The sequence below is a fragment of the Sphingobium sp. CFD-1 genome (assembly GCF_024611115.1).
GTDB lineage: Bacteria > Pseudomonadota > Alphaproteobacteria > Sphingomonadales > Sphingomonadaceae > Sphingobium > Sphingobium baderi_A.
Genome location: NZ_CP084398.1, coordinates 3,582,501 through 3,640,171, shown reverse-complemented (window position 1 = coordinate 3,640,171; position 57,671 = coordinate 3,582,501). Strand labels below are relative to the sequence as shown.

Annotated in this window: 53 protein-coding genes, 1 tRNA gene, 2 rRNA genes and 1 pseudogene (2 of these 57 cut by a window edge); 13 read left to right on the top strand and 44 right to left on the bottom strand. The window is 61.0% G+C overall.

All coding sequences use genetic code 11. The features are described 5' to 3' along the window. The 25 genes from trbL to LDB26_RS18100 all read right to left on the bottom strand — a co-directional run. A protein-coding gene (gene trbL / locus LDB26_RS18220; RefSeq protein WP_013368414.1) for a P-type conjugative transfer protein TrbL crosses the window boundary here: on the bottom strand, nt 1-342 show its beginning. It extends 1,026 nt beyond the left edge of the window; 342 of the gene's 1,368 nt are visible here — the first part of the coding sequence; its start codon is at nt 340-342; its stop codon lies beyond the left edge, outside the window. Between the two features lie 3 nt (nt 343-345). Beyond that, nucleotides 346-633 carry a putative entry exclusion protein TrbK-alt gene (trbK-alt, locus tag LDB26_RS18215; RefSeq protein WP_237831578.1) on the bottom strand — a complete coding sequence of 96 codons (288 nt, stop codon included), beginning with the start codon at nt 631-633 and terminating at the stop codon, nt 346-348. A 20-nt stretch (nt 634-653) separates the two neighbouring features. Continuing rightward, entirely contained in the window at nt 654-1,436 is a 783-nt protein-coding gene (gene trbJ, locus LDB26_RS18210) for a P-type conjugative transfer protein TrbJ (protein WP_237831579.1), read from the bottom strand. A gap of 2 nt (nt 1,437-1,438) precedes the next feature. Then, the gene (gene trbE, locus LDB26_RS18205) at nt 1,439-3,889 is read right to left on the bottom strand and encodes a conjugal transfer protein TrbE (protein WP_257539468.1); all 2,451 of its coding nucleotides are present in this window, start codon (nt 3,887-3,889) and stop codon (nt 1,439-1,441) included. 10 nt (nt 3,890-3,899) lie between these two features. After that, nucleotides 3,900-4,181 (bottom strand): VirB3 family type IV secretion system protein, encoded by a 282-nt coding sequence (locus LDB26_RS18200; protein WP_257539467.1) that lies wholly within the window; start codon nt 4,179-4,181, stop codon nt 3,900-3,902. After that, nucleotides 4,181-4,513, bottom strand: coding sequence for a TrbC/VirB2 family protein (locus tag LDB26_RS18195; protein ID WP_010336161.1), 333 nt, complete (start codon nt 4,511-4,513; stop codon nt 4,181-4,183). The genes LDB26_RS18200 and LDB26_RS18195 overlap by 1 nt, the downstream gene beginning before the upstream one ends. Then, nucleotides 4,510-5,490 carry a P-type conjugative transfer ATPase TrbB gene (gene trbB, locus LDB26_RS18190; RefSeq protein ID WP_237831605.1) on the bottom strand — a complete coding sequence of 327 codons (981 nt, stop codon included), beginning with the start codon at nt 5,488-5,490 and terminating at the stop codon, nt 4,510-4,512. The genes LDB26_RS18195 and trbB overlap by 4 nt, the downstream gene beginning before the upstream one ends. Nucleotides 5,491-5,636: 146 nt before the next feature. Continuing rightward, a complete protein-coding gene (locus tag LDB26_RS18185) occupies nt 5,637-6,098 on the bottom strand; it encodes a CopG family transcriptional regulator (RefSeq protein ID WP_237831581.1) in 462 nt (153 codons plus the stop codon). Nucleotides 6,099-6,112: 14 nt separating this feature from the next. Further along, a complete protein-coding gene (locus tag LDB26_RS18180; RefSeq protein ID WP_209483324.1) occupies nt 6,113-8,101 on the bottom strand; it encodes a conjugal transfer protein TraG in 1,989 nt (662 codons plus the stop codon). Nucleotides 8,102-8,255: 154 nt separating this feature from the next. Then, nucleotides 8,256-9,224: a LysR family transcriptional regulator gene (locus LDB26_RS18175; protein WP_257539466.1), complete on the bottom strand. Its 969-nt coding sequence runs from the start codon at nt 9,222-9,224 to the stop codon at nt 8,256-8,258. Between the two features lie 299 nt (nt 9,225-9,523). After that, entirely contained in the window at nt 9,524-9,820 is a 297-nt protein-coding gene (locus LDB26_RS18170) for a DUF3817 domain-containing protein (protein ID WP_209483327.1), read from the bottom strand. Nucleotides 9,821-9,875: 55 nt separating this feature from the next. Further along, a complete protein-coding gene (locus LDB26_RS18165; protein ID WP_373886135.1) occupies nt 9,876-10,727 on the bottom strand; it encodes a cation transporter in 852 nt (283 codons plus the stop codon). Nucleotides 10,728-10,830: 103 nt separating this feature from the next. Then, entirely contained in the window at nt 10,831-11,049 is a 219-nt protein-coding gene (locus LDB26_RS18160; protein ID WP_166015867.1) for a hypothetical protein, read from the bottom strand. A gap of 29 nt (nt 11,050-11,078) precedes the next feature. Continuing rightward, nucleotides 11,079-12,143: a hypothetical protein gene (locus LDB26_RS18155; RefSeq protein ID WP_257539465.1), complete on the bottom strand. Its 1,065-nt coding sequence runs from the start codon at nt 12,141-12,143 to the stop codon at nt 11,079-11,081. 4 nt (nt 12,144-12,147) lie between these two features. Further along, entirely contained in the window at nt 12,148-12,705 is a 558-nt protein-coding gene (locus LDB26_RS18150; protein ID WP_166015871.1) for a TetR/AcrR family transcriptional regulator, read from the bottom strand. Nucleotides 12,706-12,718: 13 nt separating this feature from the next. Continuing rightward, nucleotides 12,719-14,227: an MFS transporter gene (locus tag LDB26_RS18145; protein WP_257539464.1), complete on the bottom strand. Its 1,509-nt coding sequence runs from the start codon at nt 14,225-14,227 to the stop codon at nt 12,719-12,721. 346 nt (nt 14,228-14,573) lie between these two features. Beyond that, nucleotides 14,574-15,806 (bottom strand): DUF3363 domain-containing protein, encoded by a 1,233-nt coding sequence (locus LDB26_RS18140; RefSeq protein WP_264666357.1) that lies wholly within the window; start codon nt 15,804-15,806, stop codon nt 14,574-14,576. Between the two features lie 1,153 nt (nt 15,807-16,959). Next, the gene (locus LDB26_RS18135) at nt 16,960-17,670 is read right to left on the bottom strand and encodes a lytic transglycosylase domain-containing protein (RefSeq protein ID WP_257539462.1); all 711 of its coding nucleotides are present in this window, start codon (nt 17,668-17,670) and stop codon (nt 16,960-16,962) included. Nucleotides 17,671-17,674: 4 nt separating this feature from the next. Then, a complete protein-coding gene (locus tag LDB26_RS18130; protein WP_112520466.1) occupies nt 17,675-18,010 on the bottom strand; it encodes a DUF736 domain-containing protein in 336 nt (111 codons plus the stop codon). A gap of 35 nt (nt 18,011-18,045) precedes the next feature. Next, nucleotides 18,046-18,591, bottom strand: coding sequence for a S26 family signal peptidase (locus tag LDB26_RS18125; protein ID WP_209483340.1), 546 nt, complete (start codon nt 18,589-18,591; stop codon nt 18,046-18,048). Next, on the bottom strand, nt 18,588-19,106 hold the full coding sequence (locus LDB26_RS18120) for a DUF2840 domain-containing protein (RefSeq protein ID WP_166015880.1): 519 nt from the start codon (nt 19,104-19,106) through the stop codon (nt 18,588-18,590). Before LDB26_RS18120 ends, LDB26_RS18125 begins: the two co-directional genes overlap by 4 nt. Next, nucleotides 19,103-19,357, bottom strand: coding sequence for a hypothetical protein (locus LDB26_RS18115; RefSeq protein WP_112520469.1), 255 nt, complete (start codon nt 19,355-19,357; stop codon nt 19,103-19,105). The genes LDB26_RS18120 and LDB26_RS18115 overlap by 4 nt, the downstream gene beginning before the upstream one ends. After that, nucleotides 19,354-20,007 (bottom strand): ParA family partition ATPase, encoded by a 654-nt coding sequence (gene parA, locus LDB26_RS18110; protein ID WP_209483342.1) that lies wholly within the window; start codon nt 20,005-20,007, stop codon nt 19,354-19,356. Before parA ends, LDB26_RS18115 begins: the two co-directional genes overlap by 4 nt. Beyond that, a complete protein-coding gene (locus LDB26_RS18105) occupies nt 20,004-21,095 on the bottom strand; it encodes a replication initiator protein A (RefSeq protein WP_112520471.1) in 1,092 nt (363 codons plus the stop codon). The genes parA and LDB26_RS18105 overlap by 4 nt, the downstream gene beginning before the upstream one ends. Beyond that, nucleotides 21,096-21,368, bottom strand: a complete 273-nt coding sequence (locus LDB26_RS18100) for an AlpA family transcriptional regulator (protein ID WP_165457007.1) — start codon at nt 21,366-21,368, stop codon at nt 21,096-21,098. A gap of 467 nt (nt 21,369-21,835) precedes the next feature. On the opposite strand from LDB26_RS18100, the gene LDB26_RS18095 reads away from it, so the two are divergent. Next, nucleotides 21,836-22,126 carry a DNA -binding domain-containing protein gene (locus tag LDB26_RS18095; RefSeq protein ID WP_122066921.1) on the top strand — a complete coding sequence of 97 codons (291 nt, stop codon included), beginning with the start codon at nt 21,836-21,838 and terminating at the stop codon, nt 22,124-22,126. 7 nt (nt 22,127-22,133) lie between these two features. Here LDB26_RS18095 and LDB26_RS18090 read toward each other — a convergent pair whose 3' ends face one another. Together LDB26_RS18090 and LDB26_RS21690 are read right to left on the bottom strand one after the other, a co-directional pair. Next, the gene (locus tag LDB26_RS18090; RefSeq protein WP_257539461.1) at nt 22,134-22,766 is read right to left on the bottom strand and encodes a DUF2285 domain-containing protein; all 633 of its coding nucleotides are present in this window, start codon (nt 22,764-22,766) and stop codon (nt 22,134-22,136) included. Then, nucleotides 22,714-22,929: a transcriptional regulator domain-containing protein gene (locus LDB26_RS21690; RefSeq protein ID WP_122066901.1), complete on the bottom strand. Its 216-nt coding sequence runs from the start codon at nt 22,927-22,929 to the stop codon at nt 22,714-22,716. Before LDB26_RS21690 ends, LDB26_RS18090 begins: the two co-directional genes overlap by 53 nt. A 183-nt stretch (nt 22,930-23,112) precedes the next feature. Here LDB26_RS21690 and LDB26_RS21685 point away from each other — a divergent pair, with 183 nt between their 5' ends. Continuing rightward, entirely contained in the window at nt 23,113-23,397 is a 285-nt protein-coding gene (locus tag LDB26_RS21685; RefSeq protein ID WP_373886134.1) for a type II toxin-antitoxin system VapC family toxin, read from the top strand. Between the two features lie 41 nt (nt 23,398-23,438). Here the strand turns inward: LDB26_RS21685 and LDB26_RS18080 are convergent, their stop codons facing one another. The 13 genes from LDB26_RS18080 to LDB26_RS18020 form a co-directional block, all read right to left on the bottom strand. Beyond that, the gene (locus LDB26_RS18080) at nt 23,439-23,765 is read right to left on the bottom strand and encodes a DUF736 domain-containing protein (protein WP_209483344.1); all 327 of its coding nucleotides are present in this window, start codon (nt 23,763-23,765) and stop codon (nt 23,439-23,441) included. 569 nt (nt 23,766-24,334) lie between these two features. Beyond that, the gene (locus tag LDB26_RS18075) at nt 24,335-24,775 is read right to left on the bottom strand and encodes a hypothetical protein (protein WP_257539460.1); all 441 of its coding nucleotides are present in this window, start codon (nt 24,773-24,775) and stop codon (nt 24,335-24,337) included. A 151-nt stretch (nt 24,776-24,926) separates the two neighbouring features. Next, nucleotides 24,927-25,853 (bottom strand): DUF2493 domain-containing protein, encoded by a 927-nt coding sequence (locus tag LDB26_RS18070; RefSeq protein ID WP_209483349.1) that lies wholly within the window; start codon nt 25,851-25,853, stop codon nt 24,927-24,929. 307 nt (nt 25,854-26,160) lie between these two features. Beyond that, nucleotides 26,161-27,198, bottom strand: coding sequence for a toprim domain-containing protein (locus LDB26_RS18065; RefSeq protein ID WP_209483351.1), 1,038 nt, complete (start codon nt 27,196-27,198; stop codon nt 26,161-26,163). Continuing rightward, the gene (locus LDB26_RS18060) at nt 27,198-31,520 is read right to left on the bottom strand and encodes a strawberry notch family protein (protein WP_257539459.1); all 4,323 of its coding nucleotides are present in this window, start codon (nt 31,518-31,520) and stop codon (nt 27,198-27,200) included. The genes LDB26_RS18065 and LDB26_RS18060 overlap by 1 nt, the downstream gene beginning before the upstream one ends. A gap of 158 nt (nt 31,521-31,678) precedes the next feature. Then, complete coding sequence (locus LDB26_RS18055; protein WP_257539458.1) at nt 31,679-32,323, bottom strand: antitoxin of toxin-antitoxin stability system; 645 nt, start codon at nt 32,321-32,323, stop codon at nt 31,679-31,681. Continuing rightward, nucleotides 32,316-32,732 (bottom strand): hypothetical protein, encoded by a 417-nt coding sequence (locus LDB26_RS18050; RefSeq protein WP_257539457.1) that lies wholly within the window; start codon nt 32,730-32,732, stop codon nt 32,316-32,318. The genes LDB26_RS18055 and LDB26_RS18050 overlap by 8 nt, the downstream gene beginning before the upstream one ends. Nucleotides 32,733-32,796: 64 nt before the next feature. After that, the gene (locus tag LDB26_RS18045) at nt 32,797-33,345 is read right to left on the bottom strand and encodes a hypothetical protein (protein WP_257539454.1); all 549 of its coding nucleotides are present in this window, start codon (nt 33,343-33,345) and stop codon (nt 32,797-32,799) included. 197 nt (nt 33,346-33,542) lie between these two features. After that, nucleotides 33,543-33,707: a hypothetical protein gene (locus LDB26_RS18040; RefSeq protein ID WP_010335706.1), complete on the bottom strand. Its 165-nt coding sequence runs from the start codon at nt 33,705-33,707 to the stop codon at nt 33,543-33,545. Nucleotides 33,708-34,124: 417 nt separating this feature from the next. Further along, nucleotides 34,125-34,430 (bottom strand): hypothetical protein, encoded by a 306-nt coding sequence (locus LDB26_RS18035; protein ID WP_257539452.1) that lies wholly within the window; start codon nt 34,428-34,430, stop codon nt 34,125-34,127. A 97-nt stretch (nt 34,431-34,527) separates the two neighbouring features. Then, nucleotides 34,528-36,666 carry a ParB N-terminal domain-containing protein gene (locus tag LDB26_RS18030; protein WP_257539450.1) on the bottom strand — a complete coding sequence of 713 codons (2,139 nt, stop codon included), beginning with the start codon at nt 36,664-36,666 and terminating at the stop codon, nt 34,528-34,530. Between the two features lie 124 nt (nt 36,667-36,790). Next, a complete protein-coding gene (locus LDB26_RS18025; protein ID WP_257539448.1) occupies nt 36,791-37,186 on the bottom strand; it encodes a DUF2958 domain-containing protein in 396 nt (131 codons plus the stop codon). Further along, the gene (locus tag LDB26_RS18020) at nt 37,183-38,151 is read right to left on the bottom strand and encodes an ArdC family protein (protein ID WP_013368621.1); all 969 of its coding nucleotides are present in this window, start codon (nt 38,149-38,151) and stop codon (nt 37,183-37,185) included. Before LDB26_RS18020 ends, LDB26_RS18025 begins: the two co-directional genes overlap by 4 nt. A 276-nt stretch (nt 38,152-38,427) precedes the next feature. Here LDB26_RS18020 and LDB26_RS18015 point away from each other — a divergent pair, with 276 nt between their 5' ends. The 11 genes and pseudogenes from LDB26_RS18015 to LDB26_RS17965 form a co-directional block, all read left to right on the top strand. Then, nucleotides 38,428-40,242: an McrB family protein gene (locus tag LDB26_RS18015; protein WP_257539446.1), complete on the top strand. Its 1,815-nt coding sequence runs from the start codon at nt 38,428-38,430 to the stop codon at nt 40,240-40,242. Then, a complete protein-coding gene (locus LDB26_RS18010; protein WP_257539445.1) occupies nt 40,242-41,507 on the top strand; it encodes an McrC family protein in 1,266 nt (421 codons plus the stop codon). The genes LDB26_RS18015 and LDB26_RS18010 overlap by 1 nt, the downstream gene beginning before the upstream one ends. A 418-nt stretch (nt 41,508-41,925) precedes the next feature. Next, nucleotides 41,926-42,807 (top strand): WYL domain-containing protein, encoded by an 882-nt coding sequence (locus tag LDB26_RS18005; RefSeq protein ID WP_257539444.1) that lies wholly within the window; start codon nt 41,926-41,928, stop codon nt 42,805-42,807. Continuing rightward, nucleotides 42,808-45,561, top strand: a complete 2,754-nt coding sequence (locus LDB26_RS18000) for an ATP-binding protein (protein WP_257539443.1) — start codon at nt 42,808-42,810, stop codon at nt 45,559-45,561. It abuts the gene before it with no gap. Next, nucleotides 45,561-46,550 (top strand): hypothetical protein, encoded by a 990-nt coding sequence (locus tag LDB26_RS17995; protein ID WP_257539442.1) that lies wholly within the window; start codon nt 45,561-45,563, stop codon nt 46,548-46,550. The genes LDB26_RS18000 and LDB26_RS17995 overlap by 1 nt, the downstream gene beginning before the upstream one ends. Before the next feature lie 13 nt (nt 46,551-46,563). Further along, nucleotides 46,564-49,770, top strand: coding sequence for a hypothetical protein (locus LDB26_RS17990; protein ID WP_257539441.1), 3,207 nt, complete (start codon nt 46,564-46,566; stop codon nt 49,768-49,770). Nucleotides 49,771-49,772: 2 nt separating this feature from the next. Then, nucleotides 49,773-50,273, top strand: a complete 501-nt coding sequence (locus LDB26_RS17985; RefSeq protein WP_257539440.1) for a hypothetical protein — start codon at nt 49,773-49,775, stop codon at nt 50,271-50,273. Between the two features lie 8 nt (nt 50,274-50,281). Then, nucleotides 50,282-53,044 carry a DEAD/DEAH box helicase gene (locus LDB26_RS17980; protein ID WP_257539439.1) on the top strand — a complete coding sequence of 921 codons (2,763 nt, stop codon included), beginning with the start codon at nt 50,282-50,284 and terminating at the stop codon, nt 53,042-53,044. A gap of 305 nt (nt 53,045-53,349) precedes the next feature. Next, nucleotides 53,350-53,544: a hypothetical protein gene (locus LDB26_RS17975; RefSeq protein WP_257539438.1), complete on the top strand. Its 195-nt coding sequence runs from the start codon at nt 53,350-53,352 to the stop codon at nt 53,542-53,544. Nucleotides 53,545-53,615: 71 nt separating this feature from the next. Further along, complete coding sequence (locus LDB26_RS17970; protein ID WP_257539437.1) at nt 53,616-53,816, top strand: type II toxin-antitoxin system prevent-host-death family antitoxin; 201 nt, start codon at nt 53,616-53,618, stop codon at nt 53,814-53,816. A 36-nt stretch (nt 53,817-53,852) separates the two neighbouring features. Beyond that, nucleotides 53,853-54,908: pseudogene (locus LDB26_RS17965) on the top strand (recombinase family protein); the annotation flags it as partial. A 3-nt stretch (nt 54,909-54,911) separates the two neighbouring features. Here the strand turns inward: LDB26_RS17965 and LDB26_RS17960 are convergent. From LDB26_RS17960 to LDB26_RS17945, 4 genes are all read right to left on the bottom strand, one after another. Next, nucleotides 54,912-55,145, bottom strand: coding sequence for a hypothetical protein (locus tag LDB26_RS17960; protein WP_257539436.1), 234 nt, complete (start codon nt 55,143-55,145; stop codon nt 54,912-54,914). Nucleotides 55,146-55,506: 361 nt separating this feature from the next. Continuing rightward, nucleotides 55,507-55,583 (bottom strand) — tRNA-Met (locus LDB26_RS17955). A 112-nt stretch (nt 55,584-55,695) separates the two neighbouring features. Beyond that, nucleotides 55,696-55,810: ribosomal RNA gene (rrf, locus tag LDB26_RS17950) — 5S ribosomal RNA — on the bottom strand. A 150-nt stretch (nt 55,811-55,960) separates the two neighbouring features. Further along, nucleotides 55,961-57,671, bottom strand: a 23S ribosomal RNA gene (locus LDB26_RS17945); it runs 1,086 nt beyond the window's last position.

Genomic DNA, 57,671 nt, shown 5'->3' with positions numbered 1-57,671 from the left:
GGTCTGCGCCACCTTGCCGGGCCGCAGCAGATCGGCGGCGGAAAAGCCGGTGCCCGACCCCTTGAGGCCCAGACCCGCAAAGCTGTCGAAGATGATCTGCGCGAGATTGTTCCAGTTGCCGATCAGATAGGCGAAGACGCCCACGAACAGCGTTTTCTTGACCAGCCGGGCGATGATGTCGTCATCTGCACCCCAGGACCAGAATAATGCCGCCAGCGTCACGTCGATGACGATCAGCGTGGTGGCGATGAAGGCGACTTCACCTCCAAGCAGACCGAAGCCACTGTCGATGTAGCTGGTGAAGACTCCCAGGAAATTGTCGATGACGCCGGTGCCGCCCATGGTTCACTCTCCCCCGTTCTGATGCGGGGCGGCGGGCACCGGCGTCCGGCCGAGGAACCGGTCACGGTTCTCGGCCCAGGTGGCGAGGCAGCCGGGATCGTTCACGGCGGCCTCGCCTAACTGCTGGCAACGGCGCAGGCTCTGGCGCAGCGGATCGGCAGAGGGCTGAAGCGATGGAGCCGGACGGTTCTGCGCCGGTTCATCCTCGCGGGTCATTTCGATCACCGTGGCGGTGATGGCGATAGCCACGAATATGATCGCGCCCAGCCGTGCCAGCATCTTGCCGTCCATGTCGCGCTCCTCCTGTCCGGTCAGTTGTTGCCGTTGCCGAACATCCGGGCATTGCCGGGCTGGTAGCCCGATCCCGGTGTCAGGAAGCGCTCGCGCTGCACGCGGCCCTGTTCGGCGGCGGTGGCACGCTCGGCCTCGATCAGCGCCTCGGACCGGCCATTGGCCGACATCAGCGCGATCAGGTCGGAAAGTTGCTGCGACTGGAGAGCAAGAAGCTGATTGCCCGCCTGCGTTGCCTGCAAGGCGCCGGTGGCATTCTGGCTTTGGCCGATCAAGGCCGACATTTCGGCGCGGTTGGTGTCGATATTGCCGACCACGCCGGCCTGCACGCGCATGGCATCCTGCAAACCGCCAACTGTGTTCTGCCAGCGCGAACGGGCATCTTCGACAAGCTGGGTGTCGGTGGCAGAGAGCGAGACATTGCCGTATTTCTGTTGGAACATCTGATCGACGTTCTGCACGTCGAAGGCGATGTTCTGCGCCTGGGCCAGAAGCTGCTGGGTGCGCTGGACGCTCTGCTGCAAGGTCTGGAGCGAGGAATATGGCAGGCTGGTCAGGTTACGCGCCTGATTGATGAGCATCTGCGCTTCGTTCTGAAGCGAGGTGATCTGGTGGTTGATCTGCTCCAGCGTGCGCGCGGCCGTGAGCAGGTTTTGCGCATAGTTGGTCGGGTCATAGACGATGCGGCCGAAACCGAACTGTGCGTGGGCCGGACTGGTCAGCATGGGCGAGAATGCAAGCGGCGCGGCGAGCAGTGTTGCCGCCATGAGCATGGCCCGGGAACGGGAAAAACGGATCGTCATGGTCAGGACTCCTTTTCGGTCTGGGGGATGAGATTGGTGAGATCGGGGATCAGCTCCGCCGCCCATTCGACGCCGCGATCGCGCAGCCAGGCGGCGAGGAAGCCCTCCTGCCCATGCTCGGCGACGAGATCTGCAATGCGGGTCTGATCGGTTTTGGATGATGCGGCGCAGAGCGCGAGGCCGACTTCGGACAGGCCCAGCTCGAACAGGCGGTTGCCGCGGCGCGACTGGCAGTAATAGTCCCGCTTGGGTGTCGCCCGCGCGAGGATCTCGATCTGCCGGTCATTGAGGCCGAACCGCCGATAGATCGCAGTGATCTGCGGCTCGATGGCCCGTTCATTCGGCAGAAGCAGCCGTGTCGGGCAGCTTTCGATGATGGCGGGCGCGATGTTGCTCCCGTCAATGTCCGAGAGCGACTGCGTGGCGAAGATAACGGAAGCGTTCTTCTTCCTGAGCGTCTTCAGCCATTCGCGGAGCTGGTTGGCGAACCCCTCATCATCCAGCGCCAGCCAACCTTCGTCGATGATAAGCAGGGTTGGCCGACCATCGAGCCGGTCGCCGATCCGATGAAACAGATAGGCCAGCACAGCCGGCGCAGCTCCTGTGCCGACCAGTCCCTCGATCTCGAAGGCTTGCACATCGGCGTGGCCGAGGTGTTCGGCCTCGGCATCGAGCAACCGGCCATAGGCACCACCGATGCAATATGGTCGCAACGCCTGCTTCAGGTCATTCGATTGCAGCAGGACAGCAAGGCCGGTGATGGTGCGCTCGCCGACGGGTGCAGATGCCAGCGAGGTCAGCGCCGTCCAGATATGCTCCTTCACCTCCGGCGTGATGGTCATGCCCTCACGCATCAGGATCGCAGCGATCCAGTCAGCGGCCCATGACCGCTCATAAGCATCACCAATTCGCGCTAGCGGTTGCAGGGAGACGGACACCTCCGATCCCTCGGTCAACCCGCCGCCGAGGTCATGCCAGTCGCCGCCCATGGCCAGCGCGGATGCGCGGATCGATCCCCCGAAATCGAAGGCGAAGATCTGGCTGCGTTCATAGCGGCGGAATTGCAGCGCCATCAGCGCCAGCAGCACGGACTTGCCCGCGCCGGTCGGGCCGACGACGAGGGTATGGCCCACGTCGCCGACATGAAGGGAAAGCCGGAACGGCGTCGAACCTTCGGTCTTGCCATACAGCAAGGGGGGCGCTCCGAGGTGTTCGTTCCGTTCCGGCCCCGCCCACACGGCCGATAGCGGGATCATGTGGGCAAGGTTGAGCGTCGAGATCGGTGGCTGACGGACATTGGCGTAGGCATGTCCGGGGATCGAGCCGAGCCAGGCATCGACGGCATTGACGGTTTCGGGCATGGCCGTGAAATCGCGGCCCTGAATGATCTTCTCGATCAGACGCAGCTTCTCGTCGGCAATCCGCGGATCAATGTCCCAGACGGTGACGGTCGCTGTGACATAGGCCATCCCGGCAACGTCAGCGCCGAGTTCCTGCAAGGCCATGTCGGCATCGAGCGCCTTGTTGGACGCATCGGTATCCACCAGCGCCGATTGTTCGTTGGTCATCACCTCCTTGAGGATCGCGGCGATGGATTTGCGCTTGGCAAACCACTGGCGGCGGATTTTGGTGAGGAGCTTCGTTGCATCCGTCTTGTCCATCAGAATGGCGCGGGTTGACCAGCGATACGGGAACGCGAGCCGGTTCATCTCGTCGAGCAGGCCAGGCGTAGTCGCGGTAGGAAAGCCGATGATGGTCAGGATGCGCAGATGCGCGTCACCAAGGCGCGGCTCCAGTCCGCCGGTCAGGGCCTGATCGGCCAGCAGCGCATCGAGGTGCATGGGCACTTCGGGCACGCGGACGCGATGACGGTTGGTGGAGATGGAGGAATGGAGATAGGTCAGCGTACCGGTATCATCCAGCCAGCGGCATTCCGGCATGAAGCCGTCGAGCAGCGACAGCACGCGGTCGGTGCGGTCGATGAAGCCGCGCAGCAGCTCATGCGGATTGACACCAGATTGTTCGCGACCTTCATAGAGCCAGGTTTCGGCACGGGCGGCGTCTTCTGCAGGCGGCAGCCAGAGGAAAGTCAGGAAATAACCGGACACGAAATGTGTGCCCGCTTCCTCGAACCCGGCCTTGCGCTCCGCATCGACCAGTGCGGAGGCCGCATCTGGAAACTTGCTGTCGGGATAGGTCGCGGCCTCGGAGCGTTGTGCCTCGACGAAGATCGACCAGCCCGAACCCAGACGGCGCACGGCGTTGTTGATGCGACCGGCGACCGCAACCAGTTCGGCAGCGACAGCAGAATCCAGATCCGGCCCGCGAAACTTCGCGGTCCTCTGGAAGCTGCCATCCTTGTTCAGCACAATGCCTGGGCCAACCAGCGCTGCCCATGGCAGATAGTCGGAAAGGCGAGCGGAGGTGCGGCGATATTCGGTGAGGTTCATCATGCGCGCGCCCTCACACCGACAGATGACCGGGGATGCGCAGATGCCTGCGCCCGACCTCGACGAAGAGCGGGTCGCGTTTTGCTGCCCATACCGCGAGGAAATGACCAACCGCCCAGATGGCGATGCCAACCAGCCAGAGACGAAGGCCGAGGCCGACGGCCCCGGCCAGCGTGCCGTTGACAATGGCGATGGAGCGCGGTGCGCCGCCGAGCAGGATATGCTCGGTCAGCGCCCGATGGACCGGGATCGAAAATCCCGGCACCGCGCAGAGCTGTTCGAGGCCGCCCGCCATCAGATGAGCGCCCCGCCGCCGAACGAGAAGAACGACAGGAAGAAGGAGCTGGCGGCGAAGGCTATGCTGAGGCCGAAGACGATCTGGATCAGGCGGCGGAAACCGCCCGAGGTATCGCCGAAGGCCAGCGCCAGGCCGGTGGCGATGATGACGATTACCGCAATGATCTTGGCGACCGGCCCTTCGATCGACTGAAGGATGCTCTGAAGCGGCGCCTCCCACGGCATGGAGGAGCCGGAGGCGTGTGCGGCGGGCGCCAGCATCAGGCTGATGGAAACAGCGGCGGCGGCGGTTGCCATGATGCGGCAGCCGCGCGAAATCGTGCGGATCATGAAGGGTCTCCTTTTGAGGTGGTTGCAGGGGTGATGGCGTAATCGCCGTCCGGTCCCAGCCCATCGACGCGGGCGAGTTCGACCAGCCGTCGCGACGATCCGCGCCCGGCAAGGACAGCAACAAGGTCGATGGTCTCGGCGATCAGCGCGCGCGGAACCGTGACGACGGCTTCCTGAATGAGCTGTTCGAGGCGGCGCAGCGCACCGATGCCAGAACCGGCATGGATGGTGCCGATGCCTCCGGGATGACCTGTGCCCCAGGCTTTGAGCAGATCGAGGGCTTCGGAACCGCGGACCTCACCGACCGGAATGCGATCAGGGCGAAGGCGCAGGGATGAACGGACCAGATCGGAGAGCGTCGCCACGCCATCCTTGGTCCGCATGGCCACGAGATTGGGCGCGGCGCATTGCAGCTCGCGCGTGTCTTCAATGATGACGACGCGATCCGAGGTCTTCGCCACCTCGGCCAGCAGCGCATTGGTCAACGTGGTTTTGCCGGTGGAGGTGCCGCCTGCGACGAGGATGTTGGCGCGCGTGGCGACGTTCAGGCGCAGCACTTCGGCCTGAAGACCGGTCATGATCCCGGCAGCCACATAATCGTCGAGCGTGAACACCGCGACGGCGGGTTTGCGGATGGCAAAGGCGGGTGCCGCGACAACGGGCGGCAATAGACCCTCGAACCGTTCGCCGGTTTCGGGCAGCTCTGCTGAGACGCGGGGTGCGCGGGCGTGAACCTCCGCGCCAACATGATGGGCGACGAGACGCACAATCCGCTCGCCATCGGCAGCGGACAGCCTCTCCCCCGTATCGGCCAACCCTTCGGAAAGCCGATCCACCCAGATACGACCATCCGGGTTCAGCATCACCTCGACCACACCGGGATCTTCCAGAAACCGGGCGATGGATGCCCCAAGCGCAGTGCGCAGCATCCGCGCGCCACGGGCAATCGTTTCCGGTTTTTGATGTGATGCAGTCATGGCGGCCCCGTTCATGACGGGGCGCGCAAAAGACGGACCCCGGATCGGGGTCGATTAAAAGAACCTGATTTTGGGCTGTTTCAACAGATGTTTACGCGCGTGCGGCCATCGGCGGAGCCTGGCGGTGAATAGGACGGGTTGCAATCCTAGATCCCATCGCCGTCACCTTCGGTTTTACCCCCCGGCGAGGTGTCGTGTAGCGCAGCCATGTCGTGCGATATTTCTTTGAGAAACCTGTCACCGTTGGCGAGGCGCTTACCAAGGGACTGCATGAATCCCTCGAAACGCTCGTTTCCTTTGATGCGCGCAGATTGTTTTGCACTGTCCGGCAGCGGCGGCGTGAGGGTCAGCCAGAATTGTACAAATAGCGAGAGGGTTTCGCCCAGCACGGCAATATCCTCGTCCAGCATGTCGAACTGACGGCCAAGCTTGTCCAGGCGGCGCGACATGGCGGCTTCCAGCCGTTCAGTCGTATCGCCTGACATGAAGGATGCCACAGCAGCCTCGATCACGGCGGATTTCGAGACATTTCGGCGCAAGGCCAGCGCTTCCACCTGTTTCAGCAGAGCGGGATCGAAATAGACATTCATGCGGGTGCGCGTCGTCATGCCTGTCTCCGTTCTCACAGCTCGATGCCGTCATTTGGGTCAAGCGACGCCTGCCGCGCGACCATGCGCATCCGTTGGCGCATGGCACGGGCCTTGGCGGCATCGACATCTGGCTCATCATCAAGAAAATCGAACTCCTGCGATGGTGGCGGAGGTGGCGGGATGATTTCCTCATGCTCCGGCAGTTCCGGTTCACGACGGATACCGGCATTGGCCGGATCGTCATCGGATGTATCTGAGGCGGGTCCATTGCCGCTCGCAGCCGCGACAATGCGGCTCGTCCAGTCATCTGGCGCCGATGTGGTGATTTTCACCAGCTGCTTGCGCAGATCGGGCGGTGACATCACCCTCTCCTGAAACCGCGCATCAGCATAGTAGCGTGCCTTGGCAGCACGGATCGGCGGCACCCCCGCCACCATGACGATCTCGTCGGTGGGCGGAAGCTGCATGATTTCGCCGGGCGTCAGCAATGGCCGCGCCGTTTCCTGCCGCGACACCATGAGATGCCCCAGCCATGGCGCGAGGCGATGGCCGGCATAGTTGGTGGAATCGCGCATTTCCGTAGCCGTGCCGAGCGCATCACTGATCCGTTTGGCGGTGCGTTCATCGTTGGCCGCAAAGGCCACGCGCACATGGCAATTATCGAGAATGGCGTTGTTTTGCCCATAGGCGCGCTCGATCTGGTTGAGCGATTGGGCGATCAGGAACGCTTTCAGGCCGTAGCCGGCCATAAAGGCCAACGCCGATTCAAAGAAATCCAGCCGCCCCAGTGCCGGAAACTCATCGAGCATCAACAGGAGGCGATGCCGCTTGCCGGAGGTTTCCAGTTCCTCGGTAAGCCGCCGCCCGACCTGATTGAGGATGAGGCGGATCAGCGGCTTGGTGCGGTTGATGTCCGAGGGTGGCACGACGAGATAGAGGCTGACCGGTTCCTTCTCACCGACCAGATCGGCGATGCGCCAGTCGCAGCGTTGAGTCACGCGGGCCACAACCGGGTCTCGGTAAAGACCGAGAAACGACATAGCAGTGGACAGCACCCCAGACCGTTCGTTCTCTGATTTGTTCAAAAGCTCCCGCGCAGACGAGGCAATGACGGGATGCACACCGGCTTCGCCCAGATGCGGCGTGTCCATCATCGCGCGTAAGGTCGCCTCGACGGGACGGCGAGGATCGGACAGGAAATTGGCGACGCCCGCCAGTGTCTTTTCCTTCTCGGCATAGAGAACATGCAGGATCGCGCCGACGAGCAGGCTGTGGCTGGTTTTTTCCCAATGGTTGCGCTTGTCGAGCGAACCTTCGGGATCAACCAGGATGTCCGCGATGTTCTGGACATCGCGGACTTCCCATTCACCCTGCCTTACTTCCAGAAGCGGATTGTAAGCTGCCGACTGCACATTGGTCGGATCGAACAGCAGGACACGACCATGCCTTGACCGGAAGCCCGCTGTCAGGTTCCAGTTCTCGCCCTTGATATCATGGACGATGCAACTGCCTGGCCAGGTCAGCAGCGTCGGCACGACTAGGCCCACGCCCTTGCCTGATCGGGTTGGCGCAAAACACAGCACATGCTCGGGGCCGTCATGACGCAGATAATCCTTGCGGTGCTGCCCCAGCACGACGCCATCTGGACCAAGCAGGCCGGCAGCATGGATTTCCTTGTCCTCGGCCCATCGCGCCGAACCATAGGTGGCGACATTGCGGGCTTCCCGTGCCCGGATGATCGACATGAGGAAAGCGGCAGCTATGGCAAGAACCGCGCCTGCCGTGGCGATGAACGCGCCTTCGGTAAAGATGCCGGGCGCATAGGCGTCATAGGAAAACCACCACCAGAAGAAGGCAGGTGGATAATAGAATGGCCATCCGGCAATATCGAACCAAGGGTTGCCGAGCTGGGGCTGGAAGCCGAGCCGGAAAGCCACCCATTGCGTTGCAGCCCAGACCATCACCACGACGATGGTGAGCACGACAATGATCTGGCCCCAGAGTATTCGGCCTCCACGCATACAGGCTCCAATCGGCAAGAGAGACGGAGCCGATCAGAGAATGGTCGTTTTCGCGTGGTGCAATAGCAAAGGTGTGGCCGTCGGCCTGCAGAATACAATCGGCGGCAAATCGGATGGGTGACGGCGGCACTATTCCGGCACCGTTAACAGTGGGCTATCGCGAATCAGATTTCGGGCGTAAGCGGCCCATTTCCGTTGCTAGGGTGAGCAGGCTCAAAAGTGTAGGGTTTCGGTTTCGGGGCGACCAAACGGCCGAAAACGGGATAGTTTCGGGCTCATCGCGGATCGGCAGGAAAGCAACATTCGCCATGCTGGATGTCGCACCGTCCGCGACGAAGAGCGAAATACCGTTTCCGGCAGCGACCATGGAGAGCAGCGCGCTGCGACCGACATCGAAGCGGAGTATTGTCGGCACCGGCCACTTCCCGGCTGCGCGCGTCACGATCAGATCATGGACCTGCGGGCCGGTGCCACCATAACGGACAAGGAAGATTTCCGCCGAAAGCTGTCGCCATTCGACATCGGCTTGTGTCGCTAAGTGATGACCGACTGGCAGCGCCGCCATGAGGTAGTCTCGCCAGACTACACGGGAATGCAGGTCGGGGATTTCGTGAGTGCAGGCCATAAAGGCGGTATCGAGCCGGCCTTCGCGGATCATGAGTTGCGCGTCTCGCGCCGTTCCTTCGGTGATGCGCAGGCGGACGCACGGATGCTCGCTGCGGAACCGCCCTAGCAGCTGGTCTAGGAAACAGCCTTGCGTCAGGGCATGGAGTCCGATGTGAAGCTCGCCTTCCTCGCCACGTGCCGGCATCCCGGCGGTCTTGATTGCCCGGTCCAAGATGCCCATGGCGTCATCGACCTGATCGACGAAGCGGCGTCCGGCTTCGGTCAGGCGGACGCCGCGCGTGTTGCGGTCGAAGAGGATGACGCCGAGTTCAGCCTCCAGCGCCTTGATCCGCGCGCTCACACTCGATTGACTGGTCCCGAGCGCCTGCGCCGCACGATGGAAGCTGAGATATTCCGCGACAGCGAGGGCTTGGACGAGGGCTACCATCGGTATGCGTACGCTGGAAAGCGTCAGCGGGGCATCCGGTGGCCGATATCGTTGCTGACGCCTCCGCATTCCTACCTCTTTACTGTTTCAAACTGCCTCGCTGCGGGTGGCGCGAGACTGAGAATGCCCGCTATAGCCAGAACGAGACCGATCCAGAGAGGAGAGATAAGCCCATATCCGGCTTGAATCCCGAGACCTCCTGCCCAAGCGCCGAATGCGCGACCGATATTGATGACCGAGACATGGACGGCGTTGACCAGCGGTCCGGCTGGAACTGCTCGCATCACCCGCGCGACCAGCCCCGGACCGATGGCTGGCGCAGCGGCATCAGTGCCGGTAGTATGATGGGCGGGAAACCCCATCAGCGATCACGCATGTGCCGAGAGCGCTTTGCGCTTCAGCATGGGGTCATTGAGGAAGGTACCGAACGGGATCAGCGATGCGAGGAAAGTTCGCGTCCACTCCCACGCGGTGAAGCCCTTTCCCCACATGCCCGGCACGAGGAAGAGCATATAGGCAAGGAAAGCATAGCCATGCCCCCAGCCGGCAAGCGGCATGATCGCTTCGTTCCCGGCGAGATATTTGAGCGGCATTGCGATTAGGAACAAGATGAGCGTGGTGATACCTTCGATGACGGCAATGCCGCGGAATAGTTGAAGTCGCATGTTTGTCTCGAAATCCTGTTCTTAAATTGGGTCGTTGGGGCCATTGCCGTCTCCCTCAGGTTAGCGGCTCTGTCGGCAGATAGGTGAAGATGAGAACCGCCCGGACCGCCTGCCGCTCATGCGCGAACTGCCCGGCCAGCTTCTCCCGGTAATCGTCCGCCGCGTGGGCATCCAGATCGATATCGGGTCTGAGTTGCGCCTGCGCCATGATCTCCCAGGTTCGGCCGATCCGGACCGTGCGGATGTCCAGGGCAGTCAGCGGCAGATCGGCAAGAACGGCGCGAACCTTGCCCTCCAGCGGCTCGACCTCGGCCGCCGGCGGCGAAACATAGATGAGTTCCGACAGGGCGCCCTTGCCGAGCGAATACGGAATGCCGACCGTCAGAACGACCAGCGCCAGCGTCAGCACCGGGTCGACGTAGCGGGCCGCGGCCTGATAGCCATTCGCGTGAAGCCCATAGGCGACCAGGAACGCCAGCAACGCGCCGAGGGCGGTCAAGGCGTCGATCATGCGCGCGGCCAGGTCGCCCTGGACCAATGGGCTGTCGACGTGGCGATAACGGATCCAGACATAGGCCGCCATGCCGATGGTGATCGAGGCCGAGAGAAACGCGAACAGGACCGCGCCGCCGAACTCGATGTCCGTGCCGCCGGCAAAGAGGTTCGAGGCCGCATACCAGACCGACAACATGGAGACGCCGGCGATCAGCAGGCTCTTGATCAGGTTGACCAGGGGTTCGAGCGGCGCATAGCCGAACGGGAACCGCCGGCTCGCGCCCTGATGCACGAGCCGTCCGACGCTATAGGTAAAAACCCCGGTAACGAGATAGATCAGCCCGAAGAATCCATCGAGCAGGATCGCCTGTGAGCCGGTCAGCGGCGCTGCGATCAACGCCAGCGCTGACACGATTACGCCTGTGATGATCGGGAGCCGAAGCACCTTCAGTTCAAGTTCACTATCCGTCATTCCTACCCCGTTATTGTTGGCGTCCTCGTCCGTTGAGGGCTGTTCATCGTTTCCTGCTGCGCCACCAGATGACCGCGCCGATCGCAATCATCAGGCAGCCGAAGGCGACAAGGACCGGATAGAAGCCGTCGAAGCCACTGGTTCGCCATTTGAACAGTTGGGCGAAAGCCAGCAGAACCAAGCCACAGCCAGCCCAATTCAAGGCCAGCGGTATGCCTTCCTGCTTGCGCTGCTTCTCGTCCGGTCGCTTGCTTCGTTCCATCTTCCTTGTCCTTGAGGCCTCGCCTCGTCCTATTCAGAGATTGCCGCATCTGACGGCCCACCTTCGCGCGCATAGGCCCCGAGAGGCCGGAACCGGAACACCGGCGCGGGAAGCGCTGACACAGTGGTGAAGCCCGGTGCGGCGTTGATGACATCGGGGATGCGGTTCACCACGGTCGCGCTGGTGGTGACGATATCGTGCCGGTCCTGCATGAAGACGCTCAGGCCCGGGCTACCCTCGATGTCCCATGTCGCGTGATTTGAATCGCCGTCTTCGCGCAGCTTGCTGATGAAACGGGCCGAAAGCGTCACGCCTTCCACTGTGATGAGGCGCAGGCAGGTATCGAGACCCGAAAGATGCCCCGCACTGACCTCGATCCCGGCTTCTTCCGACCGGAAGGCCTTGCGCGCGATGACAGGCTCCACAGTCGTGACGGCGTCGATGACGGTCAGACCGAACCTGTCGGCCATGTCGTGCAGAGGCCCGATGAAGACCCCGGCGAAGGGCGATGCAAAGCCCGGGTCGAGTTCTTCCGGCGCTTTGCCGATGCACAGGCCCTCGGCGATCCAGTCGCCATAACTGTCAACGAGCGCGACGCTTCGGCCATGAATGCCTGTGACGCTCTCGGCCGCACCGGACAGCAGCACCGGCATATTATCCCAGAACACATCCTGGACGCCGGTCCCCAATATCGTTTTGCCCCGCGCCACGGCGAGGTCGTGCAAGGCGCGCGCCTCGCTCGACGCCTGGTCGACCCACGGAAAGTAGGCATCCCCGGCGATGGTGATGACGTCGGTATCGTTCTCAAGGCACAGCTTCACCGTCGGGTAGATGTCCCTGATGCCGTTCTGGGTGGAGACGATCGCGATATCCGCCGCCCTGCCAGCAAACGCCGCTTCAGCATCGGGCAGGACGCTCACACCGATATCGGGCCGGCCAAGCACGGCGCCGACGTCCAGACCGTGGAACTGGAAGGCATCGACCGCCGCGACGATCCGGACCTCCCGGTCCAGAAGGATTTCGACGATCTTGCGTCCGGTGACGCCCAGCCCGAAGACGACTGCCGTAAGCGGCTTGTGGGCGCGGTCGGTCATTGCATCACTCTCCTTCGACGGGGTTCGATTCCTGCTCGGCCATCGCCACGAGGCGGCGGCAGATGCGGTCCTTGAGTTTTTTGGGAAGCGGCCGCGATGACAGCGCCTCATGCGCCCACAGACCGTCGGCCGCCAGACGCGCGATGAACCGCGACAGCGCAGCTTCGTCTTCGGTCTCGGGAACAGGCGGCGCCCAGCGGTCGATCACATCCTGCCAGAGTTCGCCGAGCCGGGCCTCGCCCGCGCTTTCAAGCATCAGCAGGAGTTCCGCCCGATCGGCGGCCTGCGCGCAGGTCTGCACATAGGCCGCGTATCGCTGCGCCGGCGTTGCGGCGGCGGCTTTCTTGCCCGCCGCCTTCGCCATCGCCTTTTCCCAGCCTTCGGCCAGATGCTTGTGGGTCGAAAAGATCAGCTCTTCCCGCGACGGGAAGTGGTAGATCAGCCCGCCCCGCGTCAGCTTCGCCTCTTCCGCAACAGCATCGAAGGTGACGGCGGTGACGCCGTCACGCTGGATGATGGCGACGACCGCATCGAGGATCTGCGTGCGCTTGCTCGTTCGCATCGGATCATTCCTCTCAGTGCGAGGAATAGATCGAGGATTGCGAACCCGGACCGTAGTTGCGCAGCAGCACGGCGGTGATGACCGCGCCCACTGCCAGCACCGCCGCGACCACATACATCACGGACAGATAGCCGCGATCGAAGGCCTGGCTCGCCGCATCGATGATCGCCTGACCATCGGCTCCGGCTTGCGCAGCCAGCGCGAGCGCGCCGCCCATGCTGTCACGCATCGCCTCTGGCGCTCCCGCCGGAAGCATGACCGAAGCCGTGTAGATCGCCGACAGCAGGCTGCCGAGGAAGGCCACGGCCAGCAGGCTCCCGAACTCGTAGGACACCTCCTCGACCGACGAGGCCATGCCCGCACGATGCACAGGCGCATTCCCGACAATGGCGGTCGAAGCCACCGACATGGCCGCGCCCACGCCGGCCCCGCTCAACACCATGCCGGCGATCAGCCAGCCAAGGCCATGGGTGACGCCCCAGGTCGCCAGCACGACAGCCAGCGATGCGGCGGCAAGACCACCCGCGATCAGAATGCGCAGGCCGATCTTGTGCAGAAACGCACCGCCGAGCATCGCGGTCGGCAGCGAGCCGAGCGCAGCCGCCGAAACCAGCAGCCCCGCCTCGAGCGGCGAGAAACCGGCAACGAGCTGGAAGCGCTGCGTGGTGACGAGCTCAATGCCGCCGATCGCGAACATGGCGAAGGCCGCCGCCATCACGCCCGACGAGAAGGCGGCGTTGCGGAAGATCGAGAAGTCGAGCAGCGGGAAGGTCAGGCGCGACTGGCGGCGCACGAAGAGGATGCTCGCCACCACGGCCACGACAAACGCACCGGCCGGCACCAGCCAGGATTGACCGACATGCGCCGATTCCTTGATCGCGATCACCAGCGCCGACAATGCCACGAGCGCTTGCAGCGAGGAGACCAGGTCCCATGGCTTGCTATGGTCGGTCTCACCCTTCGGCGCGACGACCAGTGTCGAGAGGAACGCAACGATGACCACCGGCACGTTGATCAGGAACACCGATCCCCACCAGAAATGCTCCAGCAGGAAGCCGCCGACGATCGGGCCGAGCGCGCTGCCGACGACCGACAGCGATCCCCAGATCGCAATGGCGATGTTGCGCTCGCGCTCATCGAGGAAGGTCACCCGGATCAAGGCCAGCGTCGCCGGCATCATCGCCGCCGCGCCGACGGCAAGAAACGCCCGGGCCGCAATCAGGATGTTGGCCGACGGCGAGAAGGCCGCGACCAGCGAAGCGATGCCGAACAGCACCAGGCCAATCAGGAACATCTGCCGATGGCCGATGCGGTCGCCCAGTGTCCCTGTGCCGAGCAGCAGGCCCGCCATCACCAGCGGATAGGCGTTGATGATCCACAGCCCCTGCGTCTGCGAGGCGCCGAGTTCGCGTGTCAGCGTCGGCAGCGCCGTATAGAGAACCGAGTTATCGAGGGTGATCAGCAGCAGACCGGCGGCGACGGTCACAAGCAGCACCCACCTGTTCGAATGCGAGGTGGTCATGGGTTAGCCATCCTGTTTGAATAGCCATAACGATACAAACATGTTTGTAAGGTTTCAAGCCCAATTTGTTTTGTGCGCTACCTCGCCCTGAATGATGCAAATGGCGCCTTTCGGACTGAGTGTTCCGCAGCAAAAGTAGCGAGAGGGGAGACGGGATTTTCGTGACGGGTTTTAAGTATAAGGGCTCTCCACGCCGTCGCGGTGAATACCCCAACGGCTACTCCTGCTCAGAAAATCACCTTATCTTCCTGCACGACATTCCCTTCAGCGAATGGCGTAGTTGAGCATGTTAAGATCGGGCCGGTTGCTGCTGGTCTTCGCGATGATGGCGCCCGGCTAGCAGTGACTACAACCCCAATGCCCGCTGCCTCCCAAGCTGCCACGAAACCGATCCGCCCTGCACGATGCCCGCAACCTCGCGGCCGATCTGGCGGTCGATTACTGGCCGCCATGGGACGAGAGTGAACTCGTGACTCTTTTCGATAATGGCGAACTTGCCGCTCGATATATGTGCGGTCCCGGTGAACTTGCCGCTGACGGTCTCGCCATCGGTAGCCGCACGAAACGGCAAGCCCTTGCTCCCGGCCATTTCCGCACCGACGCGGGCCACTTCCCGTTCGCGCAGATTGGCGAGCAGGTTGCGCCGATAGAGGATGCGTCCATTCTGCTGCCGTGTGGCATCGCCCTGTGCAATATGATGCTCTCGCCGCTGGTCCATAGCCTCGCGCACCTGCTGACCGAACCCGGCCGGGGTAATATCCGAAGCGTCCGGCGTAACCAGTCGCCGGTCCAGCCAGGTCGCACCATCAGCGCCGATCTGCTTTTCCAGATCGAAGGTAGAGACGACACGAATGCTGGCCTGCCGGTTGCGACCGGCATCATAGGCGGTGGCGCGACTCTCGAAGTCATCGGGGATGCGCCACTGGTCAGCGTCGATCCGCTCAGCGATCCCGGCGCGGCGCAGCGCCTCCAGTCGCCGGACATGGGCATCTACATAGCCCTCGTAATCCCCGCCCGGTACACGTCCCTCGAACTTCGCCTGTTCGAGGTGGCGGCTCGGTCGGTAAATACCATTCTCCGAGATCGCAGCGATGGTGTGATCGGACGGCCGCTGCGCCGTATCGGCGGGGCCAACTTCGACGATGCTGCCGATCCGGGCATCTTCGACGCGGGCCGGATCAATGCCGGGAAGATGGTGTGTTCGCCCGTCGATGCCGTCCACCACGAGCGTCAGGTTCTCGCCCATCTCGTCGGTGAGATATTTGTCCACGACGCGTCCGGTGATGGGCGCCGCGGGTGCTGCATCGTGAAGCTGGAAGGTCATTGGATCACGGTCCTGCCCATCGGCCTTCAGCGCCTTGTGCATGTTGCGGATGATGTCGCCGCGTTCACCAAGTTCACGCAGCGCCGGTTCCATCTTCGCGCCGAGCTCCCAGACGCCCGGCGCGTGTTCGGTGGCGAGCCCCATCTTTTCCAGTTTGGCGAGACGGCGCAGGCGAAGCGTGCGGTTGAACTGGCGGCGTGCATCGGCCGGTTCATGGCGCAGATCAAGGAACCGTTCGTCGGCCTCCTCGGTCATGGTGCTGTCGATGCGCGTAAAGCGGTCCTGATCGATTTCGGCAGACAGCTTGCGGCTCTGCTCGATCTCGGTCACTGGGCCCAGTTCCAGCGTGGTCAGTTCGCTCGCCCGCTCACGAATGCCATTGGCGAGATAATCGCCATTGATGACCAGGTTCTCGCCTAGATCGTCCTTGCCCCGAACGATGACATGGACATGGGGGTGGCCGGTATTGTGGTGATTGACCGCCACCCAGTCGAGTTTCGTGCCAAGGTCAGCCTCGATGCGGCTCATCAGATCGCGGGTGTGCTCGGTGAGATCGGTAAGATCGGCGGCATCTTCGGGCGAAACGATAAAGCGGAACTGGTGGCGATCATCCTTGCCTCGGTCAAGGAACGCATCTCCATCAGCGCGATCGTCGGTGGCGGAATAGAGCTGGCCACGTTCGCCATCACGCGAGGTTCCATCGCGCTGGATATAGCGCAGATGAGCAGCCCCTTTGCCATTCTTCCCCGCGTTCTGAACGTACCGGGTTTTGACGACGACGCGGCGCACGCCGGCCGCACTGTGCCGCCAGCCGCCCGACAGGGCGCGTGCGCGGACAAAGGCCGCGCCGCGGCCACGCTTGACGCCCGGACCTTTGCCAGTCCGCGATGCCTTCCCGCTCTTTCCGGCCGAACCAGATGAAGGCGACGAGGACGTCCGTGATGCGAATGATGATGATCTGCCGGGGCCGTTGCTATGCTGACGCGCCAGCTTCTTCGCCTGCGTCAGAAAGCTCTTCGCCTTGCCCACCTTCGGCGCGTCGGATTTGATCCGACCTGACCTGGGGCGAAAGCGGTTCTCGTCCTCGGCACTCATGAGCGCATCCCATGCCGTTTAAGCACGCAAACGGCAGATATTCGGCTATAGTGCCGGTCAAAATCCAGCAAAGCCAAGGCTTTGCGCCATATCGCGGCACGCGAGACCCAAAAGCAGGGTGCCGTGCGCCGCGCCCCAAAACAGTGTGCAGACAAGGGTTTGCCCAGAAACCGGCCCGACAGGGTGCCGGTTTCCTTTATCTTGCCCTCCGCCTTCCCTGCCCTTTTTGCCCTTCCTGCCGGGAATGCAGCCAGGCGACCCCTTGCCTGACTGCACACCGGAAGCGGACCGAAAGCGCGTGGAGACGTCATGGTCATGGCGCATCTCCATTGCTCGCACGGGCCACGAATATGCCGCCGTCCTGCGGCTCCTGATCGACGGAAACGCGCATAGGAACGGTTGCGCGGACGTCGTTCGACGGCTGATTGGCTGCAACCGAATTGCCGCTGGATTGCGCCACGAAAAGCGGAGCTTCGCGCCAATCTGGCGGTGGCGGCGGCGCGATCGTCGGCACATCAGGCGCAGTCGCAAGCCCAAGAACAGGTGCGAGCGTGGCGACATAGGCGCGTGTTTCTGCGGGCAAAGTGCGACCTGTCGCCAGATGCTCATCATAGCGACCGGGACCGGCATTGTAGGCGGCAAGCATGGCCGCGACATTGCCATACCGGTCCCACATCTCGCGCAGATACGCCGTACCTGCGAGGATGTTGTCGCGCGGATCGTAAGGATCGCGTCCGAGGCCATGGCGGCTGCGCAGGCCCACCCAGGTATCGGGCATGACCTGCATCAGTCCCATTGCACCCGCCGATGAGATGGCGCGCACATCGCCCGCGCTTTCCACACGCAGCACGGCCCGAATCCAGTGCTCTGGAATGCCGAAACGCTGTGACGCCTCGGCAATGAAAGCAGCATGGGGATGCGCAGTGACAGGCGCGGGTTGCTGCGTGACCTGCGCAAGCGCTGGCGTCAATCCGCTGCCAGCCGACAGAAGGGCCGTGAAGAGAAGAAGGGCGCGGGATCGCATGATCTCAGTCCCGATCTTCGCGGGGCCGCGGGCGGCTCCAGTGCAGCGACCATGACGAGCCTGCATCGTCGTCGCGGAACAGGTTGGCGCGGATCGGCTGCGGCAAGGCGGGATCGTCGAGCAGCACCGAGAGATATTCGCCAGCCTTTTCGCCGGTGCGTTTCCATGCAGCGCCGACCTCGGGGCCGTCATCAGCTCCGTGATGGACACGGTAGTCCGGCGCGTTTTCGGCGTCCGAATGCTCGGCTGGCATGATGGTAAGCTCACGGAAGAGCGTGAGCGTGTGAACGCGCCCGGAAAAGCCCGTTTCATCGCGCGTGAACAATCCGATCTGTGGCATGAAAAATCTCCTGTCGTCGAGGTTTCGGCGTGGGTTCAATGCGTGGCCGCCCGCCATTCGTAGCGGCCATCACCTTCCCCATCGGTCCAGAGCGGCAGCGCCCGGCCGATGACGGAACTGGCGGGAACAGGTCCGAAGTAACGGCCATCGAGGCTGTCCCGGATGTCCCAATTCATGAGGAAGAGTTCACCGTCGCCGATAATGCGGCAGCCCTGCCAGACCGGCAGATCGCGGCCCATGCGGTCGCGCTCCAGCGCGTCCCCCATCTCGACATGATCGACGGTAATGGTCGCACCGTTGCGGCAAACGCGCTGTCCCGGCAGGCCGAGGACACGCTTCAGCAGCGGCACGCCGCGTCCGATATAGCCGCGATCGACCATGAACCGCTCCAGCGGCTCAGACGGCATGATGGCGACCAGTTCGGGCACTTCGAGCGCATCGGCGGGAGCAACTGTGTAGAAGCCGATGGGCGCGCTGGCAGTCGCATTCCAGATCAGCCGGGTTGGCAGATCGGCAACCGCCGTGACGACAAGCGTGCCGACGGCCAGCATGGACACGGCAAGGATATGACGACGGCTCATGGTGCGATCCTCCGGCGGCTGACCCATGCGGCATGGCGCTCCGGGGTGTAGGGATTGGGTTCCTGACCAGCACTCAAACGGTTGTGGACGTGCCGCCAATGCTCCGGCGCAACATCGGCCGGATCGACGCCTAGCGCGTCCACGGCATCGATCAGGGCCAACACCCGCTGGACTTGTCGCCAGCCATCGATACGCAGCAGGATCTCGCCGCCAGGACGAACGAAGGGCACGGTCTGGTACGGTTCGCCACGCCCGACAGCGCGCAGGATGTCGAGCCGCGAGACGATGGTGCCGTAATCGTTGGAAGCCCAGCGATTGAGTGCGAAGATGCTTTCGGGCGCAAAACCGATCAGACTGCGGCGGCGGTCGATGATCTGCTCAAAGCTCTTGCGGCCGAAGCGTATCCACCGCTCGACCTTCTTCTTCTGGAAGGTCAGTTCGACCAATGTGGTGAACGGTGCAGGCCCGTCCGCCTGCGGATGTTCATGCGCAGCGCGCACGGTTTTGCCGGTCATGGCTGATCTCCTTCGATGGGTGGAAACTCGCGGACCAGCAGCTCGCGCAGCATCACGGCGACGGTGACGCCACGCCGGAAAGCGGCAACCTTGATGCGCCCGCGCAGTTCGGGCGTGATGTCGATGGTCAGGCGGGCGGTAAACGCCTCCGTCGCCGTCTTGCCGGTTGGCGGCGCATCGGCGGCTCTGACCCAGCTATCGGGATTGCCCGGACGTGATGCGAAGCCGGATTTGACAGGCGGACGTGTCATGGCACGATCCTCCCGATACCGAGGCCATCGATTTCGGCCGCCAGCGCTGTGACCTCCTGTGCGGCCCGTTCGCCGCCATCAGTCTCGGAGACCAGTCGTCCGGTCTGTGCGGCTTCGGCGAAGGCGACACGCTGGCCAACCGTCGTGGCCAGCAAGGGCGGATCATGGTCAGCCAGTGTCTCGGCCGTTTCGCGGGTGATGATCGTGCGCGCACCGCATCGGTTCAGCAGAAAGCGGGCGGACAGCTCCGGTCGATAGATGCGCGCTTCGTTCAGAAGCGCCAGCATCTCGGCCGAGGCCCAGCCGTCAAAGGGGGATGGCTGCACCGGGATCAGCACCAGGTCGGCTGCAAGCAGTGCTGAGCGCATCAGACCAGCGACACGGGGCGGACCATCAATGACGATATGATCGGCGTCACGCGCCAGTTCCGGCGCTTCCCTATGCAGGGTATCGCGGGCAAGGCCGATGACGGTGAACAGCCTTGGCAGCCCTTCATGGCTGCGCCGCTCTGACCAGTCCAGTGCGGAGCCTTGCGGGTCGGCGTCGATCAGGATGACCCGCTTGCCTTGCGCAGCCCAGGCTCCGGCAAGATGCAGCGCCAGCGTGGTCTTGCCCACGCCGCCTTTCTGATTGAGGAGCGCGACGATCATGGCGTACCCCGCCCAGGTCGGCGGGAAGTGGCACTGGCACCGTGCCTTTCATGCGCGCGCGTCAAAGAAGAAAAGTTAGATTCTATGTTAGATTCTAAGTTAGCAGTCGGATTCTTCTTTTCGTTCCAGAGGCTTAACTGGGGCTCGTGCGCCTGATGTGCCGATAGTGCTGCGCCTGATGTACCGATACCCTTTGCGCCTGATGTACCGACGGCATCCACAATGTTATCCACAGGCACTGTGGATAGATTTTCAGGGCGGATTCGCAGCAGTTCGCGGCGATCCTCGCGCAGGATCTTAAGCTGGTAGCCGGGCAGCGGCTGGCGGGCAGCAATGCGGCGCAAGTCCAGTGCAAAGTCCGATGGTCGGGCCATGCTGCCGGATTTCTGGTAAAGGTGCGCAACCTCGAACAGCCAGCCATGCGGCTGATGTCCGGCGTGTTTGCGGGCAACACGGTAGAGCCAGCGCTCGATACCACCGGTCAGCCGGAAATAATCCGGGTCGATGGTCAGGACCAGCGAACGGTCAAGGACACTGTTGTAGAACCACTCGGGCAGGACAAACTCCATGCCCTCAACGCGACCGTCGCGCGTGGTCATCTCTTCCCATTCGTTGATCCAGGAGAACTGGCGGCGGCGCCAATGCTTGCCGTTACGGATCGTCGTGGCGACGACCGTGGATTGCAGCCGGGCAAGCGCTGCCTTCAGCAGCAGATATTGGCGGTTTCCGGTGTCGCGGCCGATGGCGCGCAGCAGATGATAGGGCGTGAAGCGGAAGAAGCGGGATGTCTTGATGCCGTTGTTTTCGGCGGCAACGATTTGGCTTGCAGCCCAGATCAGCACATCGGCATCCCAGATCGTCGCCATGCCATGTTCGGGCATCCCGAACACCTGCACCTCGACATCGGCGGTCTTGTAGAGGATGGGCTTCGTGCGCGGCGTCTTCGCCAGCGAGAAGAAAGGCCGCTCCATCAGATCGCGCTGGTCGCGCGGACTGGCATCGCCGGTTGCGACCACGAAGGGATCGAGGTGGCTGCGCTCGCTACCGCCTTCTCGTCGCAGGGCGTCAGGGTGATCGACGCGCCGCATTCAGAGCTTGCTCCGCTCTTCAGGCGTCAGGGGGCGAGCCGGAAAGACCGTGCCGACGTCCTTGTCACTGGTGGATTTGCGTGCGCCGATGTCGGCCCAGGCCTGAAGATCCTCGACCGTGTAGAGAACCCGGCCACCGATTTTGCGATAGGTCGGACCGGTCCCGTAGGTCCGGTGTTTTTCCAGCGTGCGAAGAGAAATGCCAAGGAAACGTGCAGCTTCCTGAGTACGCAGCATGCGCGGTGGCAGGTCCGCGTTTCGGCGCTCGGCCATGAGATCACCTCCGGTTCGTCAGGTTGATGCGGCTGCCGGAGACGGCGGCGCGCTATGGCGAACCATGGGAAGTGATCGGCGGCGTGTAGCGTGCCGCATTTGCGTACATACGCAGACGGCACCCCCGAAAGGGGCTATGTCAGCGCGAAAAGACGTGAGATTTCAGCAACTCAGTGAGCCCGATGCGGATTCGCTCAAGACATCCGCGCGCAGTTCGGCTATGGATGCAGATGGGGCAGACGCACTGCTCCGGGGCTTAGTAACCCCTGTTGACGGTTGGTGTCGGCCGTGACGGCACCACACTCCTTGACCCTATGGTCGGGGAGCCTGTGGCGTATGCAACAGGCTTTCCAGCTAAAGGCCATGGGGCCGTTCAACACGGTTACTAACTCCCCGATCACCAGGAGTCAGAGAGTTTTATTGCGGGGGCGAACCGCAGAAACTCTTCTGAAAGAAGGGGAATGACCGTGAAAGCGCCCGTCGAACTTGACCCCCATGTGGATGATCTGGCTCCATCCGGCCATGTCATCACCGCCTATGACGAGCAGCACTTTGTGACCTATCTGCGCCTTCTGGACGCCAAGTCCGAGGAAGCCGACTGGAAGGAAGTGGCGCGAATTGTTCTGCACCGCGATCCGGCATCAGATGAGATGCGCACCCGGCGATGCTGGCAGAGCCATCTGGAACGCGCTCAATGGCTGTCGCGGGAAGGTTACAGGCAAATACTGGAACAGGCTGCGGCAAACAGGAATCGGTGAGATTGCCTCAGTCGCCTTTTGATCGTGGAATCGGCTTGACCGGATAATGCAAAAGCAGCCGATAGCCTCCGCGCATCATCCTGATGCCGTGGACAACAAGACGACGTGCCTTGTTCTTGCGCGGATCAGTCTCGAAATCTTCCTTGTCGCCACGGAAGCCGAGCAGGACTTCGGCAACGGCGCGATAGCTTTCGCCGTGCAGCCGTGCGTCCAGCGCCCGCAGCGACAGAAGGTGCCATTGCCGAAGCTGCGCTGGCATGGCGCGAATATCCGGCCCCGGAGAGCGGCCTGTCAGGCACCTCCAGAGGCGGCGGGCCGCGTGGGCGCGTAATTCCATGAACTCGTCCATGGGCAGGATTGCAGCATAGAAAGCTGCTGCATCGATTGCGCCCTGTGGCAGCCAGAATTGATGCTCCATCCCACCGACACGCCAGATTGCGTGCCAGCCATCCGGTGCGCGGCGCAGGATCAGGCCATCGAGATGTGCGAGAGCGACAAGCCGCCCGCCATCCGGATCGTTCTGCTCGACCGGAGACAGAATAATGGCCTGCGGATTGAAATGCGGCGACCAGAAAGGCGGTGCGCCGTCAGGCTGCGCGTCGGGGTCGTGTGCGAAATCGCACCCCCCAGCGGGAAGCAAAGGCGTTAACCTCTTCTCCCGCGGGTTCTCTCCTCTGCGTGAGTCTCTCGACGTCACGGCGATAGTCTTCGTTGCGACGAAGATATTCCCAGGCGAAACCGGCGGGCGGAAGGTCTTTAATGCGTTTATAAGCCGCCGGAATACGCCAATCTATGCTCTGCATGGCGCGTCCTCCCAAAGCCGGACGGCACAAGGCCACGCCCGACTTGAAAAGGCTGCGGTATTGATTGGTTTTGCGGTAGCGTGGCTAGCGCGATAAGTGGATCGCCTAACCCGATCAATCCATTAAAGAATCTCTCGTTAGCACTGTTGCGCATCACATGGGAGATACCCTGACGACATTCCCGTGTCAGTGATCGAAGCCGAATGGCGGAAACGCGCGATTACGCGGTTCCGGCGCAGACGAGAGCGCGGCCCGCAGGGCAACAAGGCGGCCGCCCATTTTGCGCAGGTCCGCGCCGAGTTGGAGCGTGCGGGCACGCCTTGCGGGCCGCACGACATGCAGATCGGCGCACACGCCCGCAGCGAGTGGCTGATCGTGGTAAAAGGAATTCGTCCGCATGCCCGGCGTGCGGGTGGAGAACCGGGTGTAGCGGTTGCGGTGGGCGTGACGGCTTTCCTGCGGGTATGAGAAAGGCCCCGACCTTCCGGTCGGGGCCTTTGTTCCGCGCCTCAGTCGCCGCGGCGACCGTTGGGGCGGGACCAGATGAGGGAGAAGGTGTCGCCTTCTTCGTCATCGAAGAGGTTGGCGTAGATCGGGGCGTTGAAGCTCGGATCATCCAGCTTGAGGCCCAGATAGTCGCGGCCCTCGTTGGAGCGCTTGGACCAGGCGGCGCCGATTTCGGCGCGGCCGACCAGAACCCGGTGGCTGGGGGCGTTCTCGCCGGTGGCGCGCAGGTCGGGAACGATGCGCACGCCTTTGGCCTTGACGCTCAGGGTGACGATTTCGCCGGTGAAGTCGTTCGAGCCGGTCTTCTTGAAGGTGCCGATGGTTGCCATTTTAAGTCTCCGTTTTCCGTTTCCGAGCCCGCACCATTGCGGCCTCTATGGCGATCGACCGGCCGGAGACGAACGCTGGCGCACCCCCTTTGGGGGCTGGACAGCACAGGAGAAACTTTCTTGTTCCGCGCGGAATGGCGGCTCTGCCGTCAGGGGAAGAAAGTTGTGACGACGCTGTTGCGCTAAAGCGGTCGAAGCGCATCGCGCTGTTCTTCGGCCAGATCAGGCCATTGAAGAGGCCGTTTGGAGCGGTCGAGACACGGGGGCTGAACGGAGACGTGGCAATCTTGAGGCCCCATCACGATGACCAGACGGGCAACACCGGCCTTGCCGGTCGCCCTGCGTCTCAGGCCATGCGCATCTCTCTTTCCGGCCTGTTCTACCGGCATTGCCCCCAACCGGGTACTGGAAAGACCACAAACACTGGTGCTCCCCGTTCTGCGCTCCTATCAGCCGCATCTGTGCCTCAAGCTGATCCGATGCCTGGTCGCTGTCTGCCACCATTTTCCTGACGAAGATGGAAGATGATCCGCACTCGCTTCTGGTCGCCATCAACTGATCATTGCGGTTCAGGTGCGTGCAAGGTTCCCGTCCGCTGGACCGGCTGCCGCCATGCCCGCAACGCGCAGGAACGCTGTTACGCCCACCGCAATGGCCCCGATCACCGAGAAGATGAGCTGCCATTTTTCAGACGGCATCATATGCTTGACGATACCAAGCGTGGCATAAAACCCGGCCATCCCCGCCGGAGCGACGAAGGCCAGAGCAATCAGCAGACGGGCCCAGATCGGGCGGACCAGCATGAGCAGGCCCTGACCGACTGCCAGTGTCAGACCAGCGGTGAGAAGACCGACAGCGATGCTGCCGAGCCAGCCAGCCCCCGTGCCATAGGACCAGGTGCCTGCATTCAGGCCGATAAAGAACGGCAGGGCGAATACGGCGAGATTGAACAGCAGCCAGCACATGGTGCCGATGGCTGCGATGGAAACGAGGATTCCGAGAACGATCATGGTGGTGTCTCCGTGCAAAAGGTTGGACGGTTGCGCCTTCCACCACCACCACGGCGCGCTGCGACATATAGCATAAATATGCCTGTCCAGGCGACATGGAATGATCGGCGGGCGCTATCGTCATGCTCATGATGACGTGGGAAGGCAGCGCTCACGCGCTGCCGGTCCCGAAGCGATAGACCGGGATGCCCATCTTGCGGGCCTTGTCGGCCAGGTTGTCCTGAATACCCGTGCCGGGGAAGATGATGACCCCGATCGGCATCGTGGCGAGCATCTGATCGTTGCGCTTGAACGGTGCTGCCTTGGCATGTTTCGTCCAGTCGGGCTTGAAGGCGACCTGTGCGACCTTGCGGTTATTGGCCCAGGTGGCCGCGATGCGTTCCGCGCCCTTGGGCGATCCGCCGTGCATCAGGACCATGTCCGGGTGCTTGGCGTGGACCTGATCGAGCTTGGCCCAGATCGTCCGGTGATCGGTGGTGTCACCGCCCGAGAAGGCGATCTTTGGTCCGGCGGGCAGCAGCACCTCATTGTCGGCCCGGCGTTTTGCGGCGATGAAGTCGCGGCTGTCGATCATGGCCGAGGTCATCTGGCGATGGTTGACCCGTGAGCCGGAGCGTTGCGACCAGGGCGTGCCGGTGGTGCGCAGATAGATGTCGGCGGCGGTATCGCGGAAGGTTTCCATGCTGTCGCGGCGCTCGATCAGGCTTTGGCCCGCGCCGATCAGGGTTTCGAGCTGGACGGATTTGACCTCGCTGCCGTCCTGTTCACGCTGAAGACGCTTCTGTGCCTGCTCGTTATCGTCGAGTTTGGTCTCGATCCGCTCGACAGCGCGGTGGAAGGTGTTGACGGTGGACCACAGGATCTCGTCGAGGTCGAAATCGAGGCTGGTGTCGGCCATGGTGGAAATCAGGGCGTCGAAGATGTCGGAGACTGCGCCCTGGATGACGTGATCTTCGGGTGTGATCCGGGGATCGGCCTCGTCTTCGGAGGGACGGTAGCCGTAGAGTTCAAGTTCTTCGATGGCGTGGCCGGTCGGGGACGTGCTGTGATCGGGTTCGAAATCGTCGTGCGCGTACATGGGATGCTTCCGTCAGTTGGACCGCGACCGTCGCGGCCTTCATGGCGAGACAAGCCCACGGGCGCTCCGGTCTGGCAGCGCGAGCCTCTGGCGAGGGCCTTGATGGCAAAGCCCGGCTGATTTGTTTCGCGCTGTAAAGGCGGGCTTGCCCGCCGACGGAAATCAGTCGGGCGCCGCCATTGCCTGACCGGAGCGTTTGTGGGCCGATCGCCCTCTCGGAAGGCCAAGGCGCGGTCCTCTGCTGATGACAGGATGCAGCCTGTGCGCATGACAGCATCGGAACGGCCCGATCACGGCCCCGTGCCGGCTATGCGATTGAAGCCATGAAGCGGCTGACGTCCTCGGGAGCGATTTGCACCCGGATCTCTGCCCGAACGGCATCCAGCCCGTGAGTTGCGAGATCTTCGTTGAAGTCCCCCATCATGGGCGAGAGCGTGATGGCCTCGATCCCGGCCTCGTGCGCCCGGTCCACCAGGCTATCACGGGCGCTGTCACCTGCCGGATCGTTGTCGCGGACGATATAGAGCCTGCGCAGGTGAGGCGGGAACAGGATGGCCGCGAGGTGTCCGGCCGAGAGCGCGGAAACCATCGGCATGGTGGGCAGAGCCTGACGCAGCGACAGGATGGTTTCGATACCTTCCCCCGCCGCCATGACATTCTGCACATCACCGAAACGCACTGCATGTCCGAGCAGGTCGCCCATTGCCTTCCTCGGCGGATCGACGGGTGCCTTGCCGGAACCGTCCGGTGCCAGCCATGTGCGGTGTGCGCCGGTAATCCTGCCATCGAGGTCGGTGACGGCGGCGATCATCGCGGGCCAAGCTTCGGTCGGGCCATCGTCCTCGGGCCGCCAGTAACAGTTGGGATGAAAGCGCAGATTTGCGGTCTGGCGTAAATCCGTAATGCCGCGTCCGCGTAAATACGCTTCTGCGGTACTGCCGATCAGCGGCTGCGTCATGCGCCAGAGGCGACGTGCGGCCTCGGATGATCCGGATGGTGCTGGCGTTCGGGACGGACGGAATGGTGGCTGCGGTTCAGGATGCGGCAGGCTGAGGAAGCGCCGGGCTTCTTCGGCAACGTCCGCGAAGTCGATCAGACCGAGCGAGTCCTGGATCACGTCCAGCAGATCGCCATATTCACCCGTGGCCGAGTCCTGCCATTTACCGGCAATGCCTTTCACGCTGTCGTGCAGCCGGACGAACATGGACCGGCCTGCCGTGTTTCGGACATCGCCAACCTGCCAGTAATTGCCCTGTTTGCGCCCATTCGACAGATAGTGGCGGCACACCGCCTCGGCCTGTCGGCCGAGACGCTGCGCCAGTTCGGAAGCGTTGAGACGCGCCATTATGCGGCCTCCCTCTCACCGATGCGCAGGACCGGGAAGCGGTCAAGCAGTTTGCCGATGATCTCCGGTCCCATCGCGCCGACCGGCACGAAGAAGCGCAGTTTCCACGAGATGATCTCGCTGAAGAGGCCATAGGCCCGCAGCCGGTCGCGCATTGCGTCAGTAAAGCCGGTCAGTTCGATCCGGCTGGCGCCCATGACCCGGACGCGGCGCAGTTGCAGCCCTTCGGCGAGATCAAGGATCGTGCGACCTTCGATCAGCGCGGCATAGGCGGCATCCGGTGTCAGGTTGCTGGTGACGCCACTGGTCGAGGCATTGGCAGCCCATGCCGGCGATACCCGGCGACCGATGATGCGTTCGCCCTCGTCGGTCTGGAGCCGATAGACGCGGGAGGAGTCCTGCGGCAGGCGTTTCCAGATTGGCAGAAGCAGCCCTGTCACCATATGCAGGATGCTGTCGGTGAACTCCGGCACCTCGGCCAGTTCCGCCTTCCAGGCCACGGTGAAGGCGGAACGATCGGCCTCAAGCCAATGGGTCTCACTCATCGCCCGAACCGGAATGTTCATCGCCTCCATGGGCCGGATCAGCCGTACGCGCCGTTCGATCTCGCCATCATCCAGCATGACGCTGGTGGTCGGGATCTGAACGGCGGCACGTCCCGATCGCTCGTTGATGAGCAATCTTGCGCGGGGATCATCCAGTTCCGCCAGGGCTGCATCGAGCGTGACCGGCTGATTGCGTTTGCGCTCTGTGAGCGTCAGGAGCCGCGTTTCTGCGCCGGTGCCCGGATGGGTGTGGATCACCTGCCGGTCGGTGACGATGAAGCTTTCGGCCTTCAGCGTCTCCAGCCCCATATCATAGGTGCCGGATGCAATCGCACCGTCGATCCGCGCCTGCAGAAGCTGCTCGAAGGCCGAGAACAGGATGCCCTGCAACTCGATGGTCAGCGCCAGCAGGCGGTTGAGGAAGGTGGTGATCGGCGGAAGTTCGTCCTTCACACCATTGCTGTCCATCAGCTTCAGCCCGGTGGCGGATTCAAACCGTTCGAGCGAGCAACCCTCGACCTTGCCGCGCACGATCAGCAGATAGAGCTGGCGCAACGCATCGCGAGCATAGGCGGATTCCAGATTATCCTCGGGACGGAACAGCCCCTGGCCGCCGGTCTGGCGCTGGCCGCGTGTGATCGCGCCCAGCGTGTCGAGGCGGCGGGCGATGGTTGAAAGGAAGCGCTTCTCGGCTTTGACATCCGTGGCGATGGGTCGGAACAGCGGCGGCTGCGCCTGATTGGTCCGGTTGGTGCGCCCAAGCCCCTGAATGGCGGCATCGGCCTTCCAGCCCGGTTCCAGCAGATAATGCACGCGCAGGCGCTGGTTTCTCGCCGAGAGTTCGGCGTGATAGCTGCGTCCGGTGCCACCCGCGTCCGAGAAGACCAGAATGCGCTTCTGGTCATCCATGAAGGCCGACGTCTCGGCAAGGTTGGCAGAAGCCGCACGGTTCTCGACCGCAAGGCGTGCCGATGCTCCTTCGCCCTTGCGCACGATCCGGCGCGAACGGCCCGTGACCTCGGCCACCATATCCGTGCCGAAACGCTGGACGATCTGGTCGAGCGCACCGGGGACAGGTGGAAGCGACCCCAGCTGCTCCAGCATCTCGTCGCGCCGCGCTACAGCTTCGCGGCATTCCACCGGCTGACCATCGCGGAAGACAGGGCGTGACGACAGATTGCCCTCGCCATCGCTGAACGGCTCATAGAGCTGCACCGGAAAGGAATGCTGCAAATACGAGCCGACATACTCCCTGGGCGTGACATCGACGGAAATATCGTTCCATTCCTCGGTCGGGATTTCGGACAGCCGGCGTTCCATCAGGGCTTCGCCGGTCGAGACGATCTGGATGACGGCGGCATGGCCCGCTTCCAGATCGGCATCAATGGACCGGATCAGGGTCGGGGTTTTCATGGAGGTCAGCAGATGGCCGAAGAAGCGCTGCTTGGTGCTTTCAAAGGCCGAGCGGGCGGCGGATTTCGCCTGCCGGTTCAGCGTGCCCTCGCTGCCGGTGATATTGGCGGCTTCCATCGCCGCGTCCAGGTTCCCGTGAATCACGGCGAAGGCGGCAGCATATGAATCGTAGATGTGCCGCTGTTCGTCCGTGAGCTGGTGCTCGATCAGTTCATATTCGACGCCATCATAGGAAAGCGAGCGGGCGGTATAGAGGCCGAGAGATCGCAGATCGCGGGCCAGCACTTCCATGGCCGCCACGCCACCGGCTTCGATCGCCTCGACGAACTCGGCACGGGTCTGGAACGGAAAATCCTCACCGCCCCAGAGACCGAGGCGCTGTGCATAAGCAAGGTTGTGTACTGTGGTGGCCCCGGTTGCCGAGACATAAACCACGCGGGCATCGGGCAGCGCGTGCTGGAGCCGCAGGCCCGCACGTCCCTGCTGCGAGGCGGCGACATCGCCGCGTTCGCCTTTTCCGCCACCGGCATTCTGCATGGAATGGCTCTCGTCGAATATAATGGCTCCATCGAAATCGGACCCCAACCATTCGACGATCTGCTTGACGCGGGAAACCTTCTCGCCCCGGTCGTCGGAGCGTAGCGTGGCATAGGTGGTAAAAAGGATGCCTTCCGACAGCGTGATCTTTGCGCCCTGCGGAAAGCGTGACAGAGGCGTGACAAGCAACCGTTCCATGCCCAGCGCCGACCAGTCGCGCTGCGCGTCCTCGATCAGCTTGTCGGATTTGGAAATCCAGATCGCCTTGCGGCGTCCGCGCAGCCAGTTGTCGAGAATGATGGCGGCGGACTGGCGGCCCTTGCCAGCGCCGGTTCCGTCACCGAGCATGAAGCCGCGGCGGAAGCGGATCGATCCGGCAGCATCCTCGGGCGCGGCGCTCACATTGTCGAAATGCTCATCCACGGTCCATGCGCCGGCGAGATGATCGGCATGGGCTTCCCCGGCATAGATCACCGTTTCGAGCTGGGCGTTCGACAGACGCGCGCAGATGTCAGCGGGCAGTATGGGCCGGTAGGACGGCTTCGGCGGTGCGACCGAGGCCATGGCGGCAGACTGCACCAGCTTGGTCGGATGCGGCTGCGCGCCAGCAATGCGTAGCGATTGCAGCGCATATTCCTCATAGATCGCGTCGGACAGGCGAGCGCCTTCCGGTGGCGTCCAGTCCACGGTCTCATAGGCAAGTTCGACGCCCTCGGGATCGTTGGCGGGAGCCGCGGCAGGCCGCGCAGCTGTCGCGCGGGCCAGATAGCCTCGCACGGTCTTCGGCGCGGCGGTTGAACCGGGCACCGCAATCTTCGGCAATGACACCGGCGAACGCTGCGGGACATGCGCCTCGATCCATCCGATCAGCGTGGCAACATCAGGCGCGATGCCCGGTGAGGCCGGAAAAATACCAGTATCGTCGGCGGGCAGTTTGTCGATCACGGTCAGCCGCGTGTCGATCGTGGTGCCGTGCTTTGCATAGACCGCACCATCGACGGCGGCGGTGAACACCACACGGCCACGCGCCTGCAAGCGGATGAAAGCCTCCCGCCAGGCCGGAGCTTCGGGGCCAAAGCCAGCGCCGGTGATCGTCACCAGCCGACCGCCCGGAGCAAGACGGGCCAGCGCCGAGGCAACATGGCGGTAGGCCGCATCTGCGACACGTCCGCTGACATTGGCCATGACCGAGAATGGCGGGTTCATCAGCACCACGGACGGGACGGCATCTGCGGCCAGATGATCGTCGATCTGGGCGGCGTCGAACCGGGTGACGGCGAAGGCCGGAAAGAGCGAGGAGAGTAAATCGGCTCGGGTATCAGCGAATTCGTTGAGGATCAGCGCACCGCCTATGGTCTGCGCCAGGATCGCCAGAAGGCCGGTGCCAGCCGAGGGTTCCAGAACCCTGTCATCAGGCATGATCGCGGCGGCCGTCAGAGCTGCAAGTCCGAGCGGGATCGGCGTCGAAAACTGCTGGAAGTTCTGGCTTTCCTCGGAGCGCCGGGTCTGCGTGGGCAACAGCCCCGCGATCTTTGCCAGCACGGAAATCCGTGCAGCCGGAGAAGCGGCTTTACGGAAAAGCGCCTTTCCGTATTTGCGAAGGAAGAGAACTGTGGCGACTTCGCAGGCCTCATAGGCCAGCTTCCAGTCCCAGACGCCAGTAGCGTCGGACGCGCCGAAGGCCGTTTCCATCGCGCCGCGCAAGGTGGCGGCATCGACGCGCTCACCGCGTTCTAGATGGGGGAGCAAATGACTGGCCGCAGCCAAAATCGCGGGCGCAGCCGCCAGCGGCGTGACCGCATCGGCCACGGGAAACACCATGTTCATGTCGGGAACCTCAGGAGAGCGGGAAGGACAAATCCGGACGGCGCTCTCTCTCGACCACCCGGACTTAACCCCTTCCGGCCAGCCTCTGACTCTCAAACCGCAGCATGAAAAAAGCGCCCCGACCGGACGGCGGGGCGCTTGTCAGTGTCATCTCAGGATCATCCGAAGCGGCGACCGGCTTCGGTGAAGGTGTATTCATTGGCGGCGATGGTTTCATCGACCGCCTCGTCCGAGGATAGATAGTCATATTCGCGTTCAAGCTGGCGGTAGAGCCATCGAGCCAGATCGCGCAGCGCCTCGATGATCGTCTCCTCGGCATCGGCGGTCATGTCCTGCCAGGTCGGGCTGTCTCGCTCGACCGAGATCGCCATGCAGTATTCGTGATAATAATGGCCGCGATGGCTGGCCTCGGCGCGAAGCTGATAGAAGTTGCGGCGCTGGATCGCCTGAAGGGCGTCGGCGATGCGGTGCAGTTCGATGTCCTGCGGGGCGTATTCCCTAATCTGGCGCGGCCCATGTTTCTGGTAGGAATACCAGCATTCAAAACAAGCCCCGTCCCCCTGCGAGGAGAAGCCGCGGAACCAGATGCAGGGGTCTTGCCGTGTGCCGCCGCCCATCAACCGGACGGTGCGGGTCTTGAGGTTCAGCCCGAGGATTTCTGCGATACGCTGGAAATCCTCATAGACGGCATCGTACCAGTCATAATCGAAGCCTCCCTCACGATACCAGGCGCGGGCCTTGTCCTTCGCCGCATCGGACAATTCGCCCAAGCGATAGACGGTGGTTTCGATGATCTCAGGCATAGGGATCTCTCCCTTCGAGAACCGAGGAAAGCCAGCCATCGGTGTCGATCCAGTCCACCGTCTCGCCGGTTGCGAGATCGAGGACATGCGCGCCGCCGCCGAACCCATCCAGGCGGGGTCGAGAGCAACTGTTTGCCCATTGCAGTCCCCATAATCCAGTCAGGCCGAGGGTGGCCGCGCAGTGTATGACGAACCGGATGACATGCTCGGGGTCGCCGGTGTCATCGTCGCGTATCCAGAGCTGCGTACCGTCATGCTCAGGCTGGATCGAGAGCAGGAAGCTGTTGGCGGGTTCATGTTCGGCGCTGCTTCCGTCCGGCAAGGCTTTATAGAGATCGACGGCACGGACGGCATTCTCATGTGTCCCAACGTCGAGCAGGCAGGAAAAGTGGGTGTGGTAATCGGCCATATCAGCCTCCTGAAACAAGAAAGCCCGGCATGGCACCGGGCGAAATGACGGGGATGGGTAACGGTCACGCGGCCTGTGGCAGGTGGAGCAGATCAGCCGCGGCATCGCGCCAGAAGGGATCGACCAGCCGGGCCTCCAGCGCTGCGGCGCGGTAACGCAGCCGTCTCGCCTCTGCGGGATCTGATGTCCGGAATGCCATACCGCGCAGGCGGCTGGCCTCGGTCACGATCCTGCGTGCTTCGGCATCGGATGCGACGGGCTGTTCCCAGAGGATAATGTCGGCGCGGATTTCGCCGGCGAGGACCAGGCGCTGATCGCAGTCCTGAATGAGCATGATGCGCGGCTGGAAATACGGAAAGCTATCCGGCCCGTTGCAGATGCCGCCTCGCGACAGGCACAGCGATGCCAGATGCATAGCTTCTTCAGGCGATGGGCATTCCGCAAGCGGGATCATGCGGTCGAAGCTTTCAGCATCATCGCCAGCATCATAACTGGCAACGCCAATGCAGGAGATGCGCAGCGGCAGTTTCTGCGCCCGAAAAAGCGCGGGTAACACCTCGGACGCCAGGATTTGGCCGATAGAACGGAAGGTTTCGGAACGGGCAAAGGTCATCGGGATCACTCCATGACGGGCGCCGGAAAGCCTCTCTCTCCGATCCTCAACCCGTCACGGCCGAACGGCCCGCACTCTTCCTCTCTGACTGGGGTTTGTCCCCGGTTCCGCTGCCGGCGATGGGCAACCATCGCAAGGCTGAAGGCCCGATCGCGGGTGTCGCGTTCGGGCCGTCGGGGATGAGGCGCTTTCGCGCCTTATTCCCACGGGTCCAGCTCCAGCTTCACCATGTCGTCGTCGCCGTCGAACTCGGCGGCGGGGCAAGCGGCGTGGGTGCCGTCTCCGGCCTGGAACACAACGATCGAAACCATCAGCGTGGTGGCGAGGCTGGCGGCAAAGGCAGTGGCATCTGCATAGGACATGGGTTCCGGCTCCTGTCTTGGGAGGCGGGGGACCATCCCCCGCGCGACAGGCGCCCGAAGTGTCTGACCGGATCTGCAATCACCCGAGGGCGTTCGGACTTTTTCCGAATCCCCGAGGGCGGCACGCGCGCGTAAGCCGACCCCTTTGGGGTTGAATGTCAAAGAGACGGATCGGACCAAGGTTTGCGAATGGAAGCGGGGGTGGTTTTTCGCATCTGACAGGATGCCGGATACCCGTCGCAGATGCTCTGCCGCGCCAGCCTTGCCACCATGCTGGCATCAGGATCGTGTTCCCTTCAGGCCGGAAATGGCTGCCGCTTGTCCTGATGGGTATGGCGGATTGCATGGTGAAGCCGGATTGGACCCGTCCGGTGCAGGCCTCGCATCCTCACGGCCCGACACCCTGCGATCGGGTCTTCAGCTCCAAAGCCCATCGGCGATTTCGCGGGCGATCATCGCGCGTGCTTTCATCATCAGATCGTCGCCCGATGTGTCGATATGACCATAGAAGCGCGCGCGGCCGCCATGGGCAGTCCATTCGGCGTAGCGGCAATATTCACGAGCATCGAGCCGGAACACGCGCATGTCTTCGGCCCAATGGGGCTTTGGCTCGACGACGACGGTGATGCCGTCGCGGGTTTCTTCCCAAGGCAGCGTGCGTTCGTTCGGATGGTTCTCCCGATCCTGGGCGATGATTTCGTCAATGCTGATGCTGGCAGCCATGGCGGCTCTCCAAAGAAAAAGCCCGATCACGAGGACCGGGCGAGTTGCGGAAATGGCGGGTGATAAACGGGGCGACCGAAGCCGCCCCGCATGAGTGCTATTCAGCAGCGACCATATGCTGTTCTTCCTCGTCGTCAGCCGGGTCGTCCTCGCCATCGCCGGAGAGGAAATCGGGCAGATCATCGACTTCCGCCACAGCGCCCGATGCCGGATCGACGTCGATACCATCGCCCACCATGCGCAGCGGCTCAGGCAGCCAGCCAGTCTCGGCCAACAGGCGTTCGGCTTCCTTGGCCATGTCGCCCTTCTTGAGGTGCCCGATCAGATCGGCGGCCCGGTCTCCGGCCCCTTCGCGCACAGCTTCAAGGATACGCGGCTTGGTCACGCGGCCGAGATAGTTGCCAACCGTCGGCCGCCAGCCCACGGCCACCATGTCGAGGCCGGTCGAACGGGCCAGCCGGTCAGCCTGCGACAGGCGGATGTCCAGCCCGTGTTGACTGACGCCCGCGCCGCTATAGGGGTTGGGCTTCTCATAGAGCGCGTTGATACCGTAGCTGACGCAATGGGCGAGCAACTCCATGCGCGACCCATCATCCAGATCGGTCAGCCAATCCCAGAGAGCGGCATCGTCTGCCGGGACATGATCGCCCCAGCGTTCATGCCGGTCTGCAATGGCCTTGGCTGAGGCGCTATCGCGCAGATCTTCGGCCTGTGCGGGCAGATCCACTTTTCGGACCTGCGCTTCGAGGCATCCTTTGCTGGAATGCGGCATGAAGCGATCCATGACCAGTCGGTGGAGCAGTGCCGTCATGGCGACATGCGGGTTCACCGCCACCGCATCCCGCAGCGCCAGCGTGCGATGCGCGGTCAGTTCGCTGACCAGACGATCGGGCAGCGGCTTGATGGTGTCGGCCTCGTCTTCCTCCTCCGTTTCGACCGGCTGGCCGCCCAGCGTGATAACCGCATACATGCGGCTCACCTCCGGTTCAGCCCGCTGGATCACCTCGCCGGTTTCCGGGTCAATGATCTCAGCCTCCGGTTCCGCAGGCGTTTCGTCCTCGGCGCGAACATACCCGCGTTCGATCAGCAATGCGCCATCGGTGTCGATGCTGATGAAGACACCCGCCATGCCGATCTGTTCCGGCTCGAAGGTCATCGGGCGGCGCTCGAAGGTTTCCAGCGCCTGTTCGATCTCACCGAGGCGGGCGTCGATCTCGTCAGGCAGTTCGTCAGCCTCGCCATATTCTGCTTCGAGCCGGTCATATTCGTCACGCAATGCCTCGCGGGTGGCGCGTTCCTCTTCGCTCAGATCGACCGTAGTGCCGACAATCTGACGAAGGCCATGATCGTGACCGTAGGGAAAGGTGATGGCGACCTCGATCCACTTCCAGCCCTCTGCGGCGATGGCTTCGGCCTCGGCCTTCAGTTTTTCGCCCACCAGCCGGTCGAGCAGCACCGGATCTTGCAGCCAGCCACCATCGTCCTGCTGAAAGAGATCGCGCAGCACGCAGCCGCCAGCCTCCTCATAGGCGGCAATTCCGACAAACACTGCCCGCTTGTCGGCGGCGCGGACCGTGGTTTCGGTCAGCAAGCGCCGGATGTGGTAGGGTTCCTTCTGCCAGCCATCCTTGATCGCTTCCCAGACTTGCTCCTGACGCGCATGGTCAGAACTGACGGTGAAGGCCATGAGCTGTTCCAGCGTCATGCCGTCCTCGGCATAGATGTCGAGCAATGCCGGTGAGACCGAAACCAGACGCAGGCGCTGCTTCACCACCTTGGCATCCACGAAGAACGCGGCGGCGATGGCTTCCTCGGTCATGCCCTTTTCGCGCATGGCATGGAAAGCGCGGAACTGATCCAGCGGATGCAGCGGAGCACGCTCGATGTTCTCGGCGAGCGAAACCTCGTCGATCAGCACATCGGCGCTGGCCTCCGACACCACACACGGAACCGGCGCAATTTTGGCGAGGCGCTTCTGCTTGACCAGCAGTTCCAGCGCGCGGAAACGGCGACCGCCGGCGGGCACCTCGAACATGCCGGTTTCCTTCCCCTCGGCATCCACGACCGGGCGGACATGCAGGGACTGGATCAGGCCGCGACGGGCGATGGACTCGGCCAGTTCCTCGACCGAGATCCCGGCCTTGACGCGCCGGACGTTGGACTGGCTGAGCACCAGCTTGTTGAAGGGAATGTCGCGCGAGGACGACAGCGTGATCTTCTGAACGGCAGTGGCCATGTCAGTGACTCCATGACGGACGCCGGTGAGCCTCTCTCTCCGGCTATCAGCCCGTCACGAAGCGAAGCGCCGCCCTCTTCCTCTGAAGAGAGCGACGCCAGCCGCAGAACCTGAAACCCGGAAATCAGGCACTCCGGTTTTCTGTATCGGCGGATGTACGGGAAAAGCCCGCGCCGACGCGGTAGAGCAGACGCTCGGCGGCGCGGATGCTGCCGGTTTCACGGGCGGCCTCGGCCCAGACCAAGATCGAGAAATCCCCGGTGAACAGCAGATCTCGCTCAATGCCCATGCCAAAGGGCAGCCGGACTGACTGCATCTCGCTCAGGCTCCATGACCCCAGTTCGGGATAGCCGAGATCGGCCAGGCCGAACATGATGTCGCCATCGTCATCCAGTTCGGTGGCGAGCCAGACGCCTTCACCGAGTGGGTTGAAGAACTTCACGACCGGGATGTGATCCTGATCGCGCTGGCGACCATTGGCCAGCAGACGGTCGCGCTGTGTGCCGGTCAGGAGGATCATGCCGCAGCCCTCCGGTCGGTCTCGGTTACGCTGGCATCCGGCTCCCCGGCGTCCTCGGCCGGCAGATGCGACAGCAGCCAGTCCGCCGCCTTGCTGGCCTGCGAGGCCGCGCGGACGATGGCGCGGGAATCCTCGCGCATGACCTCCAGCCACGACCCGATATAGTCGGCATGACGCACGGTCGGCACGATCCCGAGCGCAGCGCAGCTGAAAGCCGCAGTCTGTTCTGCAATCATTTCCTCAAAGGCATATTTCTTCGAGCCGAACGAGCCGGTCAGATTGCGGTTGAGGCGGCTGTGATGGCCGCTGGCGTGACCCAGCTCGTGCAGGGCCGTCCGGTGCCAGTTGATCGGCTCGAAATAGGCTTGCGGAGGCGGCACCTGCACATAGTCGAGCGACGGCATATAGAAGGCGCGATTACCACCGATACGGAACTCGATGCCGGTGGCCCGGATCAACGCCTCGACCCGAGGTTCGATCAGGCCCGGCGGCGGTGGCGGCGCGACTGCCGTGATGTCATCAGGCAGACCATCGCATTGTGCGGCGTTAAAGACCGTGAACCGCTTCAGGAACGGAATGGCATGCGCGTCCTCACCTTTATCGCGGGCACGGCGCTTTTCGTCCTCGGGGGTGAAACGGTCGGCATAAACGACAGTGGTGCCGCGTTCGCCCTTCCGGACATTGCCACCCAGCGAAAGCGCCTGACGGAACGTCAGCCACGATTGACCAGGGTAACCATGCTGGATGACAGCGCCCCAGAGGATCAGGATATTGATGCCGGAATAGGACCGGCCGGTTGACGCATTTCTCGGCAGGCCCAGCGGGGCGGTATCGGGCGCCGCACCCCAGGGCTGGACCCAGGGTAGACGCCCTTGCTCCAGCTCGGCGATGATCTTGTTGGTGATGTCGTCGTAAAGGTTGCTGCGCGCGCCACCGTCAGCGGGGCTGCGATCATGTCTGGCCATCGGGATGATCTCCGCGACGGGCGCCGGAAGCCTCTCTTCCAGCCCTCAACCCGTCACGGAAACCCCGTCCGCACTCTCACTCTCGGGGGCGTTGCGGGGTCTCCCCGCTGATGGGGGTGCGTCGGCAACGCCAGTGCCGACCAGGGGGAAGGCTTTCCCCCAAATGCCTCTGTATACTGGACAAAAAGAGCTTTGCTGGTTTCTTATGCAAGCTGGACCGACTCGCGCCAGTCGGAAGACGAATATTGCATATCTAAGTATTTCCGAGGAATTTTCGTGGCCCGTTATAACCCAGATGCTGATCTTTCTCCGCTTTACGAGACGATGGATCGCCTTCGCACTGATTGTCTGATCGGCGATGGTTCCCTGCTTTCACCTGGACGCTCACTCTGGACCGCTGAACACTTTGCAGATTTGCAACGTACCTACGTCCAGAACCTCGATGAAGGCGAAGGCAAGTTCTTTGAAAAGCTGAAAGTCCAGCTGTCTGACGCAACCGCTGAAGCGCACTGCCTGATGGCCGAGCTGATCTGGCTACTTTATGCCTTCCAGCGTGGCGATGTCTCTCCCCCGACCAAGGATCGGAAAGTCCGCGAGGTTTGGTCCTGGTCAGGCCAGGACTTGCCGCAAGATGTGGCGGCCCTGACCGAACAGGTCCTTTACGGTGTGGGCCGGGCTGGCCAAGGATATAACAACAATAAATGGCGCGAGCTCGTTCTGTTGATTACCGCCATGCAGGATCTCAAATCCAGGCCTGTTGATGAACGTCGACGCCTGCTTGGGGACGGCGGCGCATTTGCCAGTTGGTTCGAGATACAGGTGAACGGCGAAAATCGGCAGTTGCGCCATATCCTGCCCTTCCTGCTTTTTCCTGACAGCTTCGAGCGCATCAGCGCCGGCCAGCATAAACGGGATATTCTGGCTGGCTTCGGGGCCATAACCGCAGCCGATGTCGGTGCTATGAGCATAGCCAAGCTCGATGACACACTTCTGACTTTGCGCAAGAGCCTTGAAGCCAAGCATGGTTCACACGTCGATTTCTACGAGGGTGACTTCAGGCCTGTCTGGCAGAAGCCGAAAGAAAAGAAGGCGCACTCGACAGATAAACTCGATGAAGAAGCCATCGTGCCAGCTCCATCCGGTTTTGAACTGAATACGATCTTCTACGGCCCTCCGGGTACGGGCAAGACATTCAGTACCGCACAACGCGCCGTCGAGATATGTCTAGGCCAGGTGGCGTCCGATCCGGGTGCAGTGCGCGCGTCCTATGAGCAACTGGTCAAGGACGGGCGCATCGGCTTCGTCACCTTCCACCAAAGCTATACCTACGAAGATTTCGTCGAGGGACTGCGACCCAAGCCGATGGCATCGGGGGCAGGCTTCACGCTCGAACCGGAAGGAGGCGTTCTGAAAGTGATTGCAGAGCGGGCGTCGAAGCAGGCCGGCAACCATGTCCTCATCATTGACGAGATCAATCGCGCCAATATCTCGAAGGTTCTGGGCGAACTTATCACGCTTCTGGAGGCAGACAAGAGACGGGGAGCGCCTGCGGCGATCACCGTCACACTTCCTTATTCCAAGACCGCATTCTCTCTTCCGGCCAATCTGTACATCCTTGGCACGATGAACACGGCCGACAGATCCATCTCGCTGCTGGATACAGCACTGCGGCGGCGTTTCGTGTTTGAGGAACTGCCACCCGATTCCGCAGAACTCGCAGGCATCGAGCTCGACGATAGTGCGCTCGATCTTGCAGCCATTCTGGACAACCTCAATCTGCGCCTTGTCTATTTTCTGGGAGAGGATGCCCAGATCGGCCACGCCTGGTTTATGGGCGTCAAGACGAAAGCCGACCTCGATCGGATCATGGCGTTCAAGGTCATCCCGCTGCTGCGTGAGTATTTCCATGACGACATTGAACGGGTTCGCATTGTTCTGGGTGGCGGCGACGGCTTCCTGAATCGATCCCCTATTCCGGTTCCCAAGGGGGCTGAAGGATTTGCTGAGGATCGGTATCGCTATTCCGATGTTTTTCGGGAAGAAGGCGCGTACCCTGAAGCAGCTTACATGGCTCTTCTGGGACAGGAATAATGCCCAAACAGAAAAGCCATTACTCGCTGCCGGAATGGTCTTCTCTGCCCATTGGACCCGACGGAATCAGCGAAGGACAAGCCGAGCAACTGCATCTTGCCGCAATCACGGCTGCCCGCAGGCTTGGCGTGGCAGAGAACGGCGTACTGGCGCGCGGCTTTCGGAAGCTGGAAACCAAGCAGGTTTGCGGCATTATTTCCGTTCCAGGGATAAGTTTGGAAATACTGCCCAAGCTCACCGATGAGGACGGTGCATTGCGAGCAACCCTTGTGCGGATGATTGCGGTGGCCTTCGACATACCGCTTTCAGAAGGGCAGATCGCGCAGATGGGCGCACAGGAGAGCGATCTTCTCGAAGCCTTTATCAATCTGTTTGTGACACGCCTTGCAGAACAAGCGAAATCCGGTCTGACGCGCGACTATGTGCCAGAGGAGGATGTTTTGCCTAAGCTGCGGGGAGCGCTCGATGTGCGGCAGCAGATCGTTCGCCGTTCGGTTGATCCTTCCCGCCTGCATTGCCGGTTTGACGAGTTTTCCGAGAACACGCCGCTCAACCGGCTGTTCAAGGCCAGCCTGTTGCACATCATCCCCTTTGTGCGCTCCGAGCCTCTGCGGCGCCGGATCGCTAATCTGACAGCCCGCTTCGCCGACATCCCCACCAGCCCCGCCCCCCTGAGGGAGCGGATCGTCTGGAACCGGATGAATGAGCGGTTTCGCCAGGCCCAAATGCTTGCGCGCATGCTGATGGAAGCAGAGTGGCAAAACACGAGTTCCGGACACGGCACGGGCATTTCGTTGCTCTTTCCGATGAACATGCTGTTTGAACGGTATGTTGCCCGCTGGCTGCAACGGGTTCTTCCGCCCGGATCAGTGTCAGTTCAGCGCCGACAGCACACCCTGTTGCAGCATGGCGCCTACCCTCTGATCCCGGATATCGTCATTGACACGCCTGAAGGTCCACTGGTCATTGATACGAAATGGAAGGATCTCGGAAAACATTCAGGCTCTACGCCAAATGTGAGCCAAGCCGACCTATACCAACTCGCGTCCTATGGGGCGGCCTACAATGCAAGCCGCGTCATACTTTTCTATCCTGCGATCAAACAGAAATTGGCCGCAACAACATGGCGCTACACCGCGACCAACCTTAGAGTAGATATCTGGCAAGTCGATTTGGCACTCGCGAAACAAACCCACAATTGGAAGGACATCGCGCAAGACATAGTTAATCATGCAGAACACCATGTTCCATTACGCAAAACATGAAAGGCGGCTTTTTTTTGACGAACATTCGATGCCGCGAATTCGGATAGTACGACCCGTTTTAAGTTCAGGTTTCCTTATGAACACAAATCTAGGTGGTGATTTTCAATCAAATCAACAAACAGTACCCGCTGGAATAACATCTGGATGGCTTGTATATTTTTTAACAAAAAATGGAAAATATTCAGAATGGCAATAATTTCAGCATGTTGACGCCACGACTGGAATAACATTCCGACGACAGCCCGAGCCCGGCAAGTTCGCATTTATTCTCCCACTACAAATCACACCTATCCACGCAAACAACTGTCCTTGCTTACAAATTTAGTTGCCCGCGCTCTGCCGATCAGATAGCGTGCAAAGGGCACAGAAATTGTGTGCGCACAGTTAGCACACTCACAACAAACCCAAGGGCAAGGCTGTGGAAAACGACAGGTCGGATCTTCGCTGGGGCGTCGAGCAGCGGCTCGAGTTCATCGAGTTTCGCCTGTTTTGGGAGGGGCATGTGAACCGAAGCGATGTCATGGAACAGTTCGGGCTGTCGGTGAACCAGGCTTCATCCGACCTTAATCGCTACATCAGCTTCGCCCCCGACAATATGACCTACGACAAGAGTGCGCGCACCTACGTGCGCGGCCCGGGGTTCAAGGCAGTGTTTGGGAAGCTGGACGCAGGTCGTTACTTGGCCCAGTTGCGATCCTTGGAAGAAGGGATCCTGGATCGCGATGATTGCTGGATCACCGATGTGCTGGAGTTTTGTTCGACGCCCACTCCAGCGCGCGGCGTTCATTCTGAAACCTTGCGCGCGGTCGTTGGCGCCATTCGCCGCGCCGAAGCGATAGAGGTTAATTACCAATCGCTGTCCAATCCAGATCCACGCTGGCGATGGATTGCACCCCATGCAATCGCTTTCGATGGGTTTCGTTGGCATGCACGAGCCTTCTGCATGACCGACGATTGCTTCAAGGACTTCCTGCTGTCGCGGATGCTTGAGGTGCGAGGGACCGCCGAGGCTGCAACCTCTGCCGCCGGAGACGACGATTGGCATTCGGAGATTACCTTGGAGGTTGGGCCCCACCCAGGCCTGTCTGAGACACAGGCCAAGGTGATCGCGCTCGACTACGGCATGCAGGACGGGAAAGTCGAGATCAAGGTTCGCCGCGCGCTGCTTTATTACACGCTCAAGCGCCTTGGACTGGACACGGATCCATCCGCGAGGAATCCGCAGGATCAGCAGATCGTGCTGCTGAACCGGGAAACATCATTTCCGGCTAAGCCGGCAGAACGAATTGGAGAGGCGTAAATGCTTGGTTTGAAGCTGAGGGATGAGTTCAAAGGGCGGCGCCTCAAAGGGACGGCAATTGAGCTGTCCAACGATGCGAATACGGGGGCGACCCAAGTGCCGGCCCGCGACTTTCTTGAGATCACGTACCCTACGCTCGATTTATTGAAAGGCATCGAAGCCGTCGGCCCCCAGCAAGGTCGACCGGTTGTTGTCATTGGTGAACGCGGCCTCGGGAAGTCACACCTTATGGCCGCTCTCTATCACACTGTTAGTGATCCTGCCTCAACCGGAGATTGGTTGAAGAGCTGGTCCACTACCCTGTCTGACCCGGCGATCGGTCAAATCCCGCTGCGGAATGGCATGCTCGTCATCGGGGAAAGTCTCCATCGTCAGCGCTATAAGTTCCTCTGGGACATTCTGTTCGAACGGCATCCACACGGCACATACATCAAGGGGAAGTGGGAAGGTATGGGTGCCAGCAAGACTGACATTCCGTCCGACCAGCTCATCCTCGAGATGCTCCGGCATTCGCCGACGATGCTGCTGCTCGACGAGTTTCAGACCTGGTTCGACGGCCTCACGAACACTAAACAGTATCCGTGGAAAAACTGGGCGTTCAACTTCATCCAGATCCTCTCTGAGATTGCAAAGGAGCACCCCGAACTCCTCGTGCTCGTGGTTTCGGTTCGAAACGGGACAAGCGACGCATACCAGCAGATCCACAGGGTGAATCCCGTTCAGGTGGATTTCCGTGCTGGCGGTAGCCCGGACAAGATCCAGCATGATCGCCGTCGCATGCTCCTCCATCGGCTGTTTGAAAACCGGTTGCAGATCGGCTCCTCGGCAATCGAGAGCACCCTCGACGTTCACATCAACGAATATTTTCGGCAGCTCGGTACGCCATCTTCCGAACAGGACAGGAAGCGGCGAGACTTTGTCGAATGCTGGCCCTTCGCGCCGCACCTCTTGCAACTCTTGGAGGATCAGGTGCTTGTGGCGACAGACGCCCAAGAGACGCGCGACCTCATCCGCATCTTGGCGAACCTGCATAAGAGCAGCGGCGAGAACGCTCCAGTTTTGACAGCTGCCGATTTTCGGCTCGACGATGATGCATCCGGGATCGGAGCACTTCTGGACTCGGTTGCCAATCAGCAACACCGCGCCCTACGCGACAAAGCCCTTCGCAACCTCACCTCTGTAACCGAAGCCGTGCCAGACCACGCCTCGAAGGTCCCACATCTTCAGGAAATCATCGGCTCGCTGTGGCTGCGGTCAATAGCGGTCGGAAACATGGCCGGCGCAGAGCCTTCTGTTCTGCAAATCGACCTGACGCGGGCAAAACCAGTCGATGACAATGCTTTCCAGGTTGAGCTCGCAACGGTCATCGAGAACAGCTTTAATATCCACCAAGATGGAGCGCGGCTCGTCTTCAAGGAAGAGGAAAACCCTCAGGCCAAAGTCATGGCCTCCGCGAGAAATGACAAGCTTTTCACGGATGGATCGGACCTCATTCAACTCGCTAAGGAAACCCGCTACGTCATCGGTGGCAGCGAGGAAGTCGCCAAGACATTCCGTGTCATCGCGTTGCCCCGCAATTGGCTGAACGACCCTTGGACGGGCTTGGACGAGAGTGAACAGCCCGAGCGTTGGGACGACAGGCTACCGATTTTGGTGCTCCCCGAGGAGCCGGATCGCATTGATGAGCGCCTTGGGCGGTGGCTCAAAGATCACCTCCAGAAACGTCGGAACACGGTTCGGTTCCTGATCCCTCGGAACGGGACTTCGAACGCTTTCTATGATCGTGACCTTCTTGTCCTCGCTAGGGCGGAAATGAAGGCGCAGGAATGGGGCGCGCAGAATGCGGAGTATCGTAAACTGCAGTCGAAATACCAAGGTGAGCTGCGGGACATTCTCAAGAAGCGGTTTGATCGTTTTGCCGTGCTGCACAGTTGGAACTTTGGCGACCCGTCGAAATGCGAGTTCCATATCGAGACACTTCGCGAGCAAGGAGCGAAGGTTCCGGAAGCGATTGAAATCGCGATGACGAACGACTTGTTCGTCCCTGAGGATTTTGAACACCTAGTGCTTGAGGCCGCAACCAATAACAGTTCGGTCGGCAAGATACTTAAGGAACTGCAAGAGCCTCGCCCGGCAGGCCAGGATTGTATCCCATGGTTGGGCGAGACGGCCATGAAAGAGCGGATCTTGCGTCTCTGTGCCAAAGGCAAGATCGCGATCAACCTTCGAGGAATGGAGTATCTGCAGGCCCAGTCAGGCGAGGACGAAGAGACCGCGTGGCGACGCTTGCGGCCGAAGCTTTCGTACACAGGACGCCAGCTTGACGAGGTGTTCATCTTGCCGCCGTCTGCTGTTCCAGCGACCGGGGGGGCGAATCCACAGCCAGCTCCGGGAACGCCCCCCCCTTGCGGGCTCTTCGGCGGGGGCACAGAGCCGACGCCAGCGCCTCCCGGAGGAATGTCCGAGAACCCGGGATCAGTACCAGGCGCGCCGGACCCGATGCCGCAACCTGGTGGCGGCATCTTCGGTGGTGGTGCCAGCTCTGGCGCGCCTCGTATGCCCTTTGCCGCACCCGCGACCTCGCCGCTCAACCTTATCGGGAAACTCGAAGGTTGGGGAATTGGTCCAGCAACGCCTGTGAAAGCCGTCACCATAAAGGTGGACGCTGCGACTGGCGCGCAGCTGAAGGAACTCCTCAAGAAACTGCCTGATGGCATGACGTTCGAGTTGTCGCTCGACAAGGAGGACAACTGATGGCGTTGGACTTGGAAGCGATTGCGGGCCTGACGACAGCTCCTGATGATGAGGCTTGGGCCACGATCATCGAGCGCGTCATGTCGATCTGCGGAGCACCAATAGATGCCGAAAAGGCGCCTGGAGAAGTGACCCGACGGGATCGGGCCATCGGCGAGATCGACCACTTTCTGTCGTCGGCGGCATGGGGTTTGTGGCAAACCTTTGGGAACGCCGCCCCGCGCAATGCTGAGAAGATCGTTGAATGGTGGTCCGCGCCTTACAGCGCCAAGGCCGTCTTGATTCTCGATGGGCTTAGTCTGCGAGAAATGCCTTGGCTTCTCGAGGGCGCAAAGGCACGCGGGTTTGTTGTTCACACCGCTGCCGGCTACGGTGCGGAAATACCGTCGGAGACGAATGCCTTTGCCAAAGCCCTAGGCTTCGGAAGCCGGAGCCAGCTTCAGAACAACGGCAGTGGGCTCGTCCACAAGCTGGCGCCCGCCAGAACCGAGACGATTGACCTGCCTTGGAAGGATTGCGCCGGCCTGATCGATGCCTCGCCGAATTGGGTATTTTGGCACCAATGGCCCGATAGCAAGCTGCACGACGGTGCCGGTGCCGGTCAGGGTCTGGATCTCCTTACGCGCGATATCGCAACACAATTGACCAGCGACGATTTCTGGGAATTCGTCGAGCGCCTCGCGACCGGTCGTCGTTTGGTCATCACCTCTGATCATGGGTATGCCGCCACAGGGCTGTTCTACGACGCGATGGACGAACAGGCCTCCTTCCTCAAGGGCGCGCTGAAGAGCGGACGGCTTCTATCCGGCGACCACGATCCCGGTCCCTTTGTCCCGCCCGTTGCCCTTTCGGTGGATAGCCAGCACGGCAAGCACCTACTCGCAGTCGGGCGTTGGAAATGGAAAAGCCAGGGCGGCTACCCCACCCTCGCGCATGGCGGCTTGTCCCTGTTCGAGATGCTCTGCCCGTTTGTTGAATTGACGAAGTAAGGAATTTACGCCCATGGCGACCAAGAAAGAACAGATTGCCCAAGAGGTCGCGCGTGCGGTTGGTGCCGGCAAAGCCGTCGCCATGGAAACCGTCGATTTCAGCGATCCGAACCGCCCCAAGACCTGCCTCGAGGTGGATTTCCCGATCCTGCCCGTGAACCAGGTCGCCGTGATTGAAGGTAACGCGGGCAAACCGATCTACCAGATGTCGAAATGGTGGGCCCGGCGGCGGTCCAGCGTGTTCCGCTCCATGCTGATCTCGGCGGCGACCAAGGCGCCCGAGGATCCCTCTCATGCAGCGAAGCTGGTCTGGGACAACTACTACGCCAACCACCAGAAGAAAGGCGCCTTCAAGCACCTGAAGGTGGCCGACATCTTCATGGGCGGCGGCACGACGCTGGTCGAAGGATCGCGACTCGGCATGCAGATGTCTGGCAACGACTTGAACCCGGTCGCATGGTTCGTGGTGAAGCAGGAACTGGCCGATGTTGATCTCGATGAGGTGAGGCGCCTCCTGGCCGATATCGAGGCCGAGGTGAAACCGCAGATCATGCCGTTCTACTACTGCGATGGCCCGAACGGCGAGAAAGGCACCTGGACGCACAAACCCTCGGGCAAGGTGATGGGCGCGGATTTCGATCCGTTGGCCCTGAAGCCTGAGGAACGGAAAGACTACGCCTACGACGGGCCCGAGATCATCTATACCTTCTGGGCGAAGCACGGGCCCTGCCAGGTAACAGGTTGCGGTCACCGCACGCCGATCATGACCAATCCGGTGATGGCGGTGAAAACGCTGACCGTGAAGCATTGGGCGCACAAATGCCCGTCATGCAGTGAGCGCTTCGAGATCGAGGACGCCGAGGCGCGAATGGCGCCCGACGTTCCGCTTTATGTCGCGCCCGACGAAAAGCCCTATTCGATCCTCGATCGGAAAGGCCGGGTCATCTGCCCCCATTGCGGCCACACCGAAATAGTGAAGCTCAACAAGGGCAAAAACAAGAAGGTCGATCTCACGCTCTTGGTCCATCCTGAATGGCTGGCTGGCAGCCCGAAAACTGCCCCGGATGGCAGTGAATTTGGCGGAGCACCGCAGGACGACGCGGCATCAACCCGTGCTTGGAATTCCGAGCGGGCGAGCCATATTCGGCTGCTGGAGGTACGCGGCAAGCTGCCGGACACGGTCACTTGTCCCGAGACCAAGGTGACCTTCCCGACCGGCAAGGAAGGCGGCACGGTTCCGAAGCGGTCCACCTTCACCTGTGCATCATGTGGTTCGCAGCAGGATGTAATGAATTCGATCCGCGATTCCAAGAAAGGCGGACAGGTCGCAGGATATGGCATCCAGGGGCTCGCGCCCAAGCGCGGAGATTCCGGAGCGCCCTATCGCGGCCGCTTCTTTGCCCCCTTCGACGAACAGCTGGCAGACCAATACAGCGCTGCAATCGAGGAGTGGGAGCAGCGAAAGGACAGCGATCTAGCTGACTATTGGCCCCGTTCCGAGGTTCCGTATGGCTTCATGACGGCCATCGCAAACAGCGATATTCGCACGAACTATGGGTTCACGCATTGGTGGACCATGTTTAATCCACGGCAGCTTCTCGTGTTGTCGCAGATCCTCAAGTCTATCGTGGAAACGGGTGACTACAGCTGGGCAACGCGAGAGTATGTTCTTGGTGCGTTCCAGCAGTATCTCCGCAACCAGAATATGTTTTGTTTCTGGGATGTTGGGTATGACAAACTTGTCCCCCACATGAGCAACAATAACTATCATCCCAAAGCAAATATCATCGAAAACTGCGTCTTTAGCTCACTTGGGCGAGGGAATTGGGTTTCGTGCTCAGAAGTTATTGAGGCCGGTGAAGAATGGTCTCAACACCCTTGGGATCCGGTGAGTGCCGACACGCTTGCCGTTACTCACCCCTCGCTTGCCGCTGAGATTTCGGGAAAAAGCGAAAAAGTTTTCCCCGGAGACGCTGTGCAAGAAACGGAGATATTCCAGGGATCTTCGACGGAACTGAACCAGTTTGGTGACCAATCAATAGATCTGGTGATTACCGATCCTCCCTTCGGTGGCCTGCTTCATTATTCCGAACTTGCGGACTTCTTCTACGTTTGGCTCCGCCTCCCGCTGAAGGCGAAGTACCCAGAGTACTTCGGCCCGGAATACACACCGAAATCAATGGAGGCCGTGTCCAACAAAGCGCGTGAGCCCGACGACCCGGATGGATTTTACCAGCGCTTGCTGACCGGCTGCTGGCGCGAGGCTCATCGTGTCCTAAAACCCGGCGGAGTACTGGCATTCACCTTCCACCATAGTGAAGACGCTCCGTGGGTATCGGTGTTGGAATCGCTCTTCGACGCCGGTTTCTATCTCGAGGCGACCTATCCAATCCGCTCGGACGAAACGAAGGGCGAAGGAGAGTTTGGCTCCAAGACCATCGAATACGACATCGTGCACGTGTGCCGGAAACGCATTCATGAACCGAAGGCCGTCAGCTGGGCCCGTATGCGCCGAGAGGTTCTGGCTGACGTTCGTCAGCTGCAAGGCCTGCTGGAAAATCACGCCCAGCGGGGTCTTCCAGAAGCCGACATCCAGGTCATTCGGCGCGGTAAGGCGCTCGAATACTTCTCGCAGCACTACGGGAAGGTTTATGTCGACGAAGGCCGGCCGATTTCGGTCAAGGATGCCCTCGTCGGCATCAACCAGCTGATCGACGAAGATGCCAACAAGGCCTCCGAGCCACCGCCGGTGACCGCAGAGCCGATCACCCGTCAGTTCCTGCGCATCTTCGATGGCAAGACCGAGCTCGCGCGCGACCAGATGCAGAAGATGCTGCGCGGCTCGGGGATCGCCCCGGATGAATTCGTAAGCCGCGGCTGGGCTCGCGAAGAGAAAAAGGTGTTCTACCTCAACGACCCGCTCGCGATCGCACAGGATTGGCAGGGACGACACCGGCGCAAACTGTCGGCCGACCTGGACCAAACCTTCGTTCTGATGGGGGCCTGTTATGACGGCAGCGGGATCAACGCGGCGGACACGCTAAAGAACGAGAACTTCAAGCCCCACGCGGCGCTGAAGAGCCTTCTCGAATGGATGAGCAAGCGGGGTCAGACGCAGCAGATGCGCAACGCGGCCTCGCGGGCACTGAGCATTTACAACAACTGGGCTGCCAGCAACAAAGAGCAGGTCCAGCAGCTGTCGTTCTTCTTGGAGGATTGAGCATGAAACAGGTGCTCGACAGCGTCTGGCAACGTCGGGGCGTCAGCTGGATTTGGGACGACGACGCCTTCGCGAAGGTTGCGCGGGCGAGCGAGGTCTACAGCCTGCGCCAGCTGATGCTTGCCACCAAATCGTGGCCGGACGAACTGCCGAGCAACGGCGGTGACACATTGGTCGTGGCGGGCCTCGATGCCTGCCTCGACCTTCTGTCGCCGGCGGACGCCGATGCCTGGCTTGGCGGAGCCCTGAAATCAGCGATCCTCTCCTTCCAGGATTTCTACGATGGTCAGGCATCGCTGGTGTTCTGGCTTCCAAACGGCCAGAGGCGAATGCCCATCGACCTTGCGACCGATGCCGTGCGGTGGCGGTGCTCTGCGCCGTTTTCCAGCGAGACTATCGATTTCGGACGGGTCTTGTGGGGAGAAGCCTGGGAGTATCCGCAAGAGATCATTCTTGCGCAGGGCGGTAAATCGGTGGGCCTGTTCCATTTGAGGATCACCTGATCGTGCAGATGGAACAGACCACCTTCGGCCCCGGTGAGCGGATCACCCATCTCGATTTCGGCGCCGGCGTTGTGCTTGAAGCACCGCGCGACGGCTACCTCCGTGCATTCTTCAGTATCGGAGAGCGCCGCGTTCCGATCGCCAGCGTTCAGAAGGAGCTGTCGCGCACCGAGCGCATTCTGCGATCAGTAGAGGGAACCGCCGAGCGGGCACGATCCGTCTGGCTATCCTACGAGGCTCACGCACTGCCCGTGATGGAGAGCGCGTCCGCGCTCACGTCCGCGCGGATCGACCTTCTGCCCCACCAGGTCGTTCTGACACATCGCATCGCAACAGCCTCGCCTCGTCGATTTCTTATCGCCGACGAAGTCGGTCTCGGAAAGACAATCGAAACCGCGCTCGTGCTCCGCGAATTGGCAAGCCGCGGTGAGCTTGATCGTGCCCTGATGGTTGTGCCTGCGGGCCTCGTGAACAACTGGCACCGGGAGCTGAACGAAGTCTTCAACCTGGACTTCGAGGTCTTTGGGTCGGAAGGCGATATCACCGACCGCAAGACTAACGCTTTCGCGAAACATGACCGGCTCATTGCCAGCATCGACACGTTGAAGCGGCCAGCGCGCATCAAACGCCTGTTGGAAGCTCCACATTGGGATCTTGTTGTCTTTGACGAGGCGCACCACCTGACCGCCTACCGAACGGGAGGGAAAGTTCGGAAGACGGAAAACTACAAACTCGGCGAGGCTTTGAAAGGTCACACGCGAGACCTCCTTCTCCTCTCCGCGACGCCACATCAAGGAAACCACTTCCAGTTCTGGATGCTCGTCCAACTGTTAAATCCCACGCTCTTCGGCAGCCCTGAGGAGATGTTGGAAAATCGACATCGCTTGAATACCGTGATGTTCCGACGGACCAAGGCGGATGCTTGCCGCCCGGATGGAGATCCGCTTTTCGCACGCCGGTGGGTACATACAGAATCCTTCCTGATGGGTGACGAAGAGCGACGCTTTTATGAGCGGCTGCGCGAATACCTCGAAGAAGGTTTCGACCTGGCCAAACGAAAAGGAAACCAAGGGCGAGCCTTGGGCTTTCTCATGGCGATCTTCCAAAAGATCGCAGCGTCCAGCTTCGCTGCCGTGAGGCGGACACTCAAGCGACGTATGCTCATGCTCACCCTGCAAGAGGCGCTTCTGCGGGACAAGGAGCTTGATATTGAAGGTCGCGAGCGACTGTTCGATGAAGCGCGGGAGCTGATTCATGCCGAATGGGGGCTTGAAAGGGATCCGATCGGGAAAAGTGAAGTCGACCGGATAATGGCCGACCTAAAATATAGGCTCGCAAAGAAGTTGGACGAGGAAGCGCTGGAGATGGCGTCCGATCCTTATGGCTCGGAATTTGCGTCTTCTCATATGGAGGATGTCGCCTCGGCAGCGATCGACCTGCATCTACCGGAAGAGCGGTTGCGAATTGCAGACTTGCTCTCGGTTTTTCCGGTGCAGCGTGAAACCAAGGTGCAGAAGCTACTCGACGGCCTTGGTACCTTGTGGCGTCAAAATCCCAACGAAAAGATTGTGATCTTTGCCACGTATTTGGGGACAGTGGACCTCTTGGCCCGTGAAATCGAGGCGACATATCCCGGTCAAGGCGTCGTAGTTCTCCGTGGCGGTGATCACGGCGCCAAAGCCGCTGCTGAACGCCGCTTCAAGTTGAAGGATGGGCCGCGTGTAATGGTCTGCACCGCAGCAGGCCGCGAGGGCATCAATCTGCAGTTCGCACGCATCCTTTTCAATTTTGACCTGCCCTGGAATCCAATGGATATGGAACAGCGGATCGGTCGAATTCATCGATATGGTCAAGCGCACACCGCGCAAGTCTACAACTTGGTCCTTTCAGATACGATCGAAGGGCGCATTTTTCTTCTGCTTGACGACAAGCTTACGGAAATCGCGAGAACGCTCGGGAAAGTCGACGAGCAAGGCAACGTCGCAGAAGATCTGCGTTCTCAGATACTTGGGCAGCTGTCAGAGCGATTGAACTACGACCGGCTTTACCAAGAGGCTCTGGGTGACCCAGAGCTGAAACGGACCGCAGTTGAACTTGAGGCGGCCTTGGCAAACGCACGCGAGGCACGGGAGGTAGTATTTGATCTCTTCCAAGATCTCGAAGGCTTCAGTCTGGATGATTACAAGCCGTTCTCCGATGTTTCCACGGGTTTGGAGCGGTTGGTTGATTTCTTGTCGGTGGCCATGGCGGACCGGAATCTAAGGATCTCGAAGGTTGATGCAGAGACTATCGATTTACTTACGGTCGATGGTGCCCGCCGCATTCGATTTACTCTAAACCGCGATGTCGCAACTTCCTCCGAAACGTGCGATCTCCTGGGGCTTGATCATCCAGCGGTCCAGGAGGAACTGGGCAGGTGGCGTTCGCTCAATCCGAATTTTCTCGGAGTAGCCCTTGAGGGAAATGGAATTGAACCAGCCATCCTCTCGTTGTGGCTTGTGGAAGCGACCAACGGTCAAGGTGAAAAACGGACAACCATACAATCCATCGCGGTCAGCCCTGAGGGGACAAGGCTTCCTGCAATTGAGCGCCAGGTTGATCAGGTGCTCAGGTTGTCGCCCTCTCGACCTTTCCTGGGCGAGGATGAGCGGATCAGCATCTTCAGCAAGACCGTCGAGCCGTCCCTTCAACGGGAGCTCAAGCATAAGGGCACCGCAGCTGGAGATGGAAGCTACTCTGCAGAACTCATTGGCTATGTTGAGATTACTTAGCTTATGGTTACCATTTTCGGATAGTGTTTAGTCTTAACATTGTGCGTCACTTCTCTATGCTTCTCAGGCTTGCGTTAAAAACGCAACGGTTTAGGTATTCATTATGCAAGTGGCAGATGGAGAAGATTCGAAGTCATCTGTGTGCTTATGGGATCTGTTCAGCCACTTTCGCTTCCAAATACGCCGTCCCTTTTCTACGCAACGGTATCCCATTCACCGCACAGCGGTGCCCGAGACCTTCCCTCGGCTGACATTCCGCGCTTCCATTGTCCCAGCCCCTTTCCGGGCACGGGATTTTGGAGACGATGGCGGTCAAGCGGAACAGGATCGATATCGAGGTCACAGCCTCGAACGGACCGGAAACGGACCGGCACGATCCTGCGCGCAAAGACGCTGCAGTCATGTCACTGGCCCGCCTGATCGGACGCCAGATCGCCCGCGAACAATTTGAGCGCAAGCTGGCAGCGGAGCGCAAAGGTCAACGCCACCTACGTAGCTGACCTGCAAATCCTCTTGCATTTATACGTGTAATACGTATTATATAGGCAGACCTGTTCTCCTGGAGTCTGCGATGCCAACCACAACCTCCCTCGAATTCCAGCGCAAGTTCGGACAGTATCTGAACGAGTCTCACCGTGAGCCGGTAGAGATCACGCGACATGGCCGGCGCGAGTTTGTGCTGATGTCGGCCGCCCAATATGACGAGCTGCTGTCAGCGGCGCAGCGCAGCGGCAAAGCCGTCGAAACCGCCTCCGACCCTGAACAGAATTAACCTGCCCCCTCACACGGAGCTTGAAAGGACTGACCGATGACCCGCGTTGCGCTTTATGCCCGATACTCTTCCGACAATCAGCGCGAAGCGTCGATCGAGGACCAACTACGTATCTGCCGCGAGCAGGCGAAGCGCGAGAAGTGGAAGATCGTCGGAACCTACAAGGATGCTGGCATCTCCGGCGCGAGCATGATCCTGCGCCCCGGCATTCAGGCCCTTCTTCAGGATGCGCAGGCTGGCCAGTTCGACATCGTTCTGGCAGAGGCACTGGATCGCATCAGTCGTGACCAGGCTGACGTCGCCACCTTCTACAAGCACCTCAAGTTCGCAGGCGTTCCGATTGTCACGCTGTCGGAGGGCGAGATCAGCGAGCTTCATGTCGGGCTCAAGGGCACGATGAATGCGCTGTTCCTGAAAGACCTTGCCGCCAAAACCCATCGCGGCATTCGCGGCCGCGTCGAGGACGGCAAATCGGGTGGCGGTCTGTGCTTTGGCTACAATGTCGTCAAGCAGCTCGATGCGCGCGGTGATCCCATTCGCGGCGACCGGGAAATCAACGAAGCCGAGGCGAATGTTGTCCGGCGCATCTTCCGCGAGTTCGCCGCCGGCGTCGGCCCCCGCACCATCGCCCGCACATTGAACGAGGAAGGTGTCCCGGGTCCGGCTGGCAAGCTCTGGAGCGACACCACGATCCGGGGCCATGTAAAGCGCGGCACGGGGCTGGTGAACAATGAACTTTATATCGGTCGTCTGATCTGGAACCGGCTTCGCTACATCAAAGATCCATCCACCGGAAAGCGCGTCTCACGCCTGAACCCGGAATCGGAATGGATCATCAAGGATGTGCCGGAGCTGCGCATTGTCGATGACGAACTCTGGCATTCAGTCCGTGTCCGACAGGGCGAGATCGCCGAGAAGTTTGCCAACGTCACCGAAGCCGTGCGCAAGCACCACAAAAAGAACCGCCTGAACGGCACACGTCGGCCGAAGTCCCTTCTGTCCGGTCTGGTGTTCTGTGGCTGCTGCGGAGGCCCCTACTCACTTCGCGGTGCAGATAGATTCGCCTGCTCGAACCACATCAGCAAGGGCGCGTGCTCAAACAGCCGCACGATCCCGCGTGAGGATCTGGAAGCCCGCGTGCTCTCCGGCCTGAAGGACCGCATGATGGCGCCTGAGATCGTTGAGGAGGCCATGCGCGCCTACGCGGAGGAGACCAACCGGCTGAACCGGGAACGCCGCTCCAGCGGCGATGCCTGGAAGGCGGAACTGGTAAAGATCGAGAAGCAGATCCGCGGCATCATCGAGGCGATCAAGGCTGGTATGTTCCATGAGAGCATGAAGGCAGAGATGGACACGCTGGAGGCCCGCAAGACCGAACTGACCACCCTGCTGGCCGATGCGCCAGAGGACACCCCGGACATTCTGCCGAGCGCCTCGGCGATCTATGCGAAGAAGGTTTCTGCGCTGACCAAGGCGCTCAATCGCAAGGAAGAGCGCCAGGAAGCGGCAGAGACTTTACGTGGGCTGATCGAGAAGATTTCGCTCACACCGGGGCCAGAACGAGGCGAGATTTACGCGACGCTTCACGGCGAACTGGGCACGATCCTCAACTGGACGGAGCGGCAAGCCATTGGAAAGGCTGTAAAAACAACAAAACCCGCAGCGGATGCTACGGGTTTGTCGTTATCAGTGGTTGCGGGAGTAGGATTTGAACCTACGACCTTCAGGTTATGAGCCTGACGAGCTACCGGGCTGCTCCATCCCGCGTCAACCATGGTGTTGGATCAGGTAGCGGTGTCCTTTTCCTGTGCGAGGCCGATGGACCGCTGAGGCCAACGAACATGTGAATGGGTTTTAAGTTCGAAGCGCGTGCTGCAATGCCTGGCGACGCCCTACTCTTCCGGGGCTTGAGCCACAGTACCATCGGCGCAGTCAGGTTTCACGTCCGAGTTCGGGATGGGATCGGGTGGGTCACTGACGCTATGGTCACCAAGCAATGAAGCAGGCGCTTCGGGTTATAATCGATACCGTGCACAGGGGCATTTTTTGTAAAAATGCGTTTACGAACAAATTTATATATCTGGCTGGTCATCACCACGGATCGATGAAGCGCTGTTGCCAGTGCTGTCATTGATGGTGGGACTCTCAGGCGCGAACAGAGCAATTAGGACCGGTTAGCTCCATATGTTACCACACTTCTACATCCGGCCTATCAACGTCGTGGTCTACGACGGCTCGATGAAATCTTATCTTGAGGGAGGCTTCCCGCTTAGATGCTTTCAGCGGTTATCCCGTCCATACATAGCTACCCTGCTGCGCTCCTGGCGGAACGACAGGTACACCAGAGGTATGTTCAACCCGGTCCTCTCGTACTAGGGTCAACTCCTCTCAAATTTCGACGCCCACGGCAGATAGGGACCAAACTGTCTCGCGACGTTCTGAACCCAGCTCACGTACCACTTTAATTGGCGAACAGCCAAACCCTTGGGACCTGCTCCAGCCCCAGGATGTGATGAGCCGACATCGAGGTGCCAAACGATTCCGTCGATATGAGCTCTTGGGAATCATCAGCCTGTTATCCCCGGCGTACCTTTTATCCGTTGAGCGATGGCCCTTCCACGAGGGACCACCGGATCACTATGACCGACTTTCGTCTCTGCTCGACTTGTCAGTCTCGCAGTCAGGCGGGCTTATGCCATTGCACTCTAACAGACGGTTTCCAACCGTCCTGAGCCCACCATCGCGCGCCTCCGTTACTCTTTAGGAGGCGACCGCCCCAGTCAAACTACCCGCCACAGAGGGTCCCTGCACCGGATAACGGTGCGAGGTTAGACATCAGAAAACAACAGGGTGGTATTTCACCTATGGCTCCACATCAACTGGCGTCAATGCTTCAAAGCCTCCCACCTATGCTACACAGTTCTTTCCTAATGCCACTCTGAAGCTGCAGTAAAGGTGCACGGGGTCTTTCCGTCTAACCGCGGGTACTCCGCATCTTCACGGAGAATTCAATTTCGCTGAGCATATCCTGGAGACAGTGGGGAAGTCGTTACGCCATTCGTGCAGGTCGGAACTTACCCGACAAGGAATTTCGCTACCTTAGGACCGTTATAGTTACGGCCGCCGTTTACCTGGGCTTCAATTCAGTGCTTGCACACCTCCTCTTAACCTTCAGGCACCGGGCAGGCGTCAGGCCCTATACGTCGTCTTGAAGCCGACTTAGCAGAGCCCTGTGTTTTTGCTAAACAGTCGCTACCCCCTGGCCTGTGCCCCCCACAAAAAGTTGCCTTAATGTGGGGCCTCCTTCTTCCGAAGGTACGGAGGCAATTTGCCGAGTTCCTTCAGGATACTTCTCTCAAACGCCTTGGTATACTCTACCATTCCACCTGTGTCGGTTTAGGGTACGGTCTATACGGAGGGGCTATTTCCTGGGACAACTTCACAGCCTGGACCAATCCAATAAGGCCAGACCATTTACGCCATCCGTCACACACCTCCAGGCCCACGAATATTAACGTGGTTCCCATCGACTACCCCCTTCGGGCTCGTCTTAGGGGCCGGCTTACCCTGCTCAGATTAGCTTTAAGCAGGAACCCTTGGAATTTCGGCGACAGTGCATCTCACACTGTTAATCGCTACTCATGTCTGCATTCGCACTTCCGATACCTCCACGGTCGGTTACCCTCCCGCTTCAACGGCCTACGGAACGCTCCGCTACCGCGTGTAGTAAACTACACACCCTAAGCTTCGGTGCATCACTTTAGCCCCGTTACATCTTCGCCGCAGGATCTCTTATTTAGACCAGTGAGCTGTTACGCTTTCTTTAAAGGATGGCTGCTTCTAAGCCAACCTCCT

Coding starts and splice junctions, on each gene's coding strand:
- LDB26_RS18200 (WP_257539467.1), bottom strand. CDS start 4,181: ATGGCGGGCGGCCTCGAACAGCTCTGCGCGGTGCCGGGATTTTCGATC.
- LDB26_RS18140 (WP_264666357.1), bottom strand. CDS start 15,806: ATGACCGAGGAGGCCGACGAACGGTTCCTTGATCTGCGCCATGAACCG.
- LDB26_RS17960 (WP_257539436.1), bottom strand. CDS start 55,145: ATGGAACATACCAGCCTTGATCGCCTCGATGATGCCGCGGATCTGCTT.
- LDB26_RS18175 (WP_257539466.1), bottom strand. CDS start 9,224: ATGCGGAGGCGTCAGCAACGATATCGGCCACCGGATGCCCCGCTGACG.
- LDB26_RS18135 (WP_257539462.1), bottom strand. CDS start 17,670: ATGCGATCCCGCGCCCTTCTTCTCTTCACGGCCCTTCTGTCGGCTGGC.
- LDB26_RS18145 (WP_257539464.1), bottom strand. CDS start 14,227: ATGACCACCTCGCATTCGAACAGGTGGGTGCTGCTTGTGACCGTCGCC.
- LDB26_RS17980 (WP_257539439.1), top strand. CDS start 50,282: ATGGAACAGACCACCTTCGGCCCCGGTGAGCGGATCACCCATCTCGAT.
- LDB26_RS18060 (WP_257539459.1), bottom strand. CDS start 31,520: ATGAACATGGTGTTTCCCGTGGCCGATGCGGTCACGCCGCTGGCGGCT.
- LDB26_RS17995 (WP_257539442.1), top strand. CDS start 45,561: ATGGCGTTGGACTTGGAAGCGATTGCGGGCCTGACGACAGCTCCTGAT.
- LDB26_RS18070 (WP_209483349.1), bottom strand. CDS start 25,853: ATGTACGCGCACGACGATTTCGAACCCGATCACAGCACGTCCCCGACC.
- trbB (WP_237831605.1), bottom strand. CDS start 5,490: ATGACTGCATCACATCAAAAACCGGAAACGATTGCCCGTGGCGCGCGG.
- LDB26_RS17990 (WP_257539441.1), top strand. CDS start 46,564: ATGGCGACCAAGAAAGAACAGATTGCCCAAGAGGTCGCGCGTGCGGTT.
- LDB26_RS18125 (WP_209483340.1), bottom strand. CDS start 18,591: ATGAGCCGTCGTCATATCCTTGCCGTGTCCATGCTGGCCGTCGGCACG.
- LDB26_RS17975 (WP_257539438.1), top strand. CDS start 53,350: ATGGCGGTCAAGCGGAACAGGATCGATATCGAGGTCACAGCCTCGAAC.
- LDB26_RS21690 (WP_122066901.1), bottom strand. CDS start 22,929: ATGCAGAGCATAGATTGGCGTATTCCGGCGGCTTATAAACGCATTAAA.
- LDB26_RS18075 (WP_257539460.1), bottom strand. CDS start 24,775: ATGATCGTTCTCGGAATCCTCGTTTCCATCGCAGCCATCGGCACCATG.
- trbK-alt (WP_237831578.1), bottom strand. CDS start 633: ATGGACGGCAAGATGCTGGCACGGCTGGGCGCGATCATATTCGTGGCT.
- parA (WP_209483342.1), bottom strand. CDS start 20,007: ATGATCGTCGCGCTCCTCAATCAGAAAGGCGGCGTGGGCAAGACCACG.
- LDB26_RS18035 (WP_257539452.1), bottom strand. CDS start 34,430: ATGGCTGCCAGCATCAGCATTGACGAAATCATCGCCCAGGATCGGGAG.
- LDB26_RS17970 (WP_257539437.1), top strand. CDS start 53,616: ATGCCAACCACAACCTCCCTCGAATTCCAGCGCAAGTTCGGACAGTAT.
- LDB26_RS18000 (WP_257539443.1), top strand. CDS start 42,808: ATGCTTGGTTTGAAGCTGAGGGATGAGTTCAAAGGGCGGCGCCTCAAA.
- LDB26_RS18050 (WP_257539457.1), bottom strand. CDS start 32,732: ATGGCCGATTACCACACCCACTTTTCCTGCCTGCTCGACGTTGGGACA.
- LDB26_RS18180 (WP_209483324.1), bottom strand. CDS start 8,101: ATGCGTGGAGGCCGAATACTCTGGGGCCAGATCATTGTCGTGCTCACC.
- LDB26_RS18160 (WP_166015867.1), bottom strand. CDS start 11,049: ATGGAACGAAGCAAGCGACCGGACGAGAAGCAGCGCAAGCAGGAAGGC.
- LDB26_RS18020 (WP_013368621.1), bottom strand. CDS start 38,151: ATGGCCAGACATGATCGCAGCCCCGCTGACGGTGGCGCGCGCAGCAAC.
- LDB26_RS17985 (WP_257539440.1), top strand. CDS start 49,773: ATGAAACAGGTGCTCGACAGCGTCTGGCAACGTCGGGGCGTCAGCTGG.
- LDB26_RS18120 (WP_166015880.1), bottom strand. CDS start 19,106: ATGACCGGCAAAACCGTGCGCGCTGCGCATGAACATCCGCAGGCGGAC.
- LDB26_RS18030 (WP_257539450.1), bottom strand. CDS start 36,666: ATGGCCACTGCCGTTCAGAAGATCACGCTGTCGTCCTCGCGCGACATT.
- LDB26_RS18130 (WP_112520466.1), bottom strand. CDS start 18,010: ATGCCACAGATCGGATTGTTCACGCGCGATGAAACGGGCTTTTCCGGG.
- LDB26_RS18025 (WP_257539448.1), bottom strand. CDS start 37,186: ATGATCCTCCTGACCGGCACACAGCGCGACCGTCTGCTGGCCAATGGT.
- LDB26_RS18150 (WP_166015871.1), bottom strand. CDS start 12,705: ATGCGAACGAGCAAGCGCACGCAGATCCTCGATGCGGTCGTCGCCATC.
- LDB26_RS18045 (WP_257539454.1), bottom strand. CDS start 33,345: ATGACCTTTGCCCGTTCCGAAACCTTCCGTTCTATCGGCCAAATCCTG.
- LDB26_RS18040 (WP_010335706.1), bottom strand. CDS start 33,707: ATGTCCTATGCAGATGCCACTGCCTTTGCCGCCAGCCTCGCCACCACG.
- LDB26_RS18170 (WP_209483327.1), bottom strand. CDS start 9,820: ATGCGACTTCAACTATTCCGCGGCATTGCCGTCATCGAAGGTATCACC.
- LDB26_RS18185 (WP_237831581.1), bottom strand. CDS start 6,098: ATGACGACGCGCACCCGCATGAATGTCTATTTCGATCCCGCTCTGCTG.
- LDB26_RS18065 (WP_209483351.1), bottom strand. CDS start 27,198: ATGGCGCGTCTCAACGCTTCCGAACTGGCGCAGCGTCTCGGCCGACAG.
- LDB26_RS18195 (WP_010336161.1), bottom strand. CDS start 4,513: ATGATCCGCACGATTTCGCGCGGCTGCCGCATCATGGCAACCGCCGCC.
- trbE (WP_257539468.1), bottom strand. CDS start 3,889: ATGATGAACCTCACCGAATATCGCCGCACCTCCGCTCGCCTTTCCGAC.
- LDB26_RS18010 (WP_257539445.1), top strand. CDS start 40,242: ATGCCCAAACAGAAAAGCCATTACTCGCTGCCGGAATGGTCTTCTCTG.
- LDB26_RS18055 (WP_257539458.1), bottom strand. CDS start 32,323: ATGCCTGAGATCATCGAAACCACCGTCTATCGCTTGGGCGAATTGTCC.
- trbJ (WP_237831579.1), bottom strand. CDS start 1,436: ATGACGATCCGTTTTTCCCGTTCCCGGGCCATGCTCATGGCGGCAACA.
- LDB26_RS18105 (WP_112520471.1), bottom strand. CDS start 21,095: ATGCGGCGCGTCGATCACCCTGACGCCCTGCGACGAGAAGGCGGTAGC.
- LDB26_RS18100 (WP_165457007.1), bottom strand. CDS start 21,368: ATGGCCGAGCGCCGAAACGCGGACCTGCCACCGCGCATGCTGCGTACT.
- LDB26_RS18155 (WP_257539465.1), bottom strand. CDS start 12,143: ATGACCGACCGCGCCCACAAGCCGCTTACGGCAGTCGTCTTCGGGCTG.
- LDB26_RS18080 (WP_209483344.1), bottom strand. CDS start 23,765: ATGGCAACCATCGGCACCTTCAAGAAGACCGGCTCGAACGACTTCACC.
- LDB26_RS18115 (WP_112520469.1), bottom strand. CDS start 19,357: ATGACACGTCCGCCTGTCAAATCCGGCTTCGCATCACGTCCGGGCAAT.